Below are 57,671 nucleotides of genomic sequence, written 5' to 3'. Positions count from 1 at the left end.
ACTACATAGCGGTTACGCGGATGTACTCGGCATTCATGAGTACAGCTGCGCATATGTTTGTGTTCGTTCTCTTCGCTGCAAAGGATTTTCTTATTGCATTCAGGGTTAGCGCAATTGACATAGCGTTCACAAGGTTCACCGGAATAAATATCGCGTCCGACAATGACATGTTCCTTTTGGTTGATAGGTACAGCAATCCTTTCATCGAAAACATACATTTGGCCATCCCATAGCTCACCTTGGACTTCGGGGTCCTTCCCGTATGTTGCGATGCCGCCATGCAGCTGGCTTACATCTTCAAAGCCTTCTTCGACAAGCCAGCCGGAGAATTTCTCACAGCGGATACCGCCGGTGCAATACGTTAGGATTTTTTTGCCTTCGAACATTTGTTTATTTTCCCGGACCCATTCAGGAAGTTCACGGAAATTCGTGATTTCCGGCTTGATTGCGCCCCTGAAATGTCCTAAATCAAATTCATAGTCATTTCTGGCATCAAGGACGACGGTATTTTCATCTTGCATTTGCTCGAAGAACTCCTTCGGGCTCAAGTATTTGCCTGTCGTACGGTTCGGGTTGATGTCTTCTTCCAAGCGAAGCGTTACAAGTTCATTGCGTGGACGAACATGCATTTTTTTGAAAGCATGGCCGTCAGCTTCATCTATTTTAAACACGATATCGGCAAAGCGGGGATCGCTTTTCATCATGTCCATATATTTGTCGGTTTGTTCGATCGTACCTGAAACTGTTCCGTTGATACCTTCTGAAGCCACCAAGATACGGCCTTTCAATTCAAGGGCTTTACATGCCGCAAGATGTTCGGCTGCGAATTCTTCATGATTCTCGATTGGTACATACAAATAATAAAGTAATACTCTATATGGTTTTGTTTCCATTTTTTATTTACCACCTATGTTTTATATTTGCAAGATATAAAGGGTGATCATTTAGACACTTTTCTCTTACAGATAATCATTATACCAAGAAAACGTAAAAATGATAAGGGCATGAAGGAAAATCAAAAGGAGTTGTATGGAAAGTTGAAAGAGTTAATGAGATATCCAATCATCCAAGCACCTATGGCAGGAGGAGCTTCCACTCCAAAACTTGCGGCTTCAGTATCCATTGCAGGAGGGTTAGGCTTTCTTGCAGCTGGCTATAAGACTGCAGAAGAGCTGAAGGACGAGATAGAGCAGACCCGCCATTTGACTGAGCGCCCTTTTGGCGTGAATGTATTTGTGCCAGGCAACGGGGTCGTGGATGAAAATATATTATCTGCCTATCGTGAAAAGATTGAAAAAGAGGCCGAGAGCGTTGGGGCTGAGATTGGAAAGGCTGATAGTGATGACGATGATTGGGGGAATAAACTACATGTATTGAAGGAGGCTGCGGTCGCAATCGTCAGTTTTACGTTTGGATGTCCAACGGAAGATGTAATAAGGGAGCTCCAAGATGTCGGTTCCCTTATAGCCGTGACAGTAACCAACCTTCAGGAAGCAAAAAAGGCGGCGGGAGCAGGCGCCGACGTTCTATGTGTACAGGGGATTGAAGCAGGGGGTCACCGGGCCAGCTTTGATAACCGCACAGAAGATGATTACGGTCTTTTAGTATTGATTCGGATGATAAAAGCTGAGCTGAACTTACCGATCATTGCGGCGGGCGGACTGATGCATGGAAAGGATATCGCGGCTGTGCTCGAAGCGGGAGCAACATCGGCGCAATTGGGAACGGCTTTCCTTCGCTGTCCCGAAAGCGGGGCAAGTCCGGTCCATAAGGCGGCGCTGGGAAATCCCCGATTTACTAAGACTTCTGTTACCCGAGCCTTCAGCGGCCGGAGGGCACGCGGGTTGGTGAATCACTTTTTAACGGAATATGATAGTGTTGCACCGGTCGCCTATCCTTATGTCCATCACATGACAAAACAAATGCGAAAAGCGGCCGGACAAAAGAACAATCCTGAATTGATGGCTTTGTGGGCAGGACAGGGATATAAGTTGAGCAGGGAACTTCCTGCATCGGAATTGGTTGAACTGCTTGTAGAAGAACTAAACGGAGAAGGATTTGGATGCTGATGGAAATTAGAAAATTATTCTTGGACGAGCCACCCCCGATGCATTTATTGCTTTTGGCAGATCCTTCAACGGAATTGGTCGAGGAATACTTGGGGAACGGAACGTCCTTTGTTGCCGTGAGTGATAAGCGAATGATCGGCGTTTGTGTTTTACTGCAAAAAGGCCCGGAACTGATAGAGATAATGAACATCGCGGTCGATGAACAGTACCATGGAAGAGGTATCGGCAGGCAATTGATTGAACACGCGATAGGCCATGCAAGGGAACAGGGATATAAAACGATTGAAATCGGAACGGGAAATTCGGGGATAGGGCAACTTGCCCTTTATCAAAAGTGCGGATTTAGAATAACTGGGGTCGATCGGGATTTTTTTAATAGAAACTATTCCGAGGCCATTTATGAAAATGGGATTAAGTGCCAGGATATGATTCGCTTGTCACAAAGTTTAGACTAAGCAATGATCATCCAAGTTTGACGGAAAAGCTTAACAGACAAAAGTGCGCGTCGCATTGCTTAGGGGGAATGAACTTGTTCTTTGGTGATATGATTTATCTTCTTTTTGCTTTACTAATGCCGTTTTTATTTGCGATTGGCGTTTTCGTATTCATTCGATCAACGAAAAGACAAAAGGATTCTTTATCGAAAATTCATGAAGACTCAAATGAAAAATAGCAGCAAGAGAAAAAGAGTGCATAACAACGGCACTCTTTTTCTCATCTTCACCTTTTCAAAAAGGCTTCCAATTTCCTTTTCACACTGGGCCATTCATGCTCGAGAATACTGTAGACCACCGTGTTCCTGATCCTTCCATCTTGCAGTTTTTTCTCCATTCTCAAAATGCCTTCTTCAAGGGCACCGAGCCTGGTTATTGCTGCACGCGATCTTTGGTTGCATTCGTCCGTCCTGAATTCAACCCGTTTCATTTGCCACTTTTCAAAAGCATGCTGCAGTAGCAAGTACTTACATTCTGTATTAATGGCTGTCCGCCATTTGTCTGGATGATACCAAGTCGCGCCGATTTCCAGGGATTGATTATGAAATTGAATATTTCTTAAGCTCGTGCTGCCAACTATCGAATCATCAGTTTGATCGATAACGACAAATGGATGATGAAGTTCCTGTTCCCTTGCTCGAATGCCTTCCTTTACATAGGAAATCGCTTCTTCATATGACAAAATTTTGGTTGCGCTCCATTCCCATATTTCAGATGGCAGGGAAGCGGCATAAAGCGGTTCGATATGATGTTCCATAATCGGGGTGAGTATCACGTGTTTCCCGAACAATTCGATATGTTCCATAGTATCCTCCTCTTGATTGATATCTTCATTATAAAAATATTCTGGTTCTTCAATAAGGACCAATGCTGATATAATGTATGGAACCAGATTGAAGGAGGACCAAATGTTTGAAATCACTCTAACCTTAGATAAAACGAATAAAGAAGCTTTATATGTCCAATTGTATAAATACTTTATAAAGGAAATCCAAAATGGGCAAATAAAGGCCGGAATGAAACTGCCTTCTAAACGTAAGCTGGCCTTGCATTTAGGGATAGGCCTGAATACAGTGGATACGGCTTATCAGCAGTTGATGGCAGAAGGGTATGTGGAAAGTCAATTGAGGAAAGGTTATTATGTAGCCGATTTAGAGCCGATCTCAGCATTGAATGAGCCGTTGCCTGTAACAGAAGGGATGATGGGCCCTCCAAATGAAAGAAATGAGATAGATTACAATCATGGCCGGGTGGACGTGGATTCTTTCCCGCATGCCGTGTGGAAAAAATGCTTGAACAATACGTTGTATCTACAGGAAAGGGAAATGTTCATGAGCGGTGACCCTCAAGGGGAATGGGGGCTCAGGGCTGAGATTTCATCCTATCTATTTCAATCGAGAGGAGTCCGCTGTGGGGCTGATCAAATCATCATTGGAGCAGGTACCCAGTATTTCATCCATCTGCTGCGGTTACTTCTTGGAAATGAGCAGTTGTTTGGGTTGGAAGACCCTGGCTTTCATCGGGTAAGGGAGGTACTGAGGCTGGAGGGAGCGGATACGGCATTCATACCCTTGGATGAAAGTGGAATGAGTGTGGACTCCTTGAAAGAGAGTGCAGCGAATGTTGCCTATGTCACTCCTTCCCATCAATTTCCTTCCGGTATGATCATGCCGATAACTAGACGGGTGGAATTACTGAATTGGGCAGTGGAAAAAAATGGTTATATTATTGAAGATGATTATGACGGGGAATTCCGACATGCAGGCAAACCGATTCCGTCCTTGCAGGGGTTGGACACAAATGGAAGGGTCATCTACCTAGGCACGTTTTCAAAGTCGCTCATCCCATCGATCAGGGTGGGATTTATGGTATTACCCATGGAGTTGGCTTGCGGCTTTCAGCATAAGTTAATTGGATATAAACAGACCGTTTCCAGACTGATTCAGGAAACGCTCTGTCTTTTTATGAAAAATGGACATTGGGAACGCCATCTGAATAAAATGCGAACGATTTATCGTAAAAAGAATAAGGTGCTGCTGAATGCAATTGAAGAAAGCTTCCATGATCGTGTAGCCATAATCGGTGAAAAGTCAGGATTGCACGTTCTTTTAAAAGTAAAAAACGGCAGCAGTGAGGCAGAGCTCATCCAGAAGGCTGCCAGTGTAGGGGTTAAAGTCCACCCAACATCGGTTTATCATTCAAAGAATGTGAAAGATCCGACTATTTTGATTGGGTACGGTGGGTTAACCGAAAGGGAAATCGAAGCTGGAATCCGGCTTTTAAAAAAGGCATGGCTATAGCTTGGTGCGAAAGTAAGGAAAAGGCCTTGCTTCACACTTATTCAACAATGATATAAGCTACCCATTTTAATTTCTTATATTATTAAGGATTTTAAGGACAGTCTGGAAAAATACTTCCTGTTCTTCTTCAGTAATGCCTTCCAGGGCTTTTCCTTCGATTTTTTCTGCAATTTTAAGACATTTTGTATGTACCTCTTTGCCCCGGGGGGTCAGTTCGATTCGTTTTTCCTGTTCATCTTTACCAGGAACTTGTTTAATCATATTATTCTGTTCCATACTGTTGACCGAACGTGTGATGATAACACTATCTACATCCAGGTAACTGCAAATATCCGGGATTGTGGAATAGCCACAGTTCTTTAAGTAATTCAGGATTGTCCACTGATTATGGTAAATTTCAAGGGTTGTAATTTGTTCATTCATTTTGCTGACTAAAGATCTCGATACTTGTAAATATTGATGAAATAATTGAGTAGGGTTCGTCATATGATTCTCCTTTATAATGGTCGACCAATCCATTATATTCTTAAATTCTTAAAAGTCTATTGTAAAGAATCATTTATTTCAGTCAATGTTTATTTTTGGAAGCAAAGCGGAGAAGGGAAAAATATTAATGGATTGAGGGAAAGCCCGGCCTTCCCAAATCATCAAAAAACAAAGGGGGGGCATATGCACAATTGGTTTGTCCATTTGGACGTGGATTTCCGCTCCAGGCACTCGCTTTCTGCGGGCGGTCCGGGGAGCCTCCTCGGCTTGTGCCTGCGGGGTCTCCCTTGGTCGCGCTTTTCCCGCAGGAGTCTCGTACCTTCCTCTCCAATCCACTTTGTTATAACATTTAGTTAGAAACCATACATGAGGAGTTGCCGGTACATCAATTAAAGAAAGATACGCTTTCGGGACCCTTCTTATGGCTTGTATAATTTGGACGTGGATTTCCGCTCCAGGCACTCGCTTTCCGCGGGCGGTCCGGGGAGCCTCCTCGGCTTGTGCCTGCGGGGTCTCCCCTTGACTCGCTTTCCCCGCAGGAGTCTCGTACCTTCCTCTCCAATCCACTTTGTTATAACATTTGGTTAGAAACCATACATGAGAAGTTGAAGGTGTTGCCGGTACATCAATTAAAGAAAGATACGTTTTCCGGCCCCTTCTTATGGCTAGTATAATTTGGACGTGGATTTCCGCTCCAGGCACTCGCTTTCCGCGGGCGGTCCGGGGAGCCTCCTCGGCTTGTGCCTACGGGGTCTCCCTTGGACGCGCTTTCCCCGCAGGAGTCTCGTACCTTCCTCTCCAATCCACTTTGTTATAACATTTAGTTAGAATGTTCCATTAGCAAGTATCAAATTGCCGCCGAGAATTGGTGAAAGTCAAAAACGCCACCTTACCTTGGAGCAGAATGCAATTATATCCTGCAAACAAAAACCAGCCTCAAAAGTGGCTGGTTTTTGTTTAAAACTTTTCGCTGGTGGAGCGGTGCTTTGTTTCTTTTTTATTTCGTTCTTCTTGATGTTCATATTTAATTTCATCAATTGGTAAATCATCAATGGGCATGACCACTTGATCACGTTCCAGCTGTTTTTCCTGGTTTTTCTTGAAGGCCTTGGATTTATCATTACGCTCTTCAAGATACTTTTCTTTATCTTTATTATCCAATGTCAATCCCTCCATCTCTTTATATCCCTTTTTCCCCTTATTGTGAAAATAAAACGTATAAGCGAAATATATGTGACCCCGTTTCATAAATATAAGGAGAACAGGAAAGTGCAAGGAGGGTTTGTTCAGTGAATGTCGCCGTCTTTTTTCGCTGGTTTTGGAGGGGGATTCTCCTTTTAGTCATATTAATCGTCATTCCCTATTCATGGGCGTTGATTTTAGCGTTGCTCACCGCCATTCTTTTGGATGGATTGGTCCGAATGATTGGTGAAACGGCAAAGCTGCATCGTTTTTGGGCAGTATTGATTTCGTTTGTTTTATATGTAGGCGGGCTTATAAGCATCACTTATTTTTCCTTTTCGGTATTAATCAAGAAGGTCATTGTCTATTCGGAGGAATTTCCCGGTTTCATACGTGAAGTGTATTTGACGGCTATATTGCCAGTCATTAGGCAATGGGAACGGTATTCCCAAACTTTGCCGCCAAATCTCATTCAATCGATAGAACAGACGATGGAAAAGGGAGTCATGGCTCTGGAGGGGTTCACAGAGGGCTTTGTTCAGGATATGGTTCAGTTCGTTACACTCATTCCGGGATTTTTCATTGACTTTTTAATTTACTTAATCGCTTTATTCTTATTCAGTCTTGATTTGCCTAAATTAAGAAAAAAGGCGATCCTTTATTTAAAGACATCCACCTATCAAAAGATTTCGCTAGTTTATCAAGATTTAAGTATGGCAGCCGTAGGCTTCATAAAGGCGCAAATTCTGTTGAGTTTAATAACGTTCATCATGGCTTATGGAGGACTATGGTTGTTAAATGTGAAGTATATGATTCCATTGGCACTGTTAATAGTGGTTGTGGACATTCTTCCTATCTTGGGGACGGGATCTGTACTGGTTCCTTGGGCAGCGATCGTTTGGGCTCAAGGAAATCATCATCTTGGTATTGGCCTCATCATCCTATTCCTGGTGATTACCATCATAAGAAGGACCATCGAACCAAAAATCTATTCAGCAAATATGGGATTAAGCCCCTTGGCATCGTTGGTCAGTCTTTATTTAGGCTTTAAGATGCTTGGTTTCCTTGGGCTTTTCCTTGGACCTTCGATACTGATTGTTTATGATACGCTAAAGAGGGCAGGTGTCATCAAAACCAACTTCAAAATATGAAAGAGTATTAGATGTTTTTGGCCTGATTTCTTAAATTTGACATATCTTTTACCGCTTTACCTTGACCGTTGCAATGATTGCAGTCTCGGGAGAAGAATTGCAGGTAACGGGTTTTACCTTTTCCTTTGCAGTGCTGGCAAATGGTTATGAGTTTCATGATTCCTCACTCCTTCAAAAAGTATCGCTTTTTTAACAGTATGAAACAATAAAGGTAGAACTATACTTCATGTAATCATCCAATGTTAAATGAAGCAGGTTTTATATAATATGTATTTATTTAATTTCATGTACCAGTTGAAAAAAATAACCCCCGCTCCTATTGTTTTTAGGAACGGGGGTTATTATCATGAAACGATTTCGGTTTGTGATATGATCGGGAATTCTTTCACTTCGCTTACGACTTTTGCTTGTTTATATATTTCAATATAACGAATATGGTGTTCTTCCATTTCCTTTATCCTAAAGTTATAGGGACCATAAGTCAGGATATCACCTTGTTTGGCCTCATAATTCTCGGTAAGGATCCATCCACCCATCGTATCAATATCTTCATCATTGATATCCAATCCAAGTAAATCATTCACTTCACTGACTAATACCTTGGCATCGATGATGTAGTGATCTTCTTTTAATTTGCGGACATCCGGAACTTCATCCAGGTCGAATTCATCGCGGATATCGCCAACGATTTCTTCAAGGATATCTTCCACGGTCACCAAACCTGATGTACCGCCGTATTCATCCATGAGGATAGCCATGTGAATCCGTTCCTTTTGCATTTTTAAAAGTAAATCGTGAATCGGGATACTGTCAATGACACGGATGATCGGACGAACATATCGCTCGATCGTTGACGCTGACTGATTGTTCTTGTCTATCATTTCAGTGAATAGCTCTTTGATATTGACCATTCCGATAACATGATCTTTATCACCGTCAATGACAGGATATCGTGTAAAATTCTCTTCCGCCATTACGGTGAAAAACTGCTGGATCGTATCATCTTTGGATACCGTTGCAATTTCTGTACGTGGAACCATGATTTCTTTTGCGATCCGATCATCGAATTCAAAAATCTTATTCACATATTTAAACTCTGATTGGTTAATTTCGCCACTTTTGTAGCTTTCGGAAACAATGATTCGAAGCTCTTCTTCTGTATGAGCCAAATCATGTTCGGAAACCGCTTTTAATCCTAGCATTCTTGTAAGCGTCCTTGCAGAGCCATTCAGTACCCAGATGAATGGATACATGATTTTGTTAAAACCAATTAAAGGTTTGGAAACCAATAAAGTGACTTGCTCCGCTTTTTGAATCGCCAATGTTTTTGGTGCCAATTCCCCAACAACCACGTGCATGAAGGTAATGAGAGAAAAGGCAATTGCAACCGAGAGTGCATGTGAAGCTGAATTTGGGAGATTCAATTGATTCAAGAGTGGATGCAAAATCTTTTCAACTGTCGGTTCCCCAAGCACCCCAAGCCCTAGAGCGGTAACGGTAATTCCGAGCTGGCATGTTGAGAGGTATTCATCCAGGTTGGATATGACTTTCTTTGCTGAAAGAGCATTCGGCGTTCCTTCTTCAATTAATTGATCGACCCTCGTGCTTCTCACTTTAACAATCGCAAACTCCGTAGCTACAAAAAATGCTGTTAAAGCAATCAAAATGGCAATAAGAACCAAGTTTATTATGTCCAAATAGTCTCCCTTAACTCGCCTTCGAGACGAATAAGGAGTACACCTCCTACATTTTTAAAATATACAAGTATATTTTTTTTGCCGTGCTGAATATTTTTGGGATTACTTCAAAAAAGCCTGTGGTAATAGATGTGCAGCCGCTTGAACTCCCATATCTTTAAGTGATGAAGAGAATAATAGTATATGCCGATTAGCGATGCGTAGACGGGAAATAGAAGAATTTCTGTCTGAAGGAGTGCAGCCATTTTCCAAAAGGATGCCCATATCCGTTACGCAAAGCAGCGTCCGTCCGTCAAAACGAACATTCTTTAATGCCCCATCAAATCACCTCAATCTAATTAATTAAATACTTTCATTATAGAAAGAGTTAATCATTCAGTCAAACAGCTTACTGCACCTTAAATCCGGTAAATTGCTTGTAAAGGATCAATTTGAGCTAATAATTAGCTGTTTTTGACTGTTTTCTCTACTTTATTGTAACATATTATAGAATATTCAGAAAACTAGAGGCCGTTTCATAAAAAATTGGTCAGTTCATTATTTTTTGGATGGTACAAACATATTCTATAGAAACCAAGACAAGTTTTAAAAGCAAGAATCAAAGGGGGTGGCAGCCATGAAAATCATGGAAAGGATGGCAGCGATCATTGCCGGCAGCATGCTAGTGGGTGTGGGAATCAATTTTTTTCTGATACCTTATCATTTATTGGATGGCGGCATGATAGGGATTGGGCTGATTTTTCATTACTATATAGGACTTCCGACTGGACTGGGTGTGATTTTGAGCAGCATTCCATTATATATATATGCTTGGTATTTTGAAAAAAAATTATTTCTGAACAGCTTGCATGGCTTGCTTTTTTCCTCTTTATGCATCGATATTTTTTCCGACGCCGTCACAGGATGGAACCTTCCCATTTATGTAAGTGCGATTATCGGGGGAGGGTTGATTGGACTTGGAATCGGCTTGATGCTTCGGTATGGGACCTCTACAGGCGGAACGGATATGTTGGCACAGATCATTTCCAGGAAGAGTGGACTCAATGTAGGTCTGCTTATTTTTTTCATTGATGGATGTGTACTGCTTTGCGGATTGAGCGTTGTGGGGACTTCAATCTTTTTATATTCATTTTTAACGATCATCGCGGTAGCCATGCTGACTTCAGTCACCGTGATGCGAACTATTTGATCTTAAATTATGTATAAAAATCAGAAAAAAGGAAAGGATGGGCAATATGAAGAGGACAGATTTTTAGTCTAATAAATAGTAAAGGGAAGTTCATATGAAAAAACTTTATATGTGCACTGCTTTGTTAGTCATGTTGGCAGGGTGTCAAGAATCTGAAATGCCAGAGGATAAGGAAGTGAACAGTGCTGTTCCAGAATCGATGGATGCATCGATTGTCATTAAAGGGAAATTGGAGCCAGGAAAAGAAGTCATTCTTGAAACGACAGTGAAACAGGGAAGCCAATTGGTGAATGAAGCTGATGTGGTACTGTTTGAAGTGAGAAAGTCCGGACAGGATAAACGGGAAATGCTTGAAGCAAAGAATACTGGAAGTGGCATGTATCAAGTGATGCATACTTTTGAAGAACAAGGCAAATATATTGTAGTCTCCCATGTAACGGCTGAAGGCCTTCATGTAATGCCTGAAAAAGAAGTTGTCGTTCCAGAACATGAAAGTGAAGGTGCATCGGTTCATCCTAGTACGGATGTATCTATCGAGTTTCAAAGTAACCCTGTAAAGGCAGGAAACAGTTCGAACTTTGAAGCGACAGTTGAATTGAATGGGAAGCCACTGACAAATGCAGATGTGAATTTCGAGGTGTGGAAGGAAGGCAGTGAAGAAAGTCATTTCACCAAAGCTGAAGAAGATGGAAATGGAACATATCTAAATAAGGTATCTTTCGAAGAAGCGGGAACCTATAAGGTGCAGGTACATGTTGAAAAAGACGAAGTGCATGAACATCAACTGCAGACCATTCAAGTCAATTGATTGTTTTTTAGATCGAATTGTTTAAACAGGTTTTATCACTTCGTTAAATGGGAAGTTAAAGGATAACGGTACAGCAGAAAGGGAGGGTGAGCATGAATAATCAAATAATCAACAAGTATAAAGATCTCGGGATTCATATTGAAAAAACGAAATCACGGCAGGAGATTTTCACTAATGTTTCACAAAATGATTCATCCTTACTCACCACCGCTGTTTTTCTCAATTTTCCCCAAAAGGGGAACTAAAAGAATATTGATGTAAAGAGACCGGAGTACATAGCAGCTGGTCTTTTTTTATGCATTCCTAAATGTGATGCTTGTGAAACTGGATATGAAAAATCGAATAGAACGTCATGAGCTGAATAGGATAGAAGGACAAACAATTTGAATTTAGCGGTAAGGGGAGTCCGATAGCATGATATCACAGCTTATTATGACGATATTGAATTGGTTTGCGGAAATGGGATATATCGGGATTTTATTGGGGCTGATGGTTGAAATCATCCCGAGTGAGCTTGTTCTCGGATACGGTGGTTATGTGGTCGGCCTGGGGAAAATGAATTTTTGGGGAGCTGTTCTTGCAGGTGTGGCCGGCGGGACGATGGCACAATTATTTCTCTATTGGGCTGGTTATTATGGAGGCAGGCCCTTTCTCTTGAAATATGGAAAATATATTCTAATTAAAGAAAATCATATTGTAAATGCTGAAGAGTGGTTTAAGCGTTATGGCGTAGGCGTGGTTTTTACGGCTCGATTCATTCCGGTGGTTCGCCATGCTATTTCCATCCCTGCTGGAATTGCGAGGATGTCCGTATGGAAGTTTATATTTTATACGGTTGCGGCTGTCATACCTTGGACCATATTGTTCCTGACCTTAGGAAGGATCCTCGGCGAGAATTGGCAGCAAATCCGGGAAATAACTGAACCTTATCTTATTCCGGCTGCTGGTTTTTCCTTTATCTTTATCGTGCTGTATATCTTATGGAAAAAAAAGAGCACACCTCCAATCGTAACGGTCAAAAAAGTGGGACGGTTTCCCGATAAATGAACAAATCGAAAAAACAGCCACGTAAAATAACCTATTACGTGGCTGTTTTTAATCATTATCCTTGGGTAAGGTCTTCTCCCAAAGGAAGCTGTACGACCTTTTTTGTGACCTCAATAGAACGAATGGCGTGATCTTCCATTTCAATCACTTTAAAGCAGAATCCGTCTCTTTCCATGATGTCCCCTACCTTCACATCATAGTTTTCAGTAAGGACCCATCCGCCTATAGTATCGACATCATCTTCTTCCAAGTGAATGCCAAGTAGATCATTCACTTCCTTTACAAGAAGTTTAGAGTCTAAAATATAATGTCCATCATTAATTTTCCTGATTGAGGCAACTTCATCGATATCGAATTCATCGCGAATTTCCCCAACGATTTCCTCGAGGATATCCTCGACTGTGACAAGTCCGGAAGTTCCGCCGTATTCATCCATCAAAATAGCCATATGAATGCGTTCTTTTTGCATTTTTAACAGCAAATCGTGAATTGGTATATTTTCCATTACCCGGATGATCGGACGAGCGTAATTTTCAATCGCTTTGATATGGATTTCCCGGTTCTTAATAAGATCCGAGAAAACTTCCTTTAAGTTCACTAAGCCGATGACATGGTCTTTATCACCTTCGACAACAGGATATCGAGTGTACTTTTCCAATTTGGCTACATCGACGAATTCCTGTACCGTTTCATCCTTGGATATGGTCATGATTTCTGTCCTTGGAACCATGATTTCTTTGGCAACACGATCATCGAATTCAAAGATGTTATTTACATATTTAAATTCCGACTGGTTAATCTCCCCGCTTTTATAGCTATCTGATAGGATGAAACGCAATTCTTCTTCCGTATGGGCTATTTCGCTTTCGGATGCTGGCTTAAAGCCAAATAATCCGACAACGAATCGGGAAGAATGATTCAAGGCCCAGATGAAGGGAAAGGCTATCTTATGGAAAAAAATCAGCGGGCCGGCAATTGCCAAGGTCACTTGCTCAGCCTTTTGGATGGCAACCGTCTTTGGAGCCAATTCACCAACAACCACATTCAGGAACGTTATCAGGGAAAATGAAATGACAAATGTCAGAATGTTTGTGACTTCTTGAGGGATATTCAAGGCATTGAATAAGGGGCCAACCAATTTAAGGACGGTCGGTTGTCCCAGCCACCCCAATCCAAGGGCAGTAACGGTAATTCCAAGCTGTGTCGCGGATAGGTATTCATCAAGATCGGATGTAACCTTCTTTGCCGCTATGGCTTTTTTGTTTCCCTCTTCAATCAATTGATCGATCCTAGAGCTACGAACCCTTATGATCGAAAATTCCGAAGCTACAAAAAAGGCTGTTAAAGCAATTAAAATAATGACAAATAAAAAACTTAATATGTCCAATTAGTGTGGGACTTGAATCGCCAGATGTGCCGAACGATTTAATTATCCCAGTCACCTCCCAAAACCAATAATGAATGAAATGATATTAAAATGTTAGATGGAAAAATAAGTATCGTCTATCTTGTATGAAATTATTATGGTTTTTATTTTCAATCTATAGGATCATTCACCTCGATTAGTAGTGGAACCTTCCTATTAGTATAAGTAACTGGACGTCAATCAGTCAAAAATTTCACACTAAAAGCCTAAGGAAAAAAGGATAATTATCCATTATTTAGTTTTTAATTGTATGGAAAAGGTCGTAAGGAAATCGGTAGAGTGACAGGATATGGTTCCTTGATGCTTTAAAACGATTTCTTTACAGACGAATAACCCCAATCCCGTTCCCCTTTTTTTTGTGGTGATGAATGGTTCAAAAATATTCGGCAGGACGTCGTCAGGTATCTTCGGCCCATTATTCGATATATTTAAAGTAAGAATGCCGGGTGGTGATTCAGAGCCTGAAATGTAAATGGATGGGGAAGGCATCCCTGCAACCACATCAAGAGCATTTAATATAATATTAAGTAAAACTTGACGGAATTCTTCTTTGGAACCGGAAATTACGGCATCCTCGGCAATATTACATGTAATGGAAGCATTAACTTCCAAAATGCTGGGATATAAAAATTCGATCACCTCATTCACAAGCTGAGCAATGGAAAATAGATCAGGTTGTGATGTTGAAGTTTCCTTTTTGGAAATATTAAGAAATTGTGTGATCCGGTAATTGAGCTGATCCAATTCCTTTGAAATGATATCAAGGTATTTTATCTCAGGTTGTTCTGCCTGTAACAATTGTATGAATCCCATGATGGAAGTCAGTGGATTTCTGAATTCATGGACAAAGCTTGAGGTCATTTGGCCAAGGAGTGTCAAACGGTCTTTATGGTTTGGGCTTATGAATTGATAGCGTTCTTCAAGTTCCATCGTTTTCAATTCGGTATAATGGGATAATGCATAATGAATGAGTTTATCGAAGTAAACATTTACTTGTTTAATTAGATCCGATATTTCTTCCTTGGGTGCTTCGGAATTCAAAATGTGCTCTATGATGATGGATCTCCCGATGGTTACAGTGGAAAAGAAATTTTCCATATCCAATTGCTTACTAACTCGATCAGCCGTAATTTTTTCCCCTACGACCTTCAGTACATCGTCTTGTTCAGCGTCCGATTTTCCAAGCTGATCCATTAGCAGGTTAAAAATATTTTCCACCTCTCCTTTAAAATACCCCAGATATCCGTCCGGTAAATGCAGCAACTCATCTTTCCATTTGGAAATGATACTGTTTTTTTGAGAAGATAAAAAGTGAATGGTCATTTCTCGATTAGATACCATTTTGCCCTCCATACTGTAGGAAAATGAATTTACTTTTGACCCAGAAAGTACTTTATTTGAATAAATTTACAAAATATCAAAATAATTACATATAGTTTTCATGATAACAGATTACTCTTCTTTTAACATGTGTCAATTGGATAAATATTCGGCAATTAAGCAATAAATACCTTTTTTTGACACAGTTTTATTACAGTAATTACAGGAATTAATAACAAAAAAAGGTATCCGCAGTTAATGACGGTTACCTTTTTTATGAAATGCATATGGTTCGATGTGAACGATTACATGCTGGATATTATATTCCTTCAAAAGATTTTCTTCGATTTTAATTGTAATATCATGACCTTGAATGACGGTCAAAAGAGGGTTGACATGAACGGTAGTTTCGAGAAGGATTTCACTTCCGTGCATCCGGGCTTTAATTTCACTCATGTCTTTAACACCCTCTGTCAGTATAATGGTTTGTCCGATCTTTTGCAGGAGCTGCTCGTCGAAACCATCGGTTAAAGAGATGGAGGCATCACGAAAGATATCCCAGGCCGTTTTGCATATGATGACCCCCACGACTGCTGCAGCTATTGCATCCAGCCAAGGGATTCCCATCTTAGTACCGATGATTCCAATGAAAGCTCCAACACTGACAAGGGCGTCGGACCGATTATCCTGTGCAACGGCATAGATGGAAGAGCTGTTGATTTTTTTACTTAAAGAAAGGTTATAACGGTAGATTCCATACATGAAGATTGCAGAGAATAGAGCGACATAACCGGTCAGCATACTGGGAACGGTTGTTGAATCTTGGTGAAAGAAGGATTCAATGGCACTGAATACAACCTGAAGGCCCACTGTTATCATGATGAAGGCAGCTACCAACGACGCTACTGTTTCCGCCCGTAAATGACCATATGAATGATTATCATCAGGAGGTCTCTTTGAAATTTTCAAACCAATCAAAACGGCTATGGAAGCGATGATGTCGGTGGTATTATTTAAACCATCAGCCCAAAGCCCTTTAGAGTCACCGAAATAACCAAATGACAATTTAAGAGCAGACAAGAATATGTAAGCGGCAATGCTTATGTAGGCGCCTTTTTCAGCTGATATCGAATGTTTATCCATGTCCATTCCCTCCCCAATGTAAATTAGGCTTAATAAAGATACCAAATCAAACCTTAGTGAGTCTATAGAAAAATTGTCGTATTTAGCCACCTAACTTGGTTAACGGCAGGTGTATTGAAGGTCTGTAAAGAAGTTGGATAAACAAAATAATATTTACATTAAATGGTAAAAATAGTGAGTTTTGATGACATGTACAGTTTCTTTAATCATTTAGAGAAACTAATAGTATATTCTAACCGATGATCGAAAATTAAATACTTCCACAAGGAGCCAAAATGCTGGGAGTGAACGGTTCAGGTTCAGGCATTTTGAACCTGATAGTTAGCACTGATACAGGATGAGGTTTTGGGCAGCAATTAGCACCCCGGTATTTTCCGGCTGCTCCAAATGTAATACTGAAAAAATCCTATTAACAACAAGGCCGGATTCTATAAGAATCCGGCCTTAGACTGTAGACAAATGAAAAAAGTTCCACTTGATTTCAGAAATCCGCTCCCTTTCCGCTGACTGTCTGCCAAGCCTCCTCACCGCAAGCGCCTGCAGGGTCTCGGCTAGCCAGTTATTCTTGCAGGTGTGTCTCAAATTTCTTTAATGCAATGAGGTTTCATCCGTATAAACAAGTAAAAAACATGAAGGATAATCAAGTTTTCCTTTAAAATCATGGTTCGGGGTGAGACCATTCCGAACCCCTTTTTTCGGAGCCAGTCAGGGTGAACCCGCTCAATCTTCATTTTGCAATGAATACCGAACATGGTGCGTTTTTCGCAATGGAACTACTTGTACTGCCAAGGAAGAATTTTTCCAAACCGCTTTTATCGCTATTGCCGACAACGATAAGATCAGCTGAAGTTCTTGCTGCAAAGTCACATACGCTATCTGGCGCATATCCTTCCAATAGTTCGAATCTTCCCTTAACTTGATACTCACTTAACAATCTCAACGTATTACTTTCTGCGTTCTGAATACTATTCTCGACGGCGGAAGGGGTGTCATTTACCTTTTGATCTCTTGGCTGATCAACTTCAAGAACAGGATGTGTCTGGACTGGATCCACATAAAATCCGGCAGAGGGTACGAACCCCGGCGCCGAGGCGTTACCCATGATACGCTGTTCAACCTTATCATTTAGGACATGAACTACGGTCAACTCGGCTTTTGGAAAGGCCTTTTTCAATGTTGCTCCATATTCGACGGCACGTTTACTCTCTTCATTTCCATCAAAAGCGACGACAATATGTTTTAAGTCTTTCATTACTATCATCTCTCCCCGTTATAAGCCATTAAAAGTGTTATACCCACTTTTAAGTGGATTCACGCCTTCAATCGGTATATAGATTGCCTTTTACGGGTAAAGGATAGATACGAGCATAGTTAAGATGGTAGGATGAAATCTGGGTCCTTCAGTTAATTGGCATGCTCAGAAGATGTAGGGATATCATCGGCAAGGATGCCGATTCGCGAGTATAGTGCTGCAGGAAAAGGGCGCCTTTTATTCAATCGAAGAGTTTTCTTTAACAAAAAGGGTAAAATATTTTTAATGAAACATGTCGCAGATGGGAAAATGGGGGTACAAATGAGAGGGTTAGTGAAATTAGGTCTAATTATAATATTGGCGATTGTGGTTTTAGGCGCCGGTTCACTATTGTATTTCAGGCAGGGTGCTGATATAAGTCATCTTGAAAATAGTCTTCAGCAACCTACAGGAATCTATGATCTGGATGGGAATCTAGCCAGTACGATCACGGCAAATAAATCCGAAGGTGTTCCGATAGATGAAATACCGGAACATATGAAACAAGCGGTGGTTTCCATTGAGGATCACCGTTTTTATGAACATCACGGCATAGATTATCAAGGGATCATGCGGGCTTTGGTTAAAAATGCGAAGGCTGGAAGTGTTGTTGAAGGCGGGAGCACGCTCACCCAGCAGCTTGTGAAAATCACGATGCTGGAATCAGATCGAACACTGAAGAGGAAGATAGAAGAGTTTTTTCTGGCCCAGGAGGTTGAAAATCAATATACAAAAGATGAAATTCTGGAAATGTATTTGAATCAAGTTTATTTTGGCCATGGGGCATGGGGAATCAAAAAGGCTGCAAATATTTATTTTTCCAAAGAGGTCTCTGAATTGACCGTTGCCGAGGGAGCTTTGCTGGCGGGAGTCATTAACTTGCCATCCAAACTTGATCCATACAAGAATTTGGACGGAGCAATGAAGCGGCGTGATTTGGTTCTTTCGCGAATGGAGGAACATGGTTATTTGACGAAAGATGAAGAAGCGGCTGCAAAAAAAGATTCGGTAACACTTCTTATGGGGGAGAAGGAAACCGATCCATTAAGAGGTAAGTATCCTTATTATGTCGATCATGTTTTATCGGAAGCATCGAGTAAATATGGAATTAAGCTTGAGGATCTGCTTTCAAAGGGGTATAAAATTTACACGGCTCTGGACCAATCCATGCAGCAGGCTACAGAAGCCGTATATGAGAATGCAGCCAATTTTCCGGTTGGAACGAGTACAGAGGAACTGGTTCAAAGCGGGTCTGTCCTTCTTGATCCTGAAACGGGCGGCATAAAAGCACTTGTCGGCGGGAGAGGTGAACATCAATTCATGGGATATAACCGGGCAACCCAACTGACAAGGTCTCCTGGTTCATCCATTAAACCGCTTGTCGTTTACACGCCAGCAGTTGAAGAGGGATATGATATCACTGACCCTTTAAAGGATGAAAAAATGAGCTTCGGTGAATATGAGCCAACAAACCTGAGTGGTGAATATAAAGGAGAAGTCCCCATGTATGAAGCGGTGATGAATTCCTTGAATGTACCGACGGTTTGGCTATTGAATGAGATTGGCATCGATAAGGGGCTTGATTCACTTAAGCGGTTTGGGATTCCATATGACAAGGATGATCGAAACCTGTCGATCGCTTTAGGAGGGATGAAGAAAGGTGTATCCCCGCTGCAGATGGCAGGAGCCTTTTCAGCTTTCGCCAACGAAGGCGAACGGATGGAAACCCATGCCATTGTAAGAATAGAAAATGCCGATGGAAAAGAGGTTGCCGCCTGGAAAGAGAATAGCACCAAAGTGACCTCTGTAGGCGCCGTCGACAAAATGAATGCCATGCTGCTAGGAACAGTGGAATATGGCACAGCGAAAAACGCGGCTGTTTCCGGTTATGAAATAGCAGGTAAAACAGGTTCCACACAAGTTCCAATCGAAGGAATATCAGGGGTTAAAGATCAATGGTTCATCGGATATTCACCTTCGCTGGTCGGTGCTGTTTGGGCAGGATATGATAAGACAGACGAAAAACATTATCTAACGACACACAGCAGTCAGGGAAGTGCACTCATCTTTCAAAAAATAATGTCGCAAGCTTTACAGAATCAGGCTGCTCAATCTTTTAAAGCTCAAGATATCGGTCCGCTTATAGCAGAACAACAGGCAATTATTGCTGAGCAACAGGAAAAGGCAGAAGAGGAGAAAAGGAGACAATATTGGATTGATAAAGGAAATGAAATACGGGAAGGCTTGAATAAATGGAGGGACTGGGAGGTTCCGTGGTAATTCTCAAGTCTGGAGCATGAACAAGCCCTTCTTAATTAAATCAACAAAAAAAAGACTGTCAATCATTGACAGTCTTTCATCATTCTTAAAAAATGAGATTTGCTATTATGCCGATTACGACGATTGCGCCTATCACCATTAAAATGGTTCTCATATAAATACACCCTCTTCAAAATGTAGTTGGAATCAATTCAAATATTTACGGTTTGGTTCGATTGGAAATGAAATGCACTTTCATTTTCTTTACAAATAGCCTGTACTTTTTCAAGCATGGCATGTACATTCTCGCCTTCAAGTATGACTTTCATGGTTGCACACTCTTGAAGAATGAGCACAAAGGATACGAAAGTCGAAAGTTTCTTGGCATCGACCAATTTATGGTTGCAGATGAAATATATATTCCCTTTAAATTCTTTTGTAACTTGATATAGGTTCATGATTTGTCGCATGGATAATCTTTTATTTGTTTTAATGTCAGAAGAAATCACTTTATTCATGTCGTTAACTCCTTTTGTTTTTATACTTTTGGAAAAGCATAATCAAGATGTCAATTCAGCTACAACTTTTAAAAATGAACAAGTATGTTTGGACTTTTTTATGTAATTGTTAGCGGGTCATGTTGTATATTTACCCGAGTGAAAGATTTTGAAACCTATTTGAAAATTTCAATTTTGGGAGGGGGAATGAACAATGCTCACACTTATTAAAAATGGGGAGCTTTATGGTCCGGAATATATGGGCCAAAAAGATATCCTCTTGGTGGGAAAGCAAATTGGCTTCATTGAGGACAAGATTGATGTACCTGCCAATTTCGTTGAAATGAAAGTGATTGATGCGAGTGGTCAAATTGTGGCTCCGGGTTTTATAGATGCTCACGTACATATTATCGGAGGAGGCGGGGAAGGGGGCTTTAAAACGAGGACACCTGAAATCCAATTAACGGATGCCACTTTAGCTGGTATAACGACATTGGTGGGGGTCATCGGCACAGATGGAACGACAAGGACGATGCCTGCACTGCTCGCTAAAGCGAGAGCGCTTGAAGAAGAAGGAATTAGCTGCTTCGTTCAGACTGGTTCGTATCAAGTTCCAGTCAAGACGTTAACCGGTAAGATCGAGGATGATTTGATTCTTGTGGATAAAATTATCGGTGTTGGCGAAATAGCCATTGCAGATCATCGTTCCTCGCAGCCGACTGCAGCTGAACTCGCTAAACTGGCCTCGCAGGCGCGTAATGGGGGTCTGTTGTCCGGGAAAAGCGGTATCGTCAACATTCATGTCGGCGACAGTCTAGATCATTTGCATGTAATTGAAGAAGTGGTCGAGACAACGGAAATACCGATCACTCAGTTCTACCCTACACATATAAACCGAAATCCGCATTTATTCAATGCAGGGGTGGAATATGCAAAGAAAGGGGGGTATATAGATTTTACGACAAGTACAATCCAAAAATTCCTCGAAGAAGGGGAGGTCAAAGCAAGTACAGCAATAAAAATGGCACTAGAAAAAGGTGTTGAAATCGGGCAGATCACCATAACTTCAGATGGGCAAGCCAGCCTGCCAGACTTCGATGGAAGCGGCAACCTTTGCGGTTTGAACATTGGTACATGCATGTCCTTATATGATTGTGTTGTCGATGCGGTCCTCGAGGATGGAGTGACAATTGCCGATGCCATACGAGTTGTGACGGAAAACCCGGCAAAAATTTTAAAGCTTTCTGCAAAGGGACAACTTTCAGTAGGTAAGGACGCCGATATCGTCATGATGAATCAACAAACTTTAGAAATAAATAGTGTTATCGCGATGGGGCAGATCATGGTCAAAGATGGTGAAGCAGTCGTGAAAGGAACATTTGAAAAATAGATCTTTTCTAATTTTGGGTGCTATTTCCGGTGCGAGTTCTAACCATTTATACTGAAATGCAAAAAGGGAGCGGATTTCTGAGATCAACTCGAAACTCGAACGTTTTTTTGAGGTTCAGTAATTCTGACCTTTGATTTCCATTCCAGGCACTCGCTTTCCGCGGGCGGTCCGGGAGCCTCCTCGGCGCTCGCCTGCGGGGTCTCCCTTGTCCACGCTTTCCCCGCAGGAGTCTCGTACCTTACATTCCATTCAACTGAAACGTTTGTTTAGAAAAAACTAGATTCCCTTCATGTTTTTTACCGTAATCCTCAATGGATTGAAGAAATATGCGACACTCCTGCCGAAAAACTGGCTAGCCGAGACCCCACAGGCACTTACGCCGAGGAGGCTTGGCAGACAGTCGGCGGAAAGGGAGCGGATTTCTGAAATCAACTCGAACGTTTTTTTGAGGGTCAGTAATTTTTTGACCTTTGATTTCCATTCCAGGCACTCGCTTTCTGCGGGCGGTCCGGGAGCCTCCTCGGCGCTCGCCTGCGGGGTCTCCCTTGGCCACGCTTTTCCCGCAGGAGTCTCGTACCTTACATTCCAATCAACTGAAACGTTTGTTTAGAAAAAACAAGATTACCCTTCATGTTTTTTACCGTAATCCTCAATGGATTGAATAAATATGCGACACTCCTGCCGAAAAACTGGCTAGCCGAGACCCCACAGGCGCTTGCGTCGAGGAGGCTTGGCAGACAGTCGGCGGAAAGGGAGCGGATTTCTGAGATCAACTGGAACGTTTTTTTGAGGGTCAGTAATTTTTTACCTTTGATTTCCATTCCGGGCACTCGCTTTCCGCGGGCGGTCCGGGAGCCTCCTCGGCGCTCGTCTGCGGGGTCTCCCTTGGCCACGCTTTTCCCGCAGGAGTCTCGTACCTTACATTCCAATCAACTGAAACGTTTGTTTAGAAAAAACTAGATTACCCTTCATGTTAATCCTCAATGGATTGAAGAAATATGCGACACTCCTGCCGAAAAACTGGCTAGCCGAGACCCCACAGGCGCTTGCGTCGAGGAGGCTTGGCAGACAGTCGGCGGAAAGGGAGCGGATTTCTGAGATCAACTGGAATATTCTATTAGAAAAACCGTATGCAACTGGATTTCTTGGAGTTTGTATCCAGCACAAAAAAGCCCCATATATTATATAATGGGTCTTTTTTGTGCTGGATACTTTTTGGGTGAAGATTCTGAATCGATCGGGCATATCACAAATTGTTGGTAATCAATTTGAAATTTCCCCATTAAAGGTTCTCATTTTCAAAATGAAGGTGAGGTATCTGAAAACATATTCTAAATAAAGGTAATATGTAAAAAATTCATTCTATTTAACATATTATTAAAAACCTGGATGTATTATCCTTTTATATAAGGAAATGTAGTTTATGAAACAGCATTTAATCACAGATATAAAGACCAATAAAAACATTTTGGGCTGTTATTTCATGACTGTTCAAAACCTAGGTAAGTTTGCAAAACAAATCTATCTTAAGGGGAGAAATGAAATGGAAAAGACGGGAAACCCAATAATGAAAGCGTATTCAAGTGGAGTTGAGCCGGAAATTTTTCGTGTATTGACTCCAGATGGGGAAATCATTGAAACGATTGATGGAAAAATCGATAAATCACTTATGTTAAAGATGTATGAGAGCATGCTCCTGCTCAGAACATTTGACCGAAAATCAATTAATCTCCAGCGCCAAGGCAGGATCGGGACTTATGCACCTTTCGAAGGGCAGGAAGCTTCCCAAGCAGGAAGCGCTTTGGCATTGGCGGCAGGGGACTGGATGTTTCCCACATACCGTGATCATGGAGCGGCAATCATTCATGGACAGGAATTATACCGTGTTTTCCTATACTGGATGGCACATTTTGATGGTTCGATTTGTCCAGAAGGAAAAAGGTTATTGCCTCCAAGTGTTCCAATTGCCACTCAAATGCTTCATGCAGTTGGAACGGCTTGGGCAAGTAAGATTAAAGGCGAAAAGAATGTTAGCATAGCCTATTTTGGTGATGGAGCGACTTCTGAAGGGGACTTTCATGAAGCACTGAATTTTGCCGGCGTATATAAAACTCCGACAATCTTTTTCTGCCAAAATAATGGCTACGCAATCAGTGTGCCTTTTGAGAAGCAATCGGCATCCAAAACAATATCCCAGCGGGCTGCTGCTTATGACATCCATGGGGTTCGAGTGGATGGAAATGATATTTTTGCAGTATGGATGACTGTAAAGGAGGCTGTTGAAAGAGCGCTTAAAGGGGAAGGGCCTACATTAATCGAAGCCATTACTTTTCGCTATGGCGCCCATACTACTGCAGACAATCCGAACATATATCGCGATCAGGATGAAATTTCAACGTTCTGGAGGGAAAACAGGGATCCGATTACACGTCTTAGAAAGTATTTGAATAAAGAGGGGCATTGGAATGAAGAACAGGAAGAATTGGTGTTAAAGCAATTCAACGAACTGATTGATGCTCACCTTAAAAAGGCCGAAGGGTATCCGAAATCCGACCCGCTCGAAATGTTTAACCATGTATATGCCGAGGAGTCATGGCATCTAAAGGAACAGAAGCAGGAATTGAACCAATTCTTAAAGAAAGGCGGGAAGAAATGATGGGCAAAAATTTAACGATGCTTCAGGCTATTACGGAAGCGCTGGACCAAATGCTGGGTCATGATGATCGCGTGATGATCTTGGGTGAGGACATTGGGGTGAATGGCGGTGTTTTTCGATCGACGGAAGGACTTTATGAGAAGTATGGAAATGATCGAGTTGTGGATACGCCATTAGCTGAATCCGGAATCATCGGCTCTGCCATTGGTTTAGCTCTTAATGGAATGCTGCCCATAGTGGAGATCCAGTTTCTCGCCTTTATTTATCCGGGATTCGAGCAGCTCGTTTCCCATGCTGCCCGTATGAGATATCGTACTCGTGGGCAGTTTGGGGTGCCCCTCGTAATCCGTACGCCATATGGTGCCGGAATCAGGGGCCCGGAACTTCATTCCGAAAGTGTCGAAACCTTCTTTGCCCATACTCCTGGTTTAAAGGTGGTTGCACCCAGTAATCCATATGACGCAAAAGGGCTGCTCATTTCAGCGCTTGAAGATCCAGATCCGGTGATTTTTTTGGAACCGACTAAATTGTATCGGGCTTTTAAGGAAGAAGTTCCCGACGAAATGTACCGAATACCAATCGGTCAAGCAAAAGTGGTCCAGGAGGGAAGCGATCTGACCATTTTTGCATGGGGGGCCATGTTAAGGGAGGCATTGAATGCCACGAAAAAGATTGAAGCAGAAAAAGGATGGAAATGTGAAGTGGTCGATCTTAGAACTTTATACCCTTTAGATAGGGATACGATCGTGAAATCCATTAAAAAGACAGGTCGTGCATTAATCGTCCATGAAGCCCACAAGACTGCCGGATTAGGTGCGGAGATTATCTCCATCATTAATGATGAAGCTCTTATTTACCTGAAAGCGCCGATTAAGCGTGTAACAGGATTTGATGTACCGGTTCCGCCGTTTACAATAGAAGATCATTATTTACCGACTGTTGACCGTGTAAAACAAGGAATAGTCGAAACGATATCATTTTAATTCATTAAGGGAGAAGGAGAAGGAGGATGGCGCATGATGGAATTTAAACTTCCTGATGTAGGGGAAGGGATGCATGAAGGGGAAATTATCCAATGGCTCATCAAAGAAGGGGATGCTGTAAAACAAGACCAACCCATTGTTGAGGTGCAAACGGATAAAGTCAATGCGGAATTGACAGCTCCGGCAGCGGGAGTAGTTAAGAAAATATTTTTTTCCGAAGGGGATATTGTGGAAGTGGGAACCACTATATTCACGATTCAGGAAGAGAACGATGTGTCAGTTCCGGATACAGGCATTAGGGAAGAAGAAAACCAAGTCGGGCAATCCGGTGATGTAAAAGTAAATCCGGAGCATATTACGACTAAACAGCATCATCAGGCAGTGCGTGCGTTGGCAACCCCATTCGTGCGTCAAATTGCCAGGGAAATGAAGATTGATATCGAGAAGGTTAAAGGCTCCGGTCCAGCTGGGCGAATTACCGAAAGTGACTTGAAGCAGTTTCAAGAAAATAATTCGTTTACACGGGAAAATGCCAAACAGCATGATGACAAAACTGTTCAAGAGATGGCCCCGATGAAGGATGCCGTACTTGCAAAAGGTTTGGAAAATGAGCGGGAAGAGCGGATACCGCTTAAAGGCATTCGTAAAAAAATCGCTGAACATATGGTAAAGTCCGTTTCGACCATTCCTCATGTAACCCATGTAGATGAATTGGAAATGGACCGATTAAAGGAATTTAAAAATCAATTGAAGGAGTACTCCGATGATAAGGATATAAAATTGACCTTTTTGCCATTTTTCATTAAAGCCATTGTCATCGCCTTAAAGGAGTTCAAAACATTAAACGCTTCACTTGATGAAAGAACCAATGAAATCATCCTGAAGAATTATTATCATATTGGGATTGCGACGAATACAACAGAAGGTCTCATTGTTCCGGTCATAAAACATGCAGATCAAAAAACCATTTTCCAACTTGCTGATGAAATCAGGCAATTGGCAGCCAAAGCCCGTGAAGGGAAGTTGAGCATAGATCAAATCACAGGCAGTACATTTACCATCAGCAATGTAGGGCCGATCGGAGGGATGCACGCGACCCCGATCATTAACTATCCGGAAGCGGCCATATTAGCTTTGCATAAAATGGAACATCGTATGGTCGTTCGCGATTTGGAAGGTGTTATCCGTTTAATGATGAATATGTCGCTTTCTTTCGATCATCGTTTGATTGATGGGGTAACAGCGGTGCACTTTACCAATAAAATCAAGGAATTGCTGGAAAATCCAATTCGTTTAGTTGTGGAGATGAGATAAATGGTAGTAGGGGAAGTTGCTGTTGAGACGGAGGTTATCATTATTGGAGGAGGTCCGGGAGGATATGCTGCGGCTATTCGTCTCGGCCAGTTAGGAAAATCGGTCGTGCTGGTTGAGAAGGATAAGCTGGGCGGGGTTTGCCTTAATCGGGGCTGTATACCTTCAAAAGCATTGATTCACGCAGCTGATCAATACCATGGGCTTAACGATTTAGGGAAAATGGGAATCCGGCTGCCTCAGGAAAGAACCACTATGGACTTGGGAGTTTGGCAGGCTTGGAAAGCGGGCATCACATCCCAGTTGGGGCAAGGTATTGCCCATTTGTGTAAGGAAAACGGAGTGACGGTGGTTAAAGGCCAAGCAACCTTTTTATCTGATGACCGCATTGGAGTTGAAACCGATGGCGATTTTGAAACTTACAAGTTTGAACAGGCAATTATTGCGACGGGGTCCAGACCTTTCATTCCATCCTTCATTAAAGTCGATGGAGAATATATATTGGATTCAACAACATCTTTGCAGCTGAAAGAAGTTCCTTCAAGCTTGTCGATCATCGGCGGAGGATATATCGGAATCGAGCTGGGTATGGCATTTGCAAAGCTAGGTACTAAAGTGACCATCATTGAGATGGACAATCGCATTCTTCCCCAAGTTGCTGAAAACCTGGTAAAGGAGGTCACCCGGAATATCAAGAAGCTTGGGATCAATATCAAAACATCCTCGCGGGTAGAAAAAGCGAGTGTAGTGGATGGTCAAGTGCATCTTCTTGTGTCCTCGGAAGAACAAGGGACGGAAGCGGTCGTGAGCGAAAAGACCCTGGTTACAATTGGCAGGATCCCTAACACTGAAGAAATTGGCCTGAATCGGGCTGGAGTTACGGTTGGCGAGAAAGGCCATATAGCAGTGGATATGGAATGCCGTACAAATGTGCCGCACATTTTTGCCATCGGTGACACTACGCCAGGTCCGGCTCTTGCCCATCGAGCGTCCAAACAGGGAATCGTGGCAGCTGAAGTGATAGCGGGGCTGCCAAGTGCTGTTGACTCGCCTTATGTTCCCTATGTAATCTTCTCGGAACCACAAATAGCTGGTGTTGGTTTAAGCCGTGAAGAAGCTGAACAACGGGGATACAGCGTCAAGGTTGGCAAATTTCCGTTCAGTGCCAACGGAAGGGCGCTTGCAACGAATGAAACGGAGGGATTTGCAGAAGTTATCGTGGATGCCAATAGCCATATATTGCTCGGAATGCATATGGTAGGTGCTGATGCTTCCAACCTTATAGGTGAAGGGGTCCTTGCCCTTGAGCTGGCGGCTCGGGTCGAGGATATAGCCCTCAGCATGCATCCTCATCCCACTTTGACCGAGGGGTGGTTGGAAGCGGCTGAGGCAGTTTTGGGACATGCAATTCACATCGTAAATAAATAGGAAAAGGTAAAGTCATGGGGATTACCAATGTAGTCCCCGATTAGAATGTTATATCTTAATGGAGTCAAAAACCTGGAATTGGTACCCGAAAGGCAAGGCTATCAGTAAATTCACTCCATTTCGAAAATCTGTCCCGGCGTTTGACCAAACAGGGGCGTATTGGCCAGCAATGATTCCCTCTTGTAAAACCATCGACATATTGATATCATTTTTACTTTGGGGAAGTATAGAGTTTTCAATAAAGCTTTGGATCCTTCAACTCCTAAACCATAACGGTTGATGAGATAACAAATCTATTCGCCATTCAACGATTGAAATGGGTTTAATTTATACGAGGAAATTATGGAATGAAGGAGGCAAATGAAATGGAGTCAAATGGTGGATCATTGCAAAAGAAATTATTGCCGCGGCATATTAGTATGATGGCAATGGGAGGGGCAATAGGTACTGGGATTTTTAAAGGAAGTGCCGAAACCATATCGTTAGCAGGGCCAGGAGTCATATTCACTTATATTTTTGCAGGATTATTACTGCTTGTAGTCATGGGTGCTATAGCGGAGATGGCAATCGTCTATCCAAATACGAATATGAAAGGCTTCGTTCAGAAAGCGTTCGGTAAGCGCTTCTCCTTCATCGTAGGCTGGATGTATTGTTTCATGTGGCTGTCCGTTTGTGTCATTGAGGTAGTGGTGGCAGGAAGCTTCTTGCAGTATTGGCTCCCGGCAATCCCGCTATGGATATTAAGTTTAGGGTGTGCAGCTTTCATCATTGGAATTAACATGATGAATGTCAAAAATTATGGTGAATTCGAATTTTGGTTTGCTGGCATTAAAATTACAATGATCATCTTATTCATCATATTGGGAGCCTGTATTTTATTTGGTGTCATCCCAAGCGGCGGATCTAATTATCTGCAAAACTTCACAGGGCATGGAGGATTTTTCCCAAATGGGTGGATGTCCATCTTTTCGGCCTTACTGATCGTCATGTTCTCCTATGGCGGTTCCGAGTTAATAGGGGTGACGGTAACGGAAGCAAAGGATGCAGAACGCATTTTACCTAAGGTCATTAAAAACTATATTTGGAGAGTCGTATTATTCTTCACCTTACCGATCCTTGTAATCTGCGGTTTGATTCCGTGGAACGAAATTAGCGACCAGGCAAGTCCGTTTGTACAAGTTTTGTCAATGTCAGGTTTTCAGGGATCTGCACATATCATGAATTTCATTTTGATTACGGCCGTCTTATCAGCCGCTAACTCTGGAATATATGGGTGTACCCGAATGCTGCATTCTTTAGCTGCAGAAGGGGAAGCTCCCAAGTCGTTCTCTTATGTATCAAAAAATGGCGTTCCCATGTACAGTTTGATATTAAGTGCAGTTGTATTGGTCGTCGGCTCCATGATTACTTTCATTGCACAGGACAAGGCATTTGCTCTATTAATGGCGTTTCCGGGTTTTGTAGTATCACTTGTATGGATCAGCATCTGTTTAGCGCAGCTAAAACTTCGTAATTCATATCCCAAAGCCCCGAGTTTTAAATTGTGGGGATTTCCATATGTAACCTTGTTTACCGTAATCACCTTAAGTATCATTTGTGTCACGTTCGTGTTCAGTGAACAGAATCGGATCAGTATCATTGCTTGCCTGATTGTGTTGGCTGCCTTAATCTCGATTTCGATTTTTAAATTTAAAAGTGTGGACAAACAGGAAACACCTATAATAGAAAAGAATATCGCTAAATAAATCCACGTAAAAGATACGACATGGGCAAAGGTGTCCATGTCGTATCTTTCATTAATAATCACTGATATTGTGCAACTTCATTTCGGTTGGTCATGCATCAGACGTTTTATTGATTATATGTTGCAAGGATGCTATGAATCTCTCGTTTTCAAGCGGAGTGCCGATGGTCACGCGGATAGTATTTTCATAGCCTAGCAAATGACCTGAACGGATGATGACACCTTGAATTAATAACTTCTCAAAAATGTCCCTGCCAGGCTGGTTCAATTTGACCATCAAGAAGTTGGCATGTGAAGGGAAGAATGTTAAACCCATCTTGCTTAGTTCGTTTTCTAAATATCTTCTTCCTTCCCCATTCTTACGAACACACTTCTCAACAAATGGATGGTCGTCGAGGGAAGCGAATGCCGCAGCCTGTGCTAAACGATTGGTATTGAAGGGTTCCTTCACTTTAACTAGCTCTTGTATGATGGAGGCATCCATTAAACCGTATCCAATCCTTAAAGCAGCCAGTCCATAAATCTTTGAAAAAGTGCGTAAGATAACCAGATTTGAGTGCATATTGAGAAGTGGTAAGGTTTCTAAATACTCTGCATCATCGACATATTCATAGTATGCTTCATCAACGATCAGTAAAATATGTTTCGGCACCTTCTCGATAAAAGAGCGTAACTTTTCTTTTTGAACGATCGTTCCTGTCGGATTATTGGGATTACAGACAAATATCATTCTTGTTTTTTCTGTTATGGCTTCATACATACCCTGAAGGTCATGTACACCATTGATGAGAGGAACCTTTACAGGTGTGCCGCCGTCAATCATTACATTCGTTTCATACCGTGGAAATGTCACATCAGCCATGATGACTTCATCATTTTGTTGGATATAGGTTCGTGTCAACAAACGTATCACTTCATCAGATCCATTGCCTAAAATGATATGATCTTTATTGATATTCAATTTCCTTGCCAGCTTTTCAGCTAATGCAGGCGCCATACCTTCAGGATAAAAGGAGGTTTGCTCCATCTCGGTAAGCATGGCTTCTTTTGCTAGAGGTGAGTAACCGAATGGGTTCTCATTGGATGCCAATTTAACGATCGTTTCAAGACCAAGTTCGCGTTGCACTTCTTCAATCGGCTTGCCGGAAACATATGGGCTAATGCTTTCGATGTTTTGTCGAACCGGGATTTTCGTAAAGGTCAATGCAGGTTCCTCCCTTTAGTAAATTTCTGAATTTTCTTTTTCTATTTGATTATTTTAATGATAGAATATTAACTGTTAAATTTACATACAAAAAAGAATGTATTTTTCGCTATCCATAAAACATTTTAAAGAAATATATGCTTATATTCCTTCATTATGAAAGGCGGTTGCTTCATGGATGAAATAGATGTCAGTTTACTGGAACTTTTACAAAAAGATGGACGCATTACGATTAGTGAACTATCGAAGAAATTGGCTCTCAGTCGACCTAGCATCTCTGAACGAATGTACCGCCTGCAAGAAAAGGGGATCATTGAGGGGTTCAGCGCAAGGGTTTCACCTTTGGCTATAGGAAGGGGTGTACTTGTATTCATTCAGGTGAGTGAACTTAAGGTTCCTGTTTCCGATTTTGAGCAATTAGTGAAAAATGATTTAGATATTATCGAGTGCCACCGTGTAACAGGAACAGTTGGATATTTTTTGAAGGCGGCTTTAGCTGATATGGACAGCATGAGATTACTGATAGATCGATTAATACCCTATGGACATCTGAATACATCTGTGGTTTTGACATCCCCGGTACCTTCCCGCTCCATTCTTCCAAGGATCAATGAAATGGAGGATCATGGTGCGAAATCCTAGGCGGTCATTCAACTGATGCTGGCAAGGGTGGGGTACCGTTCAAACTAATGAGGGTTAGAATTTAGGTTTTTATACAGAAAGGAACGAGGCAGAGGGCCTGTTCCTTTTCTGGTGTTATTATAAATCCATCAGTGCCCCGAAATATTGCTGGGCGGTTGTAAAACAAATGAATGCCAATAGTTCAGAAATCTCTTCATCATTGAACACTTCCTTCAATACTTGGAAAAACTTTTCCTCCGTTTTTTCACGTTGCAAGAGAAATACTTTTGCAAATGCGATTGCATAGCTTTCTTTCATATCGTCCGGCTTTAGTGGAGTCCCTTTTGCCTGACAGTATGAGCAGCCATTACCGTATGCAAGCACCCTTCTGACGTTTTCCTTTAATTTCTTCGAAAGCTTCCCATCTGCAGATATGCAATCTGAGAGATCCGACCATTTATTCGAAATCTCTTCAGAATGAAATAATCTTTGAAATGGACTGGATCCCTGTGATGATTTTTTTATTCTTGTCATGAACACCTCTCCTTTGAGATAATCCTAATATAAAAATCCAGGTATTTTAATTCCGTTTGTAAAGTAATACGGTTGAATAATGAATGAATGTAAAGAGAAGAAGGGGAATAATTTAAAAATGAAAATAGATGAGAAAGACCAGAGCATCCTTGCCGAATTAACGTTGAATAGCCGAATCTCCATGAGGGAATTGGCAAAGAAAGTAAACCTCTCGGCCCCTACCGTCGCCGAACGGGTACGGCAAATGGAATCGTTCGGGATCATTAAAGGGTATGTTGCCGAGATTGATCATAAAAAGATCGGTTTTCCAATTGAGTGTATCGTGGAAGCAACGATAAAAAATGGGGACTATGAGAAATTCAAAAAGTATATCTCCAAGGTGCCGAATGTTGATTTTTGTTATCGAATTGCCGGGCAGGCTTGCTTTATGCTGAAAATCCACACTCAGAGCCTTGAAGAAGTGGAGGAATTCATCAATCGGACCATCCCTTTTGCGGCAACCGTTACCCATGTGATCCTTTCACAGGTGGAGCGGGAACAGGAATGAGTATTTTTATAATGGAAGAAAAAGAGTCCCTGTATATGCCGAACATTTTGAACCGCTCTTGAATTAATGGATAAAATCGCGTGTCCATAAGGTATAACATATGGTTACAGCGCCTGGATATTTCCAGGTGTTTTTTTGCAATCAATGCTTTCGGTGATTCAAGAAAGAATAAGCCAATGGTAAAAGGGGTACATGTAATAATGGATTATAATCTGAAAGGGTAGGGTGAGGTATCATGGAGGGAACTGACGACTTTAAACCTGAACTGGCCAGGGAAGCAGTAAATGTGATAGAAAATGTAGCAGGAACACATCCTGGTTATCGGCGTGTGCATGCAAGGGGATATGTTTATGAGGGGGTTTTTACCCCAAACGGAAAAGCTTCCCCATTAACGGTGGCTTCGCATCTTCAGGATGAAGCCGTGCCGGTGATCATTCGGTTTTCAAATAGCTCGCCGATTCCAAGCCATCCTGATGCCATTTCCCCTGTAAAGGGCATGGCAGTCAAGTTTCATTTGCCGAATGGAAAGGTGTCAGATCTTATTACTGTGACCATTCCGTTATTCTTTGCAAAAACACCACAAGCGTTTGTTGATATTGCTGGCTTTTTCAAATCTGCAAAGGAAGGTTTCCCCAATCTGAAAGATCTTGCAAAAATCCTGTTGAAATACCCTGAAAGCATGGCGAGCTTGCAAATGCTTAAAGAAATGCGTTCTCCAGCCAGTTTTTCAACGTGCCAATATTACTCCATTCACGCATTCTATTTCATTAACAAGCAAGGAAGGCGGCAGCCCATCAAGTATGAGTGGGTGCCTGATGCCGGCCTTAGTATGTTAGAACAAGGGGAGGTGGCCGAGCATTCGCCGGAGTATCTGGATGAAGAAATGGAAAAGAGGCTTAAAGAAGGTCCGGTAGGCTTTAAATTGAACATCCAAATAGGAGGGGAAAATGACCCGACTGACGATCCGACTACAGCTTGGTCGGAAGCTAAACAGGTAATCACGATAGGGCATTTAATGATCTCCAAAAAATCGGAAGTGTGTAAAGATGCTTTATTGTTTGATCCAACCAATATTCCAAAAGGAATCGAGTGCTCGGAAGACCAGATCTTGCATTTTCGCCATAGTGCTTATGCCGTTTCATATGAACGTCGGATAAATAACCAATGAATGAAATCAAGAAAAGGGAACCCCTTACTAAAGGGGGCTCCCTTCATAAAACCTGTTTTAGAAATCCGCTCACTTTTCGAGCCTGACACCAATCCTTCTGCCGCAAGCATAAACTATTCTTAATCAATTCGGGATGAGACCAGCCTGCAAATCCTTTAAATACCATTCCAGTTGATTGAAATGGAAGGTACGACTCCTGTAGGAAAAGCGAAGTCCAAGGGAGACCCCACAGGCGCAAAGGGCGCCGAGGAGGATTCCGGACCGCCCTCGGAAAGCGAATGTCTGGAGTGGAAATCAAAGTTTAGTAAGTTTACATTTTTCCGGATCTGAAAATGGTATAGAGCATAAGTAAGAACATCAGGGTTGCAACGACAAATCCAATCTCGATAACCGGTATCTTCCATAAGGTCAAGGTTTCCCCGCCGATTGCAGAGCCGATAATGAGACCGACCATGATTATGCTGAATGCAAGCAGGATAATACTGAACGACAGCCGGTTCGAGATTTGATCAAGCTTATGTAAAAAAACTTGAAGTTCTGGGATGTTAATATCGAGCCGCAATTTCCCTTTTTTAATGATACCCGTCACTTCCTTGAGATCCTTGGGCAGTTCGGCAATGGCTTCAGCAGACTCAATGAATTGATTCCAGGCGTTCTTCGCAATGTTTTTTGGGTTGTAGCGTTCTTTAAAAAGCCTTTCCCCAAAAGGTTCAGCTGCCTTCATGATGCTGAAATTCGGATCTAGCCCTTCGACAATGGCCTCCATGGTAAGCAGAGCCTTTCCGAGCATCGTGAATTCGGGAGGGATTTGGACTTGGTGCCGATTGGCAACGGTGAACAGGTCATTGACTGCTCCGCCTAAGCTGATTTGGCTCAATGGGATATCATAATATTTATTTCGCAGTTCATCAATATCCCCCCTTAATGGTGCCATATCGATTTCGTCCGTCAGGAGGCCCATATCTGAAAGTGTCTTGATCAATCCATTGGTGCTTCCGCGTTTCAGATTGATGACAAGTGAGGCGAACTGATACTTCGTTTCTTCCTCCAGACGTCCCACCATTCCAAAATCCATGAGTGCGACTACATTCCCTGGCAAAATGATGATATTGCCTGGGTGGGGATCGCCGTGATAAAAGCCATCGATCAATATTTGATGAAGCATGGAGTTCGCTAATCTTTCCGCGATTTGCCGGCGATCATAACCTTCATCATCAAGCTGTTTATAATGATTGACCTTAATTCCTTGAATGAAATCCATTGTCAGGACCCTTTTTGTGGAAAACTCCCAATGGATCCTTGGTACCTTAAACCCTTGATCATCGATGAATTGCTTGGCAATTCTTTCCCCGTTTCGACCCTCATAGTTATAATCGAGTTCTGCACGGAGTGATTTAGCGAATTCATCAATCATTTTTCTGATTTGATAACGTCTTGCCCAAGATATGCGAGCTTCCATAAGTCTTGCCAAATCATCGAGAATTTCCAAATCCGTTTCCACCGTCGGCAGAATATCGGGGCGCTGCACTTTGATTGCTACGACTTCCTGTGACGGAAGCCGTGCCGTGTGGACCTGTCCAATCGAAGCGGTAGCCAGTGGGGTTTCATTAAATTCCAGAAAAATGTTTTCCAAAGAATCACCCAATTCGGCTTCGACAATTTTACGGACCTTATCAAATGGAAAAGGGGTGACCTGGTCCTGTAGCTTTTCAAGCTCACGGACGATTTCGTCAGGAACGAAATCACGCCTCGTACTTGCAATCTGTCCAAGTTTAATGAATGTAGGTCCCAAGCTTTGTAATATCGTATGCAGCCGCTCTCCGATTGAGCGGAGGTTCAGGTTTTCATCGGGTTGGAGTTTCGATCCCGCTTTGCTCTCGGATAATCCCAAACGATGGATGAAGTAACCGAAACCATTTTTCAAGAAGGCATTAATGATTTCCTGGTAACGGTGTGCGTGTTTCAGTCGCTTGCGAAACATTCAAGTACCTCCTGTCACGATTGTAAGTTTTGGTTCTGTTTCTCCAAAATTACGATACGGCGCTCCAATTCCTGGACTTCTTCTTTAGTTGCCAAGTTTAGGCCATTGAGCGCTTGATTGACTTTGGCCTTGACGGAATCATCCAGCTGCTTTTGGGCTTGTTCCCCTTTTTCGACCCATTGCTTAATAAGGACCTTGGAGTCTTCTTTGCTGATATCGCCTTTTTTGACAAGAGAGTCCACTGCTTTTTCAATTTGCTCTTTTGTAGAAGCGGCAGCACCTAATCCTAATGAAAACACATTTTTTAATAAGTCCATTTTACATTCCTCCAATATAAATTTTTACACTGTAAGAAAGATAATAGCGGATGCCATTCACTCCTGGTTCATTCTTGTTGTTACTATCTATCATACATCACTTTAGGGCAGCTACAAAAAAATAAGGGTCCTGTTATTATTGATGATAAGGAGAAGGATTTTTCAATATGTCAAATTTGTTTGAAGTGAAGCGGATTGGATATGATGATAAGGGAAAAAACTGTGAAAGTGAGGTTGGAATAATGGGTTTCAAAAATAAAACGGTGATTGTTACAGGCGCTTCGAATGGGATAGGGAGAGGCGTGGCAAAGGGATATGCAGAAAGCGGCGCTTCAGTCGTTCTCGCTGATTTGGACGAGCGGGAAGGTCTTCTGTATGTGGAAGAGCTCAAAAGTAACGGTCATGAAGCCATGTTCGTTACAACGGATGTACGCAAGGAAGCTGACATTCAACATTTGATGGATGTAACTCTAAAAACATATAAGACCATTGATATATTAATCAATAATGCAGGAAAGGCATTATTCAAATCGCTTTATGATCTGACGATTGAGGAATGGGACGATATGATGAATACGAATTTGCGCAGTGTTTTCCTCTGTTCCCGGGCCGCGGCAGAATCGATGCGGAAAAATGAAATGGGAGGTGCAATCATCAATATAGCATCAACGAGAGCGATGATGTCTGAGCCGGATTCGGAATCCTATGCAGCGACAAAAGGAGGGATCAAAGCACTGACACATGCACTTGCCGCTTCTTTGGGCAAAGAGAAAATTACGGTCAATTCGATTTCTCCGGGGTGGATTGAAACAGGAGATTATGAATCGCTTAGGGATAAAGATCACCAGCAGCATTTTTCAAATCGGGTTGGCAAACCGGAAGATATTGCAAGGGCCTGTCTTTATTTGACGGCAACGGAAAATAATTTCGTTACGGGTGAGGATCTTATCGTCGATGGAGGCATGACAAGAAAAATGGTGTACGAGGAGTAACTCATTTTTTCCGATAGAGATATTGCAGTTCAGTACCGAGCTCACGGTTGAGCAGCTGTTCCATTTCTTCAAGCTCTTTTATGCCGATAGGGGGATCGGCAGCTGTCCAATGAACGGTATAAACAAAATGGTAATCTCTTATTTTTCGGAAAATGACAGGCGAATTCGGGAATTGATCAAAAATTGCCCTGATATTATAGCGTCTCATGTAGGACCACTTAACAAGCTGCATGTAGCTACCCACCCTTTTCCAAAAGAGATCAATGACTGCCAGGATGGCAGCCATTGGTCCGGTTCTTATTTATCGTTGAATAAATTGAATAAGCCTCTTGCTACGCTGCCTTCTTCGGATGATCCTCCATTTTGCGGCGCTGCAGCAAATACACGGCTGGCAAGCCGGCTGAATGGCAAAGATTGCACCCAGACTGTCCCGGGCCCTTTTAATGTTGCAAAGAATAAACCTTCGCCTCCGAACAAAGCGGTTTTCACGCCTTTTACAGTTTCGATATTATAATCTACCCCGCTAGTCATTGCCACTAAACATCCTGTATCGACGCGTAAAATCTCTCCTGCTGCCAATTCCTTTTTATGGATCGTGCCGCCGGCATGAACGAAGGTCATTCCATCTCCTTCTAGTTTTTGCATGATGAAGCCTTCACCGCCAAAGAAGCCTGCCCCTATTTTTCTCTGAAACTCAATTCCGACCGAAACGCCTTTTGCAGCCGCCAGGAAAGCGTCCTTTTGACAAATGATTTTCCCGCCTAGCTCGCTTAAATCCATCGGGATGATTTTCCCTGGATAAGGCGAGGCGAATGAAACGTGTTTTTTATCTCGTCCTTCATTCGTAAAAGCCGTCATGAAAAGACTTTCACCAGTAAGGAGCCGTTTCCCGGCACCGAATAGCTTACCCATCATACCGCTGTCACCATTCGAAGACCCATCACCAAAGATGGTTTCCATCTTGATTTGATCTTCCATCATCATTAAACTTCCAGCTTCGGCAATCACCGTTTCCTGAGGGTCCAATTCCACTTCAACAAACTGCATGTCATCTCCATATAACTTAAAATCTATTTCATGATTATTCAATTTCCATTCCTCCCATCCGCTTATTTTCATTGTAAAAGATAAACTCTTAACCTGCCAATATTTTTCAGTTTACTGCTGTAATTTATATATTTTTTGTTTTCAAGGGTATATCTAGTAAAATGAAGAAAGAAAAAACAGCATGACACTTAAGCTGAAATGAACCTTTTCTTAAGTGCAGGAGGAGACAGCCGTGGAGACTTACATACTATCATTGGACCAGGGAACGACAAGTTCCCGGGCCATTTTATTTAATAAAAGCGGGGAAGTTTTGCATATTGCCCAAAAGGAATTCACCCAATATTTCCCGAATCCAGGATGGGTGGAGCATAACGCCAATGAAATTTGGGGTTCCATCCTATCGGTAATCGCTTCCTGTCTATCGGAAATGAATGTAAAGCCTGACCAGATCGCTGGAATTGGCATAACGAATCAACGCGAGACGACCGTGGTGTGGGATAAGGAAACAGGACAGCCGATTCATCATGCCATCGTCTGGCAATCCCGGCAGACAAGCGAAATTTGTACGCAATTGAAGGATGAGGGCCTCGATGACTTATTTTTGCAGAAAACCGGTTTGTTGATTGATGCATATTTTTCCGGTACAAAGGTGAAATGGATTCTCGACCATGTAGATGGGGCACGGGAAAAGGCTGAAAATGGAGACTTATTGTTTGGTACGATCGATACGTGGCTAATATGGAAACTTTCGGGTGGTAAAGCACATATAACCGATTATTCGAATGCTTCAAGGACGTTGATGTATAACATTCATGACCTGAAGTGGGACGAAGAGCTGCTGGAAATCCTGCAAGTGCCGCGATCGATGCTTCCGGATGTTCGCTCTTCATCGGAGATATATGGGAAAACAGCGCCACACCATTTCTTTGGGCACGAAATTCCGATTGCCGGAGCAGCGGGAGATCAACAGGCTGCTTTGTTCGGCCAAGAATGCTTTGAAAAAGGAATGGCTAAGAATACGTATGGCACCGGATGCTTCATGCTGATGAACACAGGAGAAAAGGCAGTGAAATCAGAGCATGGCCTTTTGACCACGATTGCATGGGGGCTGAATGGAAAAGTCGAATATGCCTTGGAAGGAAGTATTTTTGTCGCAGGTTCGGCCATACAATGGTTAAGGGATGGACTGAAACTCTTGAATGATCCGAAAGACAGTGAAAAGTATGCTTTGCGGGTCACTTCAGCCGATGGTGTCTATGTAGTTCCCGCATTTGTTGGATTAGGCACCCCTTATTGGGATAGTGATGTCAAGGGAGCTGTATTCGGACTGACAAGGGGGACATCGAAGGAGCATTTCGTCCGGGCAACATTGGAAGCATTGGCCTACCAGACAAAAGATGTCCTTAGCGCCATGGAAGTCGATTCAGGGATTAACCTAAAGGCATTGAGGGTCGATGGCGGGGTTGTCAAAAACAACTTCTTGATGGAATTCCAAAGCGGCCTCCTGAATGTACCAGTCGAAAGACCCGTCATTAGTGAAACGACAGCGTTAGGAGCGGCGTATTTGGCAGGGCTCGCTGTCGGATATTGGGAAGATCAGGAAGAGATTTCAAAGCTATGGGCAGTCGATAAGAAATTCGAACCCGAGATGGAAGAACAGGAACGGAAAGATTTATATGATGGCTGGAAAAAGGCAGTTCAGGCGGCAAGGGTTTTTAAATAGAGTAAGTAAGGGCATTAATAGGGGAGGGATGAATACAGAACGTACAAACTTAAAAAAGGGGTGGTAATATGTTAGTTAAGGATTTCATGATAAGGGAAGTCTTTGTAGCCCGTCCTGATTTTACATTAAAGGAAATTCTGCGGATCTTGATCGATAATAAAGTGGGCGGGGTCCCCGTTGTGGATGAACATGATAGGCTATTGGGAATGGTGACGGACGGGGATATCCTTCGTTACTTAACGCCTGCAGAGGAAGCCATCATGGGGTATTTCACCTATATTACGGTTCTTCCCGGTGAAGAATTGGATGAAAAGGTTACATCCAAAATGAATGATAAAGTCTCACAAATCATTAAAAATAAAAGGATTACAAAGCTATCTCCCGAAGATCCGCTAGATGAATTGATAAAGGTGCTTTCCAAGCATCATTTCAAGAAAATCCCCGTCGTGGACAAAAATGATAAAGTCGTCGGCATCATCAGCAGGGGAGATGCCCTTAGGGCCCTTTATAAGGAATTCGTTCAAAAGCTGGAATAAATGGGCATCATAAAAGGGCCTGCTCGATTTCGAGCAGGCCCTTTTTTGTATTAATCATTGAGTGCTTTCTACTGCTTTAACTTCATCAGATTCACCTTTTGCCCTTTTTTCCTTCAATTTAAAGTAGGCGTCCATTACGTCCCGCCCGATCCGTTTGTTAATATCATCGGAGGGCTGACCTTGATAAACCCATGGCACGACGACAGAAAATGCCACTTCCGGATTATTGTGAGGTGCATAACCTACAAGCGTCAGATTGATAGTCGGGACTGGCGCGCTATATTGATTCCTCCGCGGTCCGTCGTAAAAGGCCTCGGCAGTACCCGTTTTTGCTGCCGCACGGTAGGACTTCCCGCCGAAATATTTATATGCCGTCCCGCCTGGCTCCTGGGCAACCTGCCTGAATCCTTCCTGGACACGCTGCATCCAAACGTCTTTCCCGCCTAAATCGTTTAACACTTTGGGACTCATTGTTTTAAAGACGCTGCCCAATTCATTGTGTTCGTTGGATGGATTCCTGATTTCCCTGACCATATGGGGCTCAAGCCTTTTTCCGCCGTTTGCAATCGTCGAAACGTACTGTGCCAATTGCATAGGGGTATATGTATCATACTGGCCAATCGATAAATCCAGCAGCAATCCGTCTGTTGACATATCGACGCCTTTAAACCCTACGGATTCATTTGGCAGGTCGATGCCTGTGCGGACACCCAAGCCGAATTGGGCATAATGATTCCGCATGATGGAATAAGCTTCCCGGTTGATTCCTAACGGCCGGTTAGGGATATAATGACCGCCGGCAATTTTGATTGCCGTCATGAACATATAGACATTCGACGATTTCTTTAACGCGGAGACATCGGTTACATAACCCAAATCACTATAAGATCCTTTGGGCTTAGCCCCTGCTAAAAGGAGTTTTCTGTCAAAAAAAGCTGACCCTGGTGCGATGGCTCCTGTCTGAAAGCCTGTATAGACAGTGGCTCCTTTAACAGATGATCCCATCGTATAGGATGTCGTAATGTTTCCAAGGGCGAAATCGTTCATTTCGGTCAATCCGGTTTTACTGTTACGGCCGTATTGCCTGCCTGCCATCGTGAGCACCTCGCCTGTATTCGGGTCCATTAAAACGACGAAGGCACGATCCAATAAGTATGTATTTCCCTTAGCCTTGGTTTTGCGCAATTCGCTCTCGATGATTTTTTCAACCTGCTGCTGCAGCTCCATATCAATTGTAAGGACCAAGTCTTTTCCGCTTTGCCCTTCAGTGAGGGTATTCGTTTTGATGACTTCCCCTTTGCTCAGCACATTTTCAATCCGCGTCTTTTGACCGCGCAGGACATCTTCATATTGTTTTTCAATATAACTTTTTCCGACACGGTCATTCCTGGTATAGTCGCGTGCCAGGTAATAGTCGATATTTTCACTGGGAATGCCTTCTTCGGAAGAAGAGACCTTGCCAAGAACCGAGCGGAGGGTCTCGTCATACTTATAGGTCCTTTCCCAATCCGTCGTTACATCCACGCCTGGCATTTCATCCAAATGTTCACTGACCCTGGCGAATTCCTTAGTGGTGACATCTTTATTCTTCACGATCGACGGTGCGAGGGCATAGCCACTATTGAATTCCCGGAAGATGGCGATCACTTCCAATTCATCCTTGGTGAATTCCTTGATATTCTCATCTGTTACCCGTTCCATTTGAAGTTTGTATAAATCTTTTTGCTCCAATTTCTTTTCGATGACTTTCTTCCTCTCGGCCTTGGTGATCAAGGCTTCGGCTTCTTTCGGATGCTTTAAAATCCAAAAATCCTTTTTATCCGGAAGGGTTACCTTTTTGGTATCCTTTTCTATCAAGGTAGCAAGGACCTCTGCCGTCTTCACCATATCGGCCGTTTTCGTATTCGGGTATTTCGTATAGGTGATGGCATTACGCGGCTCATTATCAACGACCGGATTCAAGTTGCGGTCATACATCTTGCCACGGGGAACGGGGGTATTGGCCACATCGTTTTCCGTTCGGTCGACTTCGCGGAGGTAATCATCCCCATACACGATTTGGACGATGCCAAGCCGGATTATTAAGCTTGAAAATAAAATGAATATTAAAAAGAACATAAAGTTCAGTCGGAAAGGAATTGGGGTTTTTTTCTTTTTTTCTTTGGCCATCATTAACATTCCTTTCTAGTAAAAGTAAAAAATAAGAAAATTCCTATCTCCAATGATATATAAAATTAACTTATTTTTCTATGCTTTATCCGTAAATTTATCTATATTTCCAAAAGAATGTTTTGAAGTTATATAATTCCTAGTAATCTTACAATTGGGAAAATTGATATACATATAATGGCCAATGAGTCTGAAGGGATTTAATAGATAAAGAGAGGGAGAAGCGGAACAGCGACAATCATGAGGAGAGAAGCATATATGAGTCGCTCTTGTGCCCAAAGCGCTTGGAAGGAAATTTTGTAAATGAATGAAAAATGTCTTTAAACCTTAGTATCCATTCTCAATGACTAAAGTACCATGATAAGCATCAATTTGATTCATATGCCCTAACGGGAGGAGTTTGAGTCGTGACACTGATAATCTCTTTGAAATATCCGCATAGTTCAAGCCATTTTTCAGGGTAAATATAGTTGAACCGTTCAATCGTTTCTAGGGAGTGAAGCACAAGGCAATCGATTTGCCCCGTTTTTTTATTTCGTAAATTGGATAGAAGCTCATGCGGGATGGTGTAATAATGGTGGAGTTGATACGGATTGAGTATGACCGGGGAAATATTCTTCTCTTCCATATACCTGTTTGTCACGATTTTTTGGATTGCAATGCTTTCATCCGTATGTAAATCCCCGATTTTGTAATTTGGATTCAATAGTACAATGCCTCTCATTTGGTTCACCCATTCTTTTTGCTAACCATTCTTGCCAAATGGGGGATGGGATATTCAAAGTAAGAGGCTTATGCTAGAAAATGGCTTTCATTTCGTTAAGGGTTTTGAGCTGCTTGACATTTTCGAGCACCTCGTTGGTCAGGTCAGCCTTTTTAATGATCGGCAAGCTTCGTAAATCTTCCATGAAGCTTTCATTCGTGAACCAATCAAAGGAGTGGGGAGGAAAGAATAGTTGATCTTCCCATGCATCATGAAGAGTGGGGCTGTAGATTTTATCATCTTTTGACGTGGATCCATCAGAGGTATATATGCTTGCCCAGTAATCCTCTCTGGAACCCGTGTGGGGAATCTCTTTTGTAAAATGGCCAACACCGCGAAAAACCGCCGGATGCTGAAAAAGAAGCCCATATAATAATTTCCCCGTTTCAATACGCTGTTTCGGGTCGGCAAAGCGTTCGACGGTAAGTCCTGTCAAGTTATGAAGTCCTTTTTGCTTGTTTTCATAGGGAAAAATCACTTTCATGAAACCTAAGTGTTCCTGAAGCTGAAAATCAAGCCTTCGGAGGATTTCACCATGACGGGTGCGTTTTAATATCCTTTCCTGAAGCATTCTTTGTTCATTAATGATGAGGGCCGTTGTCAAAAGGGGTGAATGGGGCTCTTCGATGAAAGATTCCCAAATCGGGGCCATGAATCTTGAAATGCGGAATACTGGTAAATACCTTCTTAACGGAAGTTCTTTTTGTTTAGAATGTTCATATAAAAGAAGCTGGGGGAAGGCATCTGCAAATATGGCTGAATTGGCGCGCTCAAGGAACAGGAAAAATTTCTGCCGGTCCGCTTGGTCAAGGAGATGGGTCATGGCTGAACTTTTCAGGTCAGTCATATGGTATCCTCCATTCCTCGAAACCATATGTGCTAAAAAGGCCCAATGGACCTCTGGATTACGATTGTAAAAGGCAAGATAGGCTTGTGTTCTTGTGATATTGTTCCGGTTCAAGGCAGCCGTCTCGGCCCGAATGCTTTTTATCAGAGCGGCTTCCTCGGGGAAAAAAGCTTTTGACTCATCAAAAGGCTGAAAGAGCTCTTTTTGTAAACGCGATTTTAGTGTGTCATATCTTTCAGCATCTAGGATCGGTTTTGTTTTGGCAGGGTGTTTACCCAACAGCTTTTGCAAATATTGGGAGAGCATACATTTCACCACGAATGTTTTTCGATCATTATATGCAGAGCAGTCAATAAAGGGGCGTTGCATTTGCAATGCCCCCAAGGTGATGTCATCTTTTTTTCTTCTTTTCCCGGTACAATAAAATATAATAAACGATCCAGAAAAGAAACACGGGAATGAAGGATAAAAATCTATATTCGATCGGGACGGCAAATAAGATGAAAATGGCAGATAATAAAAAGGGAACCGCCAGGAGTATATATTTTCTCCATTGCATATGCTGAACCTCCTTAGGTTGCGTCATTCTTATTAGAATAAAGGATTATCAATCAATAATCTAGAAAAGTCACAATTGACAAAAATATGCAAACGTAGTAATCTTTAAAAATAAGTTAAAAATTACCATTAATTAATGAAAAAGGGGGCGAACGTCATGACTAAATCAGTTAAGCAAAGTGATGTCACAATCGAATATCATACGTCCGCCTGCCCTGAGACCTTGTCTTTCTAGACTAGGGATTCATTATTTCCATTCATCATTTTAAAGCGCAGGTTGTGGAATTTTCGCGGCCTGCGCTTTTATATGTGTTATTACGCATCTAAAAAAGCTTCCGCTAAATGGTGGGGGCTTTTTGGCATTTGGGATCCAGGTGCATTAGCACCCTTTCTATATAAAGGATAGGAGGAATTTTTAATGAGACAAAAGACGTTGGAAATCTTATTGCAGCCGGGAGATCCAGAAAGCGGTTAGCGAGTGAAAGGTTTGACCAAAAGGGAGGGGAATTCATGTTTGCGATTTTTAAAAAGCTGTCCTGGTTCTTTAAAGAACAGTGGCAGCGTTACACCTTGGCGATTTTATTTCTATGTCTAGTGAATATCTTGGAGGTTATCCCGCCAAAACTTGTCGGGAATGCGATCGATGATATGAACAATGGCAGCATGACGCAGGAAGGGGTCATGAAATACGTTATTTATTTGCTCTTGGTACTGATCGGCAGTTACCTATTTGGTTACTTATGGAGTTATCTGTTATTCGGCGGTGGAAATTTGGTCGAACGAAAACTAAGGTCTGGATTTATGGGACATTTGCTGAAAATGACGCCGAGTTTTTATGAAAAAAACCGTACAGGGGATTTAATGGCAAGGGCAACCAATGATTTGAAGGCCATATCCCTCACAGCTGGTTTTGGGATATTGACCCTCGTTGACGCGGTGCTTTTCACCATTACGGTAGTGGTCATGATGGGAGCCACGATCAGCTGGCAGTTGACGATTGCGGCGGTGTTGCCGCTTCCGATCATGGCAGTGATGATGCAAATTTACGTGAAGAAAATTTACAAACGTTTTACGGATGCACAAGCAGCCTTTGGTACTTTAAATGACAAGGTCCTGGAATCCATTTCAGGTGTCCGTGTTATCCGGGCCTATGTCCAGGAACGGGAAGATGAAAAGCGGTTTAAGGAAATGACCGAGGATGTATATCGCAAAAATCTGGCAGTGGCAAGGATTGACGCCCTCTTCGATCCGACGATCAGCATTATCATCGGCATCAGTTATTTAATCGGATTGGGCTATGGGGCTTATCTTGTGTTTCAACAGGCCATAACGCTTGGCGGACTTGTTTCGTTCAATGTGTACCTAGGCATGTTAATCTGGCCGATGATTGCGGTGGGAGAACTGATCAATGTCATGCAAAGGGGAAATGCTTCGCTAGACCGTGTTCAGGATACCCTTTCATATGAAGCGGATGTGAAGAATTCAATGGGACTGGAGAGTATTACGAATCCGGGGAATATCCAATTCAATTCAGTGCATTTTACATACCCTTCCTCAAAGGTTGTGAATCTATCCGATATTTCAGTTCAGCTTGAGCGCGGTCAAACATTGGGGGTAGTGGGGAAAACAGGTAGTGGAAAAACGACATTCGTGAAGCAATTGCTGCGGGAATATCCTTTAGGAACAGGTGAAATCGCCTTTGCAGGCATGCCGCTGGAGCAACTGCACCTTGAAGATATTCGTAAATGGATCGGATATGTTCCACAGGACCATTTTTTATTCTCGAAGACTGTTAGGGAAAATATCTTATTCGGTAAAATGGATGCAACGGAAGATGAACTGGCTGAAGCTATCCGGCTTGCTGATTTTGAGAAGGACTTAATGATGCTGCCAAACCGTCTTGAGACACTCGTCGGTGAGAAGGGTGTCGCTCTATCCGGTGGGCAAAAGCAGAGGATCTCGATTGCCAGGGCATTGATCAAAAATCCGGAAATCCTTATATTGGATGATTCCTTATCCGCTGTCGATGCAAAAACGGAAACGACGATCATCGAAAATATCCAAAATGAACGGGCAGGGAAAACGACCATCATCACAACCCACCGCTTATCGGCCGTTCAGCACGCGGACAGGATTATCGTGTTGGACAGCGGAAAGATCATCGAAGAGGGGACTCACGCGGATTTACTGGAAAATGATGGATGGTATAGGGAGCAATATGAACGACAGCAGGTTGACGAAGGGAAGGAGGTGAAGGCATGAGGGTCGTAAAGAAACTTTTTAATTATGCTGCCCTTTATAAAAAATTGATCATTGGTGCCCTGATCATGCTTGCACTTTCGGTAGCGGCCGATTTAACGGGTCCTTTCGTTGCCAAGAGAATCATCGATTCACATATACTTGGCATTGAATCTTCCTGGTATGAAGCAGGTAAAGGAAAAGATGCAGTTAAGTATGATGGAAATTGGTATAAACGGGCTGATTACTTTGCAAAAGGCGAGAAGAAAGGCAGGGAAGTCCATGTTCTGCAGGTGGGCAATCAATTTGTCTTCGTAAATGAAGCTGTCCCTATCGATGGGCGCAGAACCTTGGAGGACCAATCATTGATCATCAAGAAAGACGGGAAAGAGCAACGTGTGCAAGCAGTGAAATTGACGAGTCAGGAAGTGATGGGATTTTATCAACCGGAAATCCCGCGGATCATTAAGCTTGTGGCGTTTTATTTTAGTCTTGTCATCCTTTCCTCCATTTTTCAATATGGGCAGAGTTTTTATTTACAAAAAGCGGCGAACCGAATCATACAGAAGATGCGAAATGATATTTTTACGCATATATCCCGTTTGCCGATACGTTATTTCGATAATATGCCAGCGGGTAAAGTTGTAGCCAGGGTCACTAATGATACGGAAGCGATCCGGGAATTATATGTAACCGTGCTCGCCAACTTCTTCTCGAGTACAATTAATATTTTCGGCGTTCTAATTGCTTTGTTTATTCTGGATCCACGAGTCGGTACCATAGGCCTTCTACTTATTCCGATCATCGTTATCTGGACGATGGTATACCGTAAATTCGCCTCGAAATATAATCACATCATTCGGGAACGGGTCAGCGATATTAATGGGATGATCAATGAATCCATTTCTGGAATGAGCATCATTCAGGCATTTGGACGTGAAAAGGAGACGAAGCAATCTTTTGAAAATCTGAACCGGGAGCATTATTCCTATCAAAATAAAATGCTCCATTTGAACTCGTTGACGGGTGGAAACTTGATTGGCGTCATTAAGGTTGTGGCGCTAATGGCATTCGTCTGGTATTTCGGAGGGATTTCCCTTACAGCGAGTTCGGCCATTTCCTTAGGGATGATGTATGCAATTGTTGATTTGATCAGCCGCCTGCTACATCCGCTTCATGGAATCGTCAATCAGTTCGCTAATCTTGAACAGGCGCTTGTTGCAGGGGAGAGGACGTTCAGCTTATTGGATGAGCAGGGATTGGCAGTCAGCGATGAAAACATATCCAGATACAAAGGAAACGTACAATTCGAAAATGTTTCTTTTGGTTATAAGGATAAAGAATATGTGTTAAGGGACATTTCCTTCTCCGCTAAACAAGGGGAAACGGTCGCTTTAGTTGGCCATACCGGGTCAGGAAAAAGTTCCATAATGAATTTATTGTTCCGCTTTTATGACAGCAGTGAAGGACAAATTAAAATCGATGGCAGAAATATATTGGATATCCCCCATCAGACGCTTAGGGAACATATGGGAATCGTCCTTCAGGATCCTTATTTATTTACTGGCACGATCGCCTCCAATATCAGTCTGAATCATAAAGGCATCACAAGGGAAATGGTTGAAAAAGCATTAAGAGATGTCGGGGGGGACAAAGTGCTGAAGCATCTTCCTTTAGGGCTTGACGAACCCGTGATCGAAAAGGGCGGAACGCTGTCTTCCGGACAGCGGCAGCTAATCTCTTTTGCCCGTGCCCTTGCATTCAATCCGGCCATATTGATTTTGGATGAAGCGACAGCAAGCATCGACACCGAAACCGAGGCGATTATCCAGGAAGGTATGGAAGTGCTGAAAAAAGGGAGAACGACCTTCATCATTGCACATAGACTTTCCACGATAAAAAATGCCGACCAAATTCTTGTACTGGATAAAGGGCAGATTGCTGAGCAAGGTACACATGAGGAATTAATGGAACTAAAAGGGAAGTACCATCAAATGTATGAACTGCAGGCTGGTCCGCATAAAGGCATGGCTGGCTGACAATTGAATAAGGTTGGATCATCAAGATTAAACTATAATGAGGGTACCGACTATTGGTACCTTCAAGCATAATGATTGATAATAGTAATCATTACGTTTAAGATATACCTATACTGACAATGAGGTGATAATAGTGAAACAAGAAATTCATCCCGATTATCAACAAGTGGTGTTCATGGATACCAACAGTGGGTATAAATTTTTGACAGGTTCCACGAAGACGTCCAATGAAACGATCGTTTGGGAAGACGGCCAAACATATCCATTATTAAAAGTGGAAATCAGCTCGGATACGCACCCTTTTTATACCGGAAAGCAGAAGTTTGCTGAAAAAGGCGGACGGGTGGATCGCTTCCTGGATAAATATAATATGAAGAAATGAGAGTCAGGCCATCGGGAAATCGATGGTCTTTTTTTATGATTGGGTTGAAAACGATTAATAATGATGCAAGGGAAAAGGGTGCCCATAATATATGTGGGCACCCATCCTTTATTCATTTTGCAGCAATTGCTTCCCCTTTGGCAATATTGACGAGGGCTGCATCGAAGTCCTTGATTATATCGTCCGGATTTTCCAGTCCGACAGAGAGACGGAGCAAGCTGTTCGTGATGCCCCGCTTTACCCTTTCATCAGCAGGCATGGCAGCATGGGACATTTTGGCCGGGTAGGATAATATAGATTCGACCGCTCCTAGGCTTACGGCAAAAACTGGGAGCTCGACAGTGTTCACGAAGGAACGGAAGATTTCCTCACTTTCCAATTCAAATGATAGGACCGCCCCCGCTCCAAGTGACTGGCCTTTCTGGATGGCTTGCTGTGGATGATCCGCTAAGCCGGGATAATACACATTTTTCACCAAGGGCTGCTCCTTTAGGTAGGCTGCAATTTTTTCTGCCCCTTTTTGTGAATGTTCCATTCTAACTGATAAGGTTTTCAAACCTCTCATTACAAGCCAGGCATCCTGGACACCAAGGACCGCTCCAAAGGAGTTTTGGAGGGAACCGAGTCTTGCCGCCAATTCCGGATCTTTCACTACCGCAAGCCCAGCTACCACATCACTATGACCGGATAAAAACTTCGTCGCGCTATGAAGGACAACATCAGCGCCCAGATTCAATGGTTTTTGTAATGCCGGGGTCAAGAATGTGTTATCAACAAAACTTAAGGCACCGGCTTTTTTTGCGATATCACATACGGCTTGGATATCGGTCACTTTAAGTAACGGGTTTGAAGGCGTTTCGATGTATATGGCCCTGGTATTTGGCTGAACGGCGGCTTTGACGCTTTCAAGGTCCGTCATGTCAACGAAGGTATGCTCAATATTGAAACGGGTCAATACGCTCGTGACCATCCTGAACGTTCCGCCGTACACATCTTCGGAAATGACGATATGATCCCCGGCAGACAATAGCAGGAAGGCTGTTGAAATGGCAGCCATACCTGATGAAAAGGCAAAGCCATGAGTGCCTTCCTCAAGTTCGGCAATGATATCTTCAAGTGCTTCGCGAGTTGGGTTCCCGCTTCTGCTGTAGTCATATTTCCCGAATTGGTCGACATCGGATTGATGGAAAGTCGATGCATGCTGAATGGGGACGCTCACACCGCCCGTTGCCGGATCGAATTTATGTTGATTATGAAGTAATTTCGTTTCAAAGCTAAACTCATGATCTGTCATCGTAGTGCCTCCCTTTTTACATGTGCGAATGCTTGCTGCAAGTCACCAATCAAATCATCGCTATCCTCGATGCCAACGGAGAAGCGGAGCAGGCGATTACAAACCCCGTTTGCCGTTCTGACTTCAAGCGGTATATCGGCATGTGTTTGTGTGGCAGGATAGGTGATGAAGCTTTCAACCCCTCCAAGGCTTTCTGCAAAAGAAATTAATGAGAGCGATTGTAAAAATGGGTTGACCGCCGCTTCCTCAATGATACGGAATGAAATCATGCCGCCCCTGCCTGGATACAATACGTCCGTAACACAATCATGCTCCGATAAATAATCTACAAGTATCTTGGCATTCTTTTCATGACGCTCCATCCGTAATGCCAGGGTTTTCATTCCGCGCATCAACAGCCAAGAATCGAATGGGCTCAAGACAGCTCCAGTACCATTGTGGTGGAAGGCAAGTGCATCACATAATTCAGCGCCGCTAGCAACGATCAGTCCGGCGAGCACATCATTATGACCACCGAGATACTTGGTTGCACTGTGAATCACAATATCCGCTCCAAGCAGGATGGGTTGTTGAATAAGAGGCGTGTAAAAAGTGTTATCAACGATTAACAATAAACCATATCGTTTAGCCAATGCGGCAACGGCGCTAATATCCGTTTGCTGCATAAGAGGGTTAGTGGGAGTTTCGATGAAGATGGCTTTCGTGTGAGGAGTGATGGCTTTTTCGATATCCTCCAAACAACAAGTGTTTACATAGTCACACTGCAATCCCCATTTTTTAAAGCCTTGTTCTAACAAACGATATGTACCGCCATAAAGATCTTCGCTGACAATCCATGCATCCCCGGATTTAAAAAGGGCGAGTATAGTGGAGATGGCGGCCATTCCTGAACTGCAGGCATAACCTTGGTCGCCTTTTTCCAGATCGGCGATGGATCGCTCCAATAGCTGGCGTGTAGGGTTACCTGTCCTTGTGTAGTCGAATCCCGTCGATTGGCCAATTCCTTCATGGCGAAAAGCTGTTGAAAAGTATACCGGCGGATTGACTGTTCCTGTCGCCGTTTCGCTGCGATTTCCTAATTGAGCAAGATATGTTTCAGTTTTATACATGGTTTTCACTGCTCCTTTGAGTTAAATAAAATAAAAAAAAGTCTTCTTTAAGAAGAAGACTTTGATTAAGTAGGGACGAGTCATTCTTCTTATCTTCCAAGTTCATAAACTTGTGGAATTAGCACCTTTTCATTGGTTTGAAACAAATGAAGGTTGCTGAGGTGTCATCGGGCCATTCCCTCTACCTCTCTCGATAAGAGTTTAGATTATTCAATTTCTTTTGAATTTACTATATATACAAAATACTGTCAAGGGCATTTTGGGAGTGATGATATTTTGATGTTCATGGCCAAGTCAATTGGAGCCTAGCGGTATCTACATTTTATGTGTCAAAAAAGAATATCCGAATCTTCATATAAACATGAATGGCCAAAGGTTTTTCAGAAATATGGAAAGGGTCAGCCGGATATTTTTGCTTTAAAATAATAAAGTTTGTACAATGTATGGAGAGAAAGAATAATCCGACATTATTCATTTCATATGCAAAAAGTCTTCAATGAATAGTGCAAACATAGGAGGAGAACACATGGAATACAGAATCGAACGTGATACGATGGGTGAAGTGAAAGTTCCTGCTGATAAATATTGGGGAGCACAAACTGAGAGAAGCCGTAACAATTTCAAAATCGGTAACGAAAAAATGCCGATTGAATTAGTTCGTGCATTTGCATATGTTAAACAAGCTGCTGCAAAGGTGAACCATGATCTTGGTGATCTTTCCGAAGTTAAAAAGAATGCCATCGTCAAGATTTGCGGTGAAATCCTTGAAGGTACGCTTGATGAACATTTCCCGCTTGTAGTTTGGCAAACGGGAAGCGGTACGCAAAGCAATATGAACGTGAATGAAGTGGTCGCTAACAAAGGGAATGAATGGTTAAAAGAAAATGGTGAATCGGAAACCCTTCACCCGAATGATGATGTTAACAAGGCACAAAGCTCAAATGATACTTTCCCGACCGCCATGCATATTGCAGCCTTTATGGAAGTCACTGAAAAATTGGTTCCTGCCATCAAAGCACTTCGTGATACATTCGATACAAAAGAAAAAGAATTTTGGGATGTGGTGAAAATCGGCCGGACACATCTTCAAGATGCTACACCATTAACATTAGGACAAGAAATTTCCGGTTGGAAAGCGATGCTCGATAAAGATTTGGCGATGATTGAGGAAAGCAGCCAAAAATTATTGAACCTTGCTCTAGGCGGAACGGCTGTAGGAACCGGAATCAATACAAAGAAAGAATTCCCGGGACTTTCTGCCAAACAAATTGCAGCGGATACAGGATATCCTTTCGTCACATCTGATAATAAGTTCCATGCATTGACTAGCCATAACGAAATCGTCTACGCACACGGTGCTTTGAAAGCATTGGCAGCGGATTTAATGAAAATTGCGAACGATGTCAGATGGCTGGCAAGTGGTCCTAGAAGCGGAATCGGCGAAATTGCCATTCCGGAAAACGAGCCAGGCAGCTCCATCATGCCAGGTAAAGTCAATCCGACCCAAAGTGAAGCGCTTACCATGATTGCAACACAAATCGTGGGTAACGATGCTACAATTGGCTTTGCAGCAAGCCAAGGTAACTTTGAACTGAATGTATTCAAACCAGTCATCATCTATAACTTCCTGCAAACGGTTAAATTATTGACGGAAGGCATTCATTCCTTCAACGATAATTGTGCGGTTGGCATCACTGCAAATGAAGATAAAATCAAAGAAAATGTAGAGCGTTCCCTTATGCTGGTAACAGCATTGAACCCGCATATCGGTTATGAAAAAGCAGCCAAGATCGCCAAAACTGCATTCAAGGACAACTCCACTTTAAAAGAAGCGGCGTTGAAATTGCAGTTCCTGACGGAAGACGAATTCAAAGCATGGGTCGATCCTGCTAACATGGTTAATAAATAATTGCATAGAAATGCCCTCCCTCTGGTATTAGGGAGGGTGTTTCCATGTGTTAAAATAATGGAATCGACAAATACTGAAATCATAAGTAACGGGAACAGGAGGAAAAACAATGTCTATATGCCCGCTTTGCAACGGTCTAAGAAAAATCCATGTGAATTGCCCGGAATGCGGCAATGACCTTGAGGATAAAGGGAAATTCATGGATTATGCTGATGATTACAGTGCTTATATGGATATCGACATACTTAAAGAAAACGACGGATACCCTCAATCCCTTCAAAAAGGTCAATGCCCGCATCTCATGAAATGCCCTGAATGCGGACATGATGAAGTGGTATTGGTCCAAGAATGAACCATTCCTTTATTTGAATAAACGTAAAAAGACCCATTATGAATGGGTCTTTTTACGTTTAATTGGCAGATAACTTCATGCTTTCCTGCATCTGTTCATCTTCTTCAACTAAAATGCGATGTTCCGTCCCTTTATCAAAAAAGTGTGCTTTATTCATGTCGAGGGCAAGTTCGATCTTTTCGCCTGCCTGGATAATGTTATTGGCATCGACCCTTGCAACGAAGTCTTGCCCCTCTAATGTGGAGTAGAGCATGATCTCCGCGCCCATGAGTTCGGCTACATCAATTTGGGTCGTGAATGTAGTGTTAGGGGATTCCGTGAAATAAGCTCCTTCATTATGGAAATCCTCCGGACGGATGCCAAGGATTACATCTTTTCCGACATATCCTTGATCACGTAGCATTTTCATCTTTAATTCAGGTATTTCAAGCGTTTGTTCGCCTATTTTAATTGTGCCTTCTTTTAATGTTCCGGTAAAGAAGTTCATGGCAGGCGATCCGATAAAGCCGCCGACGAAAACGTTTATTGGTTTCTCATAAACATCCTTTGGAGCACCGACCTGTTGGATGATGCCATCTTTCATTACAACAAGACGTGTCGCCATGGTCATTGCCTCTGTTTGATCATGTGTGACATATATCGTTGTGGTGTCGAGCCGTTTATGCAGTTTAGCTATTTCCGCACGCATTTGAACCCGCAGCTTTGCGTCGAGATTGGATAATGGCTCATCCATCAAGAAAACTTTTGCGTCCCTTACAATTGCACGGCCAAGTGCCACACGCTGGCGCTGACCACCCGAAAGTGCTTTAGGTTTCCTGTTTAACAGCTCTTCAAGGCCGAGAATCCTTGCCGCTTCATTGACTCTTTGCTTGATTTCCGCTTTTGGCGTTTTCCTGAGCTTTAAACCGAATGCCATATTGTCAAATACGGACATATGAGGATATAAGGCATAGTTCTGGAAAACCATCGCAATATCGCGATCTTTAGGGGGGACATCATTGACTCGCTTGCCGTCTATGTATAAATCCCCTTGAGAAATGTCTTCCAGTCCGGCAATCATCCTTAATGTCGTCGATTTGCCGCAGCCTGAAGGTCCCACAAAAACTATGAATTCCTTATCGGCAACACGAAGGTTGAAGTCTTTAACAGCCGTCACCTTTTTATCATAAATCTTGAATATATGATCCAACACTAACTCTGCCATGAAAAATCCCCCTTTTAAACTCTTAGATTACTTGTACCAATTAGCTATAGTCTAAGCTATAGGTTTAGAAAAAAGTATGGGCACATTGCACAAAAAAGTGTTTACATTGGAAATTAATCATTCAGTAAAAGTATCAAGTATGCAGTAAGGGCATGACGGAAGTTTTTAATATCTAGACCAGTTCTTTCAGAGAATTTATCGATTCGGTATTGTAAGCTGTTCCGATGTATATAAAGCTGTTTGGCGGCATATGTGGCATTGGAATTACATTCGATATACATTTTAACCGTTTTGATAAGCTCAGTATCCTGCTTGGTCTTGCCAAGAATTTCATTGATAAACCAATTTGCATTTTTAAAGGATGGATCATTTATTAATGAGTATGGGATGATGTCTGCCAAATCAGTCACCTTTATATCCGGCAGATGCACCTGTGCCAATTCAAAACACTTTTTCTCCTGAGTCCAGTGATGGTGAAGGTCTTGATCTACAGGGTGAAAGCGCCCGGTGAACATACGTGTCTTTACATAAAAGTCACTTTCAAGCGTGGAAGAAATGGCGAACAGTTCTTTATTCGATAATGGTTCATCCTTGTCCGGTTCAATTAAAACTCCTGCCGTCTCATTTTCCCAGATAATAGCTGCGTCAGATGGAACGAAAGCGAGGAAGGCCTCTTCAAAATCGGAGTTGGAAAAATCATCATGAGTCAACTTGAAATGAAGGAATCGAACATTCTCCCAGCTCGTTAAAGGCAATGGTTCATTCGGTTCGGATAAAAAATTTTTCCATGATGAGCCTGGATGTGCATTGAGGTTATTTGGGTTTATGGAAGGAGCAAAAAGCAGTTCCAATAAACGGATTTCTTCGGCTGTGATTTCTGAATGGGGAATGCCAAGTATACTTCTGGAGTCTTCAAACCAAACATAATTAGAAATATCATCTGTATCCTTTTTATTGGTAAGAGCGTTTGGGAATTTTTGTTTAAGATTTTCAAGCATCGGTTCCACCTTCTTTCTCCCTTTCCATATCATTATAGCGAAAAAGCATAAAGTTCAAAAGATTAGGATATTTCTAGATTTTCCGAAGGGAAAACCAAAGAAAGGTTGCAAGTATTATTAATGTTAGGAAAGGGTATTGCGTATGCTTTATGGAATATCGTTAAAGAGGAGGAGATCTTATGAACATTTTAATATTGGGCGGTACACGCTTTTTAGGCCGGTATTTAGCAAAAGCTGCGATAGGGAAAGGGCATATTGTCACACTTTTTAATCGTGGAAGCGACCCTTATGTTTTTCCCGAAATAGAACAGTTAAGAGGGGACCGCGATGGGGATCTTGAAATGTTGAAAGGAAGACAGTGGGATGCAGTCATTGACACATCAGGTTTTATCCCTCGAACTGTATTGAAATCTTGCAGATTGCTTAATCAAGTTAAACATTATACATATATTTCAAGCATCTCAGTTTATAGTGATCCAACCGAACCAGGTATTGATGAAAATGGAGAGGTTCATTCACTAAATGAAGATAAAGCAGAAGAAATATCCCGCGGGACTGCTGGACCGATATACGGTGAATATTATGGACCGTTAAAATCATTAAGCGAAAAAGTAGCTGAAAAAGAACTGCCGGGGAAAGTCTTGTCAATTCGTGCCGGGCAAATAGTAGGTCCATATGATTATACTGACCGATTGCCGTACTGGCTTAAAAGAATAGCGGAAGGGGGAGAAATTTTAGCTCCTGGCCGCCCTGGACGTCCAATCCAAGTTATCGATGCAAGGGACTTGGCTCAATGGATCATCCAAATGATAGAAAAAAGCATGACAGGTACGTATAATGCCGTTGGACCAGATTACACACTGACTATGGGGCAATTACTTGAAGGCTGCAAAAAGGTTACAAGAAGTAATGCTGCCTTTACATGGGTCTCTGAAAAATTTTTAAATGACAATAAAGTAGAGCCGTGGGGAGAAATGCCTTTATGGATACCAGAAGAATTCCCTTTACCAGGAGGTAAGGAACCTTTGAATGGGTTTTTGGCTGTCGACAACGATAAAGCCATCAATAATGGACTAACATTCCGTCCCCTAACAGAAACTCTCGAAGATATATGGAATTGGGAAAAGGGCCGTCCGGAATCTGCTAGAAAAGCAGGCATCCTCAGACAACATGAAAGTGATCTCCTTGGGTTATGGAAACAGACAGAAAGTCTTCTTTAATTACTTTTAAATGAACAACGTGAAGGAATTAAAAAAACGATGGGGTAA

The 57,671-nt window shown here is 42.5% G+C and carries 56 protein-coding genes and 1 riboswitch (1 of these 57 cut by a window edge); of the genes, 29 read left to right on the top strand and 27 right to left on the bottom strand.

The window, feature by feature from the left end; all coding sequences use genetic code 11:
- Positions 1–893, bottom strand: partial view of an oxygen-dependent tRNA uridine(34) hydroxylase TrhO gene (gene trhO, locus ACIQYG_RS07555; protein ID WP_402836720.1) — the 5' portion only. Its footprint begins 73 nt before the window's first position; only the first 893 of its 966 coding nucleotides appear in the window; its start codon is at positions 891–893; its stop codon lies beyond the left edge, outside the window.
- A gap of 144 nt (positions 894–1,037) precedes the next feature.
- Between trhO and ACIQYG_RS07550 the strand changes: the two genes are divergently transcribed.
- The 3 genes from ACIQYG_RS07550 to ACIQYG_RS07540 all read left to right on the top strand — a co-directional run bounded on the left by ACIQYG_RS07550 (position 1,038) and on the right by ACIQYG_RS07540 (position 2,742).
- Entirely contained in the window at positions 1,038–2,069 is a 1,032-nt protein-coding gene (locus ACIQYG_RS07550; RefSeq protein ID WP_402836718.1) for a nitronate monooxygenase, read from the top strand.
- Complete coding sequence (locus ACIQYG_RS07545; RefSeq protein WP_402837171.1) at positions 2,069–2,524, top strand: GNAT family N-acetyltransferase; 456 nt, start codon at positions 2,069–2,071, stop codon at positions 2,522–2,524. The genes ACIQYG_RS07550 and ACIQYG_RS07545 overlap by 1 nt, the downstream gene beginning before the upstream one ends.
- Positions 2,525–2,598: 74 nt before the next feature.
- Complete coding sequence (locus ACIQYG_RS07540; RefSeq protein ID WP_402836716.1) at positions 2,599–2,742, top strand: hypothetical protein; 144 nt, start codon at positions 2,599–2,601, stop codon at positions 2,740–2,742.
- Between the two features lie 47 nt (positions 2,743–2,789).
- On the opposite strand, the gene ACIQYG_RS07535 is transcribed toward ACIQYG_RS07540, so the two are convergent.
- Positions 2,790–3,368: a GNAT family N-acetyltransferase gene (locus tag ACIQYG_RS07535; protein ID WP_402836714.1), complete on the bottom strand. Its 579-nt coding sequence runs from the start codon at positions 3,366–3,368 to the stop codon at positions 2,790–2,792.
- Between the two features lie 103 nt (positions 3,369–3,471).
- On the opposite strand from ACIQYG_RS07535, the gene pdxR reads away from it, so the two are divergent.
- Positions 3,472–4,863: a MocR-like pyridoxine biosynthesis transcription factor PdxR gene (pdxR, locus tag ACIQYG_RS07530; protein ID WP_402836712.1), complete on the top strand. Its 1,392-nt coding sequence runs from the start codon at positions 3,472–3,474 to the stop codon at positions 4,861–4,863.
- 66 nt (positions 4,864–4,929) lie between these two features.
- Here pdxR and ACIQYG_RS07525 read toward each other — a convergent pair whose 3' ends face one another.
- The 3 genes from ACIQYG_RS07525 to ACIQYG_RS07515 all read right to left on the bottom strand — a co-directional run bounded on the left by ACIQYG_RS07525 (position 4,930) and on the right by ACIQYG_RS07515 (position 6,510).
- Positions 4,930–5,349 (bottom strand): MarR family winged helix-turn-helix transcriptional regulator, encoded by a 420-nt coding sequence (locus tag ACIQYG_RS07525; protein WP_402836710.1) that lies wholly within the window; start codon positions 5,347–5,349, stop codon positions 4,930–4,932.
- Between the two features lie 78 nt (positions 5,350–5,427).
- Positions 5,428–6,051, bottom strand: a complete 624-nt coding sequence (locus tag ACIQYG_RS07520; protein WP_402836709.1) for a hypothetical protein — start codon at positions 6,049–6,051, stop codon at positions 5,428–5,430.
- Positions 6,052–6,306: 255 nt separating this feature from the next.
- A complete protein-coding gene (locus ACIQYG_RS07515) occupies positions 6,307–6,510 on the bottom strand; it encodes a hypothetical protein (protein WP_057275739.1) in 204 nt (67 codons plus the stop codon).
- Positions 6,511–6,638: 128 nt separating this feature from the next.
- On the opposite strand from ACIQYG_RS07515, the gene ytvI reads away from it, so the two are divergent.
- Positions 6,639–7,682 (top strand): sporulation integral membrane protein YtvI, encoded by a 1,044-nt coding sequence (ytvI, locus tag ACIQYG_RS07510; RefSeq protein WP_402836707.1) that lies wholly within the window; start codon positions 6,639–6,641, stop codon positions 7,680–7,682.
- Between the two features lie 7 nt (positions 7,683–7,689).
- Here ytvI and ACIQYG_RS07505 read toward each other — a convergent pair whose 3' ends face one another.
- Entirely contained in the window at positions 7,690–7,839 is a 150-nt protein-coding gene (locus tag ACIQYG_RS07505) for a hypothetical protein (protein WP_170956573.1), read from the bottom strand.
- 187 nt (positions 7,840–8,026) lie between these two features.
- Entirely contained in the window at positions 8,027–9,379 is a 1,353-nt protein-coding gene (locus tag ACIQYG_RS07500) for a hemolysin family protein (RefSeq protein WP_402836704.1), read from the bottom strand.
- Positions 9,380–9,995: 616 nt separating this feature from the next.
- Here ACIQYG_RS07500 and ACIQYG_RS07495 point away from each other — a divergent pair.
- From ACIQYG_RS07495 to uptA, 4 genes are all read left to right on the top strand, one after another.
- Entirely contained in the window at positions 9,996–10,568 is a 573-nt protein-coding gene (locus ACIQYG_RS07495; protein WP_402836703.1) for a YitT family protein, read from the top strand.
- 94 nt (positions 10,569–10,662) lie between these two features.
- Positions 10,663–11,376 (top strand): FixH family protein, encoded by a 714-nt coding sequence (locus ACIQYG_RS07490; RefSeq protein ID WP_402836701.1) that lies wholly within the window; start codon positions 10,663–10,665, stop codon positions 11,374–11,376.
- 92 nt (positions 11,377–11,468) lie between these two features.
- Positions 11,469–11,621 carry an Lmo0850 family protein gene (locus tag ACIQYG_RS07485; protein WP_402836699.1) on the top strand — a complete coding sequence of 51 codons (153 nt, stop codon included), beginning with the start codon at positions 11,469–11,471 and terminating at the stop codon, positions 11,619–11,621.
- 172 nt (positions 11,622–11,793) lie between these two features.
- Complete coding sequence (gene uptA / locus ACIQYG_RS07480) at positions 11,794–12,423, top strand: undecaprenyl phosphate transporter UptA (RefSeq protein WP_402837169.1); 630 nt, start codon at positions 11,794–11,796, stop codon at positions 12,421–12,423.
- Positions 12,424–12,478: 55 nt separating this feature from the next.
- On the opposite strand, the gene ACIQYG_RS07475 is transcribed toward uptA, so the two are convergent.
- The 4 genes from ACIQYG_RS07475 to ACIQYG_RS07460 all read right to left on the bottom strand — a co-directional run bounded on the left by ACIQYG_RS07475 (position 12,479) and on the right by ACIQYG_RS07460 (position 17,564).
- On the bottom strand, positions 12,479–13,810 hold the full coding sequence (locus ACIQYG_RS07475; RefSeq protein WP_402836697.1) for a hemolysin family protein: 1,332 nt from the start codon (positions 13,808–13,810) through the stop codon (positions 12,479–12,481).
- A gap of 270 nt (positions 13,811–14,080) precedes the next feature.
- A complete protein-coding gene (locus ACIQYG_RS07470) occupies positions 14,081–15,190 on the bottom strand; it encodes a histidine kinase N-terminal domain-containing protein (protein WP_402836695.1) in 1,110 nt (369 codons plus the stop codon).
- Positions 15,191–15,424: 234 nt separating this feature from the next.
- Positions 15,425–16,312 carry a cation diffusion facilitator family transporter gene (locus ACIQYG_RS07465; protein ID WP_402836693.1) on the bottom strand — a complete coding sequence of 296 codons (888 nt, stop codon included), beginning with the start codon at positions 16,310–16,312 and terminating at the stop codon, positions 15,425–15,427.
- 727 nt (positions 16,313–17,039) lie between these two features.
- Positions 17,040–17,564, bottom strand: a complete 525-nt coding sequence (locus ACIQYG_RS07460; protein ID WP_402836691.1) for a universal stress protein — start codon at positions 17,562–17,564, stop codon at positions 17,040–17,042.
- A 156-nt stretch (positions 17,565–17,720) separates the two neighbouring features.
- On the opposite strand from ACIQYG_RS07460, the gene ACIQYG_RS07455 reads away from it, so the two are divergent.
- Entirely contained in the window at positions 17,721–19,883 is a 2,163-nt protein-coding gene (locus tag ACIQYG_RS07455) for a transglycosylase domain-containing protein (RefSeq protein ID WP_402836689.1), read from the top strand.
- Between the two features lie 191 nt (positions 19,884–20,074).
- Here the strand turns inward: ACIQYG_RS07455 and ACIQYG_RS07450 are convergent, their stop codons facing one another.
- Entirely contained in the window at positions 20,075–20,380 is a 306-nt protein-coding gene (locus tag ACIQYG_RS07450; protein ID WP_402836687.1) for a hypothetical protein, read from the bottom strand.
- A 193-nt stretch (positions 20,381–20,573) separates the two neighbouring features.
- Between ACIQYG_RS07450 and iadA the strand changes: the two genes are divergently transcribed.
- Positions 20,574–21,749, top strand: a complete 1,176-nt coding sequence (gene iadA / locus ACIQYG_RS07445; protein WP_402836685.1) for a beta-aspartyl-peptidase — start codon at positions 20,574–20,576, stop codon at positions 21,747–21,749.
- 578 nt (positions 21,750–22,327) lie between these two features.
- Here iadA and ACIQYG_RS07440 read toward each other — a convergent pair.
- Positions 22,328–22,570, bottom strand: a complete 243-nt coding sequence (locus ACIQYG_RS07440) for a hypothetical protein (protein ID WP_402836683.1) — start codon at positions 22,568–22,570, stop codon at positions 22,328–22,330.
- Between the two features lie 149 nt (positions 22,571–22,719).
- Between ACIQYG_RS07440 and ACIQYG_RS07435 the strand changes: the two genes are divergently transcribed.
- The 6 genes from ACIQYG_RS07435 to ACIQYG_RS07410 all read left to right on the top strand — a co-directional run bounded on the left by ACIQYG_RS07435 (position 22,720) and on the right by ACIQYG_RS07410 (position 29,872).
- On the top strand, positions 22,720–22,938 hold the full coding sequence (locus ACIQYG_RS07435; protein WP_402836681.1) for a hypothetical protein: 219 nt from the start codon (positions 22,720–22,722) through the stop codon (positions 22,936–22,938).
- Between the two features lie 354 nt (positions 22,939–23,292).
- A complete protein-coding gene (pdhA, locus tag ACIQYG_RS07430) occupies positions 23,293–24,405 on the top strand; it encodes a pyruvate dehydrogenase (acetyl-transferring) E1 component subunit alpha (protein ID WP_402836679.1) in 1,113 nt (370 codons plus the stop codon).
- The gene (locus ACIQYG_RS07425) at positions 24,405–25,388 is read left to right on the top strand and encodes an alpha-ketoacid dehydrogenase subunit beta (protein WP_402837167.1); all 984 of its coding nucleotides are present in this window, start codon (positions 24,405–24,407) and stop codon (positions 25,386–25,388) included. The genes pdhA and ACIQYG_RS07425 overlap by 1 nt, the downstream gene beginning before the upstream one ends.
- A gap of 33 nt (positions 25,389–25,421) precedes the next feature.
- Positions 25,422–26,702, top strand: a complete 1,281-nt coding sequence (locus ACIQYG_RS07420) for a dihydrolipoamide acetyltransferase family protein (RefSeq protein ID WP_402836678.1) — start codon at positions 25,422–25,424, stop codon at positions 26,700–26,702.
- On the top strand, positions 26,703–28,127 hold the full coding sequence (gene lpdA, locus ACIQYG_RS07415) for a dihydrolipoyl dehydrogenase (protein ID WP_402836676.1): 1,425 nt from the start codon (positions 26,703–26,705) through the stop codon (positions 28,125–28,127).
- A 365-nt stretch (positions 28,128–28,492) separates the two neighbouring features.
- Positions 28,493–29,872, top strand: a complete 1,380-nt coding sequence (locus tag ACIQYG_RS07410) for an amino acid permease (RefSeq protein WP_402836674.1) — start codon at positions 28,493–28,495, stop codon at positions 29,870–29,872.
- 90 nt (positions 29,873–29,962) lie between these two features.
- Here ACIQYG_RS07410 and hisC read toward each other — a convergent pair whose 3' ends face one another.
- A complete protein-coding gene (hisC, locus tag ACIQYG_RS07405; protein WP_402836672.1) occupies positions 29,963–31,075 on the bottom strand; it encodes a histidinol-phosphate transaminase in 1,113 nt (370 codons plus the stop codon).
- Positions 31,076–31,249: 174 nt separating this feature from the next.
- On the opposite strand from hisC, the gene ACIQYG_RS07400 reads away from it, so the two are divergent.
- Entirely contained in the window at positions 31,250–31,717 is a 468-nt protein-coding gene (locus ACIQYG_RS07400) for an Lrp/AsnC family transcriptional regulator (protein WP_034314805.1), read from the top strand.
- A 117-nt stretch (positions 31,718–31,834) separates the two neighbouring features.
- Here the strand turns inward: ACIQYG_RS07400 and ACIQYG_RS07395 are convergent, their stop codons facing one another.
- Positions 31,835–32,230: a carboxymuconolactone decarboxylase family protein gene (locus ACIQYG_RS07395; protein WP_402836670.1), complete on the bottom strand. Its 396-nt coding sequence runs from the start codon at positions 32,228–32,230 to the stop codon at positions 31,835–31,837.
- 118 nt (positions 32,231–32,348) lie between these two features.
- Between ACIQYG_RS07395 and ACIQYG_RS07390 the strand changes: the two genes are divergently transcribed.
- Both ACIQYG_RS07390 and ACIQYG_RS07385 read left to right on the top strand, forming a co-directional pair.
- Positions 32,349–32,777: an Lrp/AsnC family transcriptional regulator gene (locus tag ACIQYG_RS07390; protein WP_402836668.1), complete on the top strand. Its 429-nt coding sequence runs from the start codon at positions 32,349–32,351 to the stop codon at positions 32,775–32,777.
- 235 nt (positions 32,778–33,012) lie between these two features.
- Positions 33,013–33,945 carry a catalase family peroxidase gene (locus ACIQYG_RS07385; protein WP_402836667.1) on the top strand — a complete coding sequence of 311 codons (933 nt, stop codon included), beginning with the start codon at positions 33,013–33,015 and terminating at the stop codon, positions 33,943–33,945.
- 310 nt (positions 33,946–34,255) lie between these two features.
- On the opposite strand, the gene ACIQYG_RS07380 is transcribed toward ACIQYG_RS07385, so the two are convergent.
- Positions 34,256–35,926 (bottom strand): ABC1 kinase family protein, encoded by a 1,671-nt coding sequence (locus ACIQYG_RS07380; RefSeq protein WP_402836666.1) that lies wholly within the window; start codon positions 35,924–35,926, stop codon positions 34,256–34,258.
- 14 nt (positions 35,927–35,940) lie between these two features.
- Positions 35,941–36,243 (bottom strand): phasin family protein, encoded by a 303-nt coding sequence (locus tag ACIQYG_RS07375; RefSeq protein ID WP_402836664.1) that lies wholly within the window; start codon positions 36,241–36,243, stop codon positions 35,941–35,943.
- Between the two features lie 242 nt (positions 36,244–36,485).
- Between ACIQYG_RS07375 and ACIQYG_RS07370 the strand changes: the two genes are divergently transcribed.
- On the top strand, positions 36,486–37,235 hold the full coding sequence (locus tag ACIQYG_RS07370) for an SDR family NAD(P)-dependent oxidoreductase (protein WP_402837165.1): 750 nt from the start codon (positions 36,486–36,488) through the stop codon (positions 37,233–37,235).
- Between the two features lies 1 nt (position 37,236).
- Here the strand turns inward: ACIQYG_RS07370 and ACIQYG_RS07365 are convergent, their stop codons facing one another.
- Entirely contained in the window at positions 37,237–37,467 is a 231-nt protein-coding gene (locus ACIQYG_RS07365) for a hypothetical protein (RefSeq protein ID WP_402836662.1), read from the bottom strand.
- Positions 37,468–37,532: 65 nt separating this feature from the next.
- Entirely contained in the window at positions 37,533–38,324 is a 792-nt protein-coding gene (locus tag ACIQYG_RS07360; RefSeq protein WP_048687434.1) for a TIGR00266 family protein, read from the bottom strand.
- A 190-nt stretch (positions 38,325–38,514) separates the two neighbouring features.
- Here ACIQYG_RS07360 and glpK point away from each other — a divergent pair, with 190 nt between their 5' ends.
- Entirely contained in the window at positions 38,515–40,005 is a 1,491-nt protein-coding gene (gene glpK / locus ACIQYG_RS07355) for a glycerol kinase GlpK (protein ID WP_402836660.1), read from the top strand.
- A gap of 68 nt (positions 40,006–40,073) precedes the next feature.
- Positions 40,074–40,541 (top strand): CBS domain-containing protein, encoded by a 468-nt coding sequence (locus ACIQYG_RS07350; protein ID WP_402836659.1) that lies wholly within the window; start codon positions 40,074–40,076, stop codon positions 40,539–40,541.
- A 54-nt stretch (positions 40,542–40,595) separates the two neighbouring features.
- On the opposite strand, the gene ACIQYG_RS07345 is transcribed toward ACIQYG_RS07350, so the two are convergent.
- The 4 genes from ACIQYG_RS07345 to ACIQYG_RS07330 all read right to left on the bottom strand — a co-directional run bounded on the left by ACIQYG_RS07345 (position 40,596) and on the right by ACIQYG_RS07330 (position 44,879).
- Positions 40,596–42,710, bottom strand: coding sequence for a peptidoglycan D,D-transpeptidase FtsI family protein (locus tag ACIQYG_RS07345; protein ID WP_402837163.1), 2,115 nt, complete (start codon positions 42,708–42,710; stop codon positions 40,596–40,598).
- Between the two features lie 367 nt (positions 42,711–43,077).
- Positions 43,078–43,434, bottom strand: coding sequence for a hypothetical protein (locus ACIQYG_RS07340; RefSeq protein ID WP_402836657.1), 357 nt, complete (start codon positions 43,432–43,434; stop codon positions 43,078–43,080).
- Positions 43,435–43,507: 73 nt separating this feature from the next.
- Positions 43,508–44,689 (bottom strand): DUF2515 family protein, encoded by a 1,182-nt coding sequence (locus ACIQYG_RS07335; protein ID WP_402836655.1) that lies wholly within the window; start codon positions 44,687–44,689, stop codon positions 43,508–43,510.
- A gap of 22 nt (positions 44,690–44,711) precedes the next feature.
- Positions 44,712–44,879 (bottom strand): hypothetical protein, encoded by a 168-nt coding sequence (locus ACIQYG_RS07330; protein ID WP_402836653.1) that lies wholly within the window; start codon positions 44,877–44,879, stop codon positions 44,712–44,714.
- Between the two features lie 509 nt (positions 44,880–45,388).
- Here ACIQYG_RS07330 and ACIQYG_RS07325 point away from each other — a divergent pair.
- From ACIQYG_RS07325 to ACIQYG_RS07315, 3 genes are all read left to right on the top strand, one after another.
- The gene (locus ACIQYG_RS07325; RefSeq protein ID WP_402836651.1) at positions 45,389–47,140 is read left to right on the top strand and encodes an ABC transporter ATP-binding protein; all 1,752 of its coding nucleotides are present in this window, start codon (positions 45,389–45,391) and stop codon (positions 47,138–47,140) included.
- Entirely contained in the window at positions 47,137–49,155 is a 2,019-nt protein-coding gene (locus ACIQYG_RS07320) for an ABC transporter ATP-binding protein (RefSeq protein ID WP_402836649.1), read from the top strand. The genes ACIQYG_RS07325 and ACIQYG_RS07320 overlap by 4 nt, the downstream gene beginning before the upstream one ends.
- A gap of 133 nt (positions 49,156–49,288) precedes the next feature.
- Positions 49,289–49,537 carry a type B 50S ribosomal protein L31 gene (locus ACIQYG_RS07315; RefSeq protein ID WP_134782924.1) on the top strand — a complete coding sequence of 83 codons (249 nt, stop codon included), beginning with the start codon at positions 49,289–49,291 and terminating at the stop codon, positions 49,535–49,537.
- Positions 49,538–49,649: 112 nt separating this feature from the next.
- Here the strand turns inward: ACIQYG_RS07315 and metC are convergent, their stop codons facing one another.
- Together metC and ACIQYG_RS07305 are read right to left on the bottom strand one after the other, a co-directional pair.
- The gene (metC, locus tag ACIQYG_RS07310) at positions 49,650–50,831 is read right to left on the bottom strand and encodes a cystathionine beta-lyase (RefSeq protein ID WP_402836647.1); all 1,182 of its coding nucleotides are present in this window, start codon (positions 50,829–50,831) and stop codon (positions 49,650–49,652) included.
- On the bottom strand, positions 50,828–51,940 hold the full coding sequence (locus tag ACIQYG_RS07305) for a methionine biosynthesis PLP-dependent protein (protein WP_402836645.1): 1,113 nt from the start codon (positions 51,938–51,940) through the stop codon (positions 50,828–50,830). Before ACIQYG_RS07305 ends, metC begins: the two co-directional genes overlap by 4 nt.
- Before the next feature lie 86 nt (positions 51,941–52,026).
- Positions 52,027–52,140: riboswitch (SAM riboswitch) on the bottom strand.
- A 326-nt stretch (positions 52,141–52,466) separates the two neighbouring features.
- Between ACIQYG_RS07305 and fumC the strand changes: the two genes are divergently transcribed.
- Together fumC and ACIQYG_RS07295 are read left to right on the top strand one after the other, a co-directional pair.
- Complete coding sequence (gene fumC / locus ACIQYG_RS07300) at positions 52,467–53,849, top strand: class II fumarate hydratase (protein WP_402836643.1); 1,383 nt, start codon at positions 52,467–52,469, stop codon at positions 53,847–53,849.
- 109 nt (positions 53,850–53,958) lie between these two features.
- Complete coding sequence (locus ACIQYG_RS07295) at positions 53,959–54,201, top strand: hypothetical protein (protein WP_402836642.1); 243 nt, start codon at positions 53,959–53,961, stop codon at positions 54,199–54,201.
- 58 nt (positions 54,202–54,259) lie between these two features.
- On the opposite strand, the gene ACIQYG_RS07290 is transcribed toward ACIQYG_RS07295, so the two are convergent.
- On the bottom strand, positions 54,260–55,405 hold the full coding sequence (locus ACIQYG_RS07290) for an ABC transporter ATP-binding protein (RefSeq protein ID WP_402836640.1): 1,146 nt from the start codon (positions 55,403–55,405) through the stop codon (positions 54,260–54,262).
- A gap of 113 nt (positions 55,406–55,518) precedes the next feature.
- Positions 55,519–56,403, bottom strand: a complete 885-nt coding sequence (locus tag ACIQYG_RS07285) for a PucR family transcriptional regulator (protein ID WP_402836638.1) — start codon at positions 56,401–56,403, stop codon at positions 55,519–55,521.
- 179 nt (positions 56,404–56,582) lie between these two features.
- Between ACIQYG_RS07285 and ACIQYG_RS07280 the strand changes: the two genes are divergently transcribed.
- On the top strand, positions 56,583–57,623 hold the full coding sequence (locus tag ACIQYG_RS07280) for an NAD-dependent epimerase/dehydratase family protein (protein WP_402836637.1): 1,041 nt from the start codon (positions 56,583–56,585) through the stop codon (positions 57,621–57,623).
- The last annotated feature ends 48 nt before the right edge of the window (positions 57,624–57,671 follow it).

The organism is Peribacillus sp. NPDC096622 (assembly GCF_044762665.1).
GTDB lineage: Bacteria > Bacillota > Bacilli > Bacillales > DSM-1321 > Peribacillus > Peribacillus frigoritolerans_B.
The sequence above is the reverse complement of the archived record's forward strand: the minus strand, read 5'-3'. Positions and strand labels throughout refer to the sequence as shown.

Excerpts from the sequence above, each read along its gene's own strand:
- ACIQYG_RS07545 (WP_402837171.1), top strand. The coding sequence starts at position 2,069 with ATGGAAATTAGAAAATTATTCTTGGACGAGCCACCCCCGATGCATTTA.
- ACIQYG_RS07535 (WP_402836714.1), bottom strand. The coding sequence starts at position 3,368 with ATGGAACATATCGAATTGTTCGGGAAACACGTGATACTCACCCCGATT.
- pdxR (WP_402836712.1), top strand. The coding sequence starts at position 3,472 with ATGTTTGAAATCACTCTAACCTTAGATAAAACGAATAAAGAAGCTTTA.
- ACIQYG_RS07525 (WP_402836710.1), bottom strand. The coding sequence starts at position 5,349 with ATGACGAACCCTACTCAATTATTTCATCAATATTTACAAGTATCGAGA.
- ACIQYG_RS07505 (WP_170956573.1), bottom strand. The coding sequence starts at position 7,839 with ATGAAACTCATAACCATTTGCCAGCACTGCAAAGGAAAAGGTAAAACC.
- ACIQYG_RS07495 (WP_402836703.1), top strand. The coding sequence starts at position 9,996 with ATGAAAATCATGGAAAGGATGGCAGCGATCATTGCCGGCAGCATGCTA.
- ACIQYG_RS07490 (WP_402836701.1), top strand. The coding sequence starts at position 10,663 with ATGAAAAAACTTTATATGTGCACTGCTTTGTTAGTCATGTTGGCAGGG.
- ACIQYG_RS07485 (WP_402836699.1), top strand. The coding sequence starts at position 11,469 with ATGAATAATCAAATAATCAACAAGTATAAAGATCTCGGGATTCATATT.
- ACIQYG_RS07470 (WP_402836695.1), bottom strand. The coding sequence starts at position 15,190 with ATGGTATCTAATCGAGAAATGACCATTCACTTTTTATCTTCTCAAAAA.
- ACIQYG_RS07465 (WP_402836693.1), bottom strand. The coding sequence starts at position 16,312 with ATGGATAAACATTCGATATCAGCTGAAAAAGGCGCCTACATAAGCATT.
- ACIQYG_RS07460 (WP_402836691.1), bottom strand. The coding sequence starts at position 17,564 with ATGAAAGACTTAAAACATATTGTCGTCGCTTTTGATGGAAATGAAGAG.
- ACIQYG_RS07450 (WP_402836687.1), bottom strand. The coding sequence starts at position 20,380 with ATGAATAAAGTGATTTCTTCTGACATTAAAACAAATAAAAGATTATCC.
- iadA (WP_402836685.1), top strand. The coding sequence starts at position 20,574 with ATGCTCACACTTATTAAAAATGGGGAGCTTTATGGTCCGGAATATATG.
- ACIQYG_RS07440 (WP_402836683.1), bottom strand. The coding sequence starts at position 22,570 with ATGGAAATCAAAGGTAAAAAATTACTGACCCTCAAAAAAACGTTCCAG.
- ACIQYG_RS07435 (WP_402836681.1), top strand. The coding sequence starts at position 22,720 with ATGTTAATCCTCAATGGATTGAAGAAATATGCGACACTCCTGCCGAAA.
- pdhA (WP_402836679.1), top strand. The coding sequence starts at position 23,293 with ATGGAAAAGACGGGAAACCCAATAATGAAAGCGTATTCAAGTGGAGTT.
- ACIQYG_RS07425 (WP_402837167.1), top strand. The coding sequence starts at position 24,405 with ATGGGCAAAAATTTAACGATGCTTCAGGCTATTACGGAAGCGCTGGAC.
- ACIQYG_RS07420 (WP_402836678.1), top strand. The coding sequence starts at position 25,422 with ATGATGGAATTTAAACTTCCTGATGTAGGGGAAGGGATGCATGAAGGG.
- lpdA (WP_402836676.1), top strand. The coding sequence starts at position 26,703 with ATGGTAGTAGGGGAAGTTGCTGTTGAGACGGAGGTTATCATTATTGGA.
- ACIQYG_RS07410 (WP_402836674.1), top strand. The coding sequence starts at position 28,493 with ATGGAGTCAAATGGTGGATCATTGCAAAAGAAATTATTGCCGCGGCAT.
- ACIQYG_RS07400 (WP_034314805.1), top strand. The coding sequence starts at position 31,250 with ATGGATGAAATAGATGTCAGTTTACTGGAACTTTTACAAAAAGATGGA.
- ACIQYG_RS07395 (WP_402836670.1), bottom strand. The coding sequence starts at position 32,230 with ATGACAAGAATAAAAAAATCATCACAGGGATCCAGTCCATTTCAAAGA.
- ACIQYG_RS07390 (WP_402836668.1), top strand. The coding sequence starts at position 32,349 with ATGAAAATAGATGAGAAAGACCAGAGCATCCTTGCCGAATTAACGTTG.
- ACIQYG_RS07385 (WP_402836667.1), top strand. The coding sequence starts at position 33,013 with ATGGAGGGAACTGACGACTTTAAACCTGAACTGGCCAGGGAAGCAGTA.
- ACIQYG_RS07380 (WP_402836666.1), bottom strand. The coding sequence starts at position 35,926 with ATGTTTCGCAAGCGACTGAAACACGCACACCGTTACCAGGAAATCATT.
- ACIQYG_RS07375 (WP_402836664.1), bottom strand. The coding sequence starts at position 36,243 with ATGGACTTATTAAAAAATGTGTTTTCATTAGGATTAGGTGCTGCCGCT.
- ACIQYG_RS07370 (WP_402837165.1), top strand. The coding sequence starts at position 36,486 with ATGGGTTTCAAAAATAAAACGGTGATTGTTACAGGCGCTTCGAATGGG.
- ACIQYG_RS07365 (WP_402836662.1), bottom strand. The coding sequence starts at position 37,467 with ATGCAGCTTGTTAAGTGGTCCTACATGAGACGCTATAATATCAGGGCA.
- ACIQYG_RS07350 (WP_402836659.1), top strand. The coding sequence starts at position 40,074 with ATGTTAGTTAAGGATTTCATGATAAGGGAAGTCTTTGTAGCCCGTCCT.
- ACIQYG_RS07345 (WP_402837163.1), bottom strand. The coding sequence starts at position 42,710 with ATGGCCAAAGAAAAAAAGAAAAAAACCCCAATTCCTTTCCGACTGAAC.
- ACIQYG_RS07340 (WP_402836657.1), bottom strand. The coding sequence starts at position 43,434 with ATGAGAGGCATTGTACTATTGAATCCAAATTACAAAATCGGGGATTTA.
- ACIQYG_RS07335 (WP_402836655.1), bottom strand. The coding sequence starts at position 44,689 with ATGCAACGCCCCTTTATTGACTGCTCTGCATATAATGATCGAAAAACA.
- ACIQYG_RS07330 (WP_402836653.1), bottom strand. The coding sequence starts at position 44,879 with ATGCAATGGAGAAAATATATACTCCTGGCGGTTCCCTTTTTATTATCT.
- ACIQYG_RS07325 (WP_402836651.1), top strand. The coding sequence starts at position 45,389 with ATGTTTGCGATTTTTAAAAAGCTGTCCTGGTTCTTTAAAGAACAGTGG.
- ACIQYG_RS07320 (WP_402836649.1), top strand. The coding sequence starts at position 47,137 with ATGAGGGTCGTAAAGAAACTTTTTAATTATGCTGCCCTTTATAAAAAA.
- metC (WP_402836647.1), bottom strand. The coding sequence starts at position 50,831 with ATGACAGATCATGAGTTTAGCTTTGAAACGAAATTACTTCATAATCAA.
- ACIQYG_RS07305 (WP_402836645.1), bottom strand. The coding sequence starts at position 51,940 with ATGTATAAAACTGAAACATATCTTGCTCAATTAGGAAATCGCAGCGAA.
- fumC (WP_402836643.1), top strand. The coding sequence starts at position 52,467 with ATGGAATACAGAATCGAACGTGATACGATGGGTGAAGTGAAAGTTCCT.
- ACIQYG_RS07295 (WP_402836642.1), top strand. The coding sequence starts at position 53,959 with ATGTCTATATGCCCGCTTTGCAACGGTCTAAGAAAAATCCATGTGAAT.
- ACIQYG_RS07290 (WP_402836640.1), bottom strand. The coding sequence starts at position 55,405 with ATGGCAGAGTTAGTGTTGGATCATATATTCAAGATTTATGATAAAAAG.
- ACIQYG_RS07285 (WP_402836638.1), bottom strand. The coding sequence starts at position 56,403 with ATGCTTGAAAATCTTAAACAAAAATTCCCAAACGCTCTTACCAATAAA.
- ACIQYG_RS07280 (WP_402836637.1), top strand. The coding sequence starts at position 56,583 with ATGAACATTTTAATATTGGGCGGTACACGCTTTTTAGGCCGGTATTTA.